Here is a 57671-nt window from a genome sequence, read left to right on the forward strand (position 1 = left end):
ACGTTGATACGGTGCTTGATCAAATCCAGTCCGCAGGATTGGGTCAAGCTAATCACAGCAGCTTTACTAGCACAGTAAACGCTGACGAGTGGTTCGCCTCGTCGGCCTGCCTGAGACGACATATTAATAATTTTACCCCCTTGGCCTTGTGCCACCATGGCACGAGCCACTGTCTGCAGGGTGAAAAATAGCCCTTTGGTATTCACCGCAAACTGCTTGTCAAAGCTTGCCTCTGTCACCTCGAGCACCGGTGCCATATCAAACACTGCGGCGTTATTGACTAAAATATCGATCCCGCCAAATCGCTCGGTAACGCACTCCACCATGGCGTTGATAGAGGCTTGGTCGCACACGTTCAGCACGACACCCATCACGCGCTCGGCGCTAGCGTCTTGTTGCAGCGTGGCGAGCGCATCGTCAATGGCGTGGGCATCGATGTCGGCTACAATGACATTCGCCCCTTCGGCGAGGTAGCGCTGAGCAATGGCTAAACCGATACCACGGGCACCGCCTGTGATGACGGCGCGTTTATTGAGCAGTTTCATTGTTATCTTGTCCTTGCAAATGGGATTGCCACTCGTCCACTAAGGCGTGAAGTCCGCGCATGTGGGGCAAAATTCGCCAAGCGCCCGCCGCTAGTAGCCGTGAGGGCTGCTGTTCATCAATGTGACTTGCCCCCACAAAACCAATCACTCGCATGCCTGCAGCATAAGCAGCGGTCACCCCTGCCACGCTATCCTCTACCACCAAACAGCGGCTGGGCGAGCAGCCAAGAGCGTTGGCCGCCAAGTGATAAATAGCGGGGTTTGGTTTTGGATTTTCAACCTGCTCGGCGGTAAAAATCAGCACATCGCCTAGTGCGCCGTCCAGTTGGGTGGTGGCGAGCGATGCCAGTACACGGCAGCGACGGCTGTTCGACACCACGGCCTTGGGCAAATCGATCTCGCTGATGGCTGCGTGTACCCCCGCAATGGCGGTTAACTCCCGCGCCAAGCGCGCCTCAATGGCGTTATCGACCAGTTCAGCAGCATTGGGCGGCAGTTGGTGACGGCTTAACTGTTCCAGGTGCTGGAGGATGTTGGCCGTCGTCATTCCTAGGGCTTGGCTAAGCAACGCTGGGATATCCAGATCCGGCAGCCACTGCTTAAGGTGGGTTTCCAGAGTCCCTTCAGCGAGTGCTTCACTATCCACCAGGACACCGTCGCAATCAAAAATCAGCGCTCTCATACCTGCTCCCCTGGGGAGGCAGATTCCGTAGCTGCGCGATTATCTTGACGAGTCAGCCTCGCTAACGGGTGCTGCTGCAGGCTAGTTAGGGCTAGCCCGCCTGCGTCAAACAGATGAGCGCGCTCGGGGGCAAAGCCGAAGCGCACGGTATCATTGACCCGGTAGGCCACATCGCCATCAGCCATGATAGTGATCAGCTCATCGTCCATTTGAACGTAGAGCGAGGTTTGACCGCCGAGGCGCTCAAGCACTTTGATCTGCCCACTCAGCGGCCCCTGTTCATCAAGCACTAAGTGTTCTGGGCGAACACCCAGCTCAAGAGTGGCGTTAGCATCCAAGTGCACACCGTCGACCGGCACACTGCGCTCACCGCCACCGGGCAGACGAATCTCTACGCCTTCAGGCGTTACACCGGTCAACGTCACCGGTAGAAAATTCATCTTAGGTGAACCAATAAAGCCCGCCACAAAGCGATTGCGCGGATGGTGGTAGAGCGCCATTGGCGAGCCCACCTGCTCCACCACGCCATCATGTAGCACAACGATTTTATCGGCCATGGTCATGGCCTCTATCTGATCGTGGGTGACATAAATCATCGTGGCGTCCAGCTCTTCATGAAGCCGTGCCAGCTCAATACGCATCTGTACCCGCAGCGCCGCATCCAGATTGGAGAGCGGCTCATCAAACAGAAAGATACTTGGGTTGCGCACAATCGCCCGGCCAATCGCCACCCGTTGGCGCTGGCCGCCTGAAAGTGCTTTGGGCTTGCGATCCAGTAGCGGTTCAAGCTGTAGAATTTTAGCGGCTTCTAACACTTTGGCGCGGCGCTCCTCTTTAGGTACTCCAGCCAAGCGCATGCTGAAACCCATGTTGGCCTCAACGGTCATGTGCGGGTAAAGCGCATAGCTCTGAAACACCATGGCCAAGCCCCGGTCGGCGGGGCCCACATCGTTTATTCGCTTACCATCGATCAGAATATCGCCGTCGCTTGCACTCTCCAAACCCGCAATCATGCGCATTAGCGTGGATTTACCACAGCCCGACGGGCCAACAAACACCACGAACTCGCGGTCATTCACTTCGAGATCAATACCTTTGATGACCTTGGTGTCGCCAAACTGTTTGATAATGTTCTTCAGTTGTAAGGTTGCCATGGGGAACTCCTTTACTTGACGGCGCCAAAGGTCAGGCCGCGCACCATTTGTTTTTGGGTCATCCAACCGAAGATCAGGATGGGGGCGATTGCCATGGTGGAAGCTGCCGAAAGCTTGGCCCAGAATAGCCCTTCAGGGCTTGAGAAGGAGGCAATATAGGCGGTCAATGGTGCCGCTTTCGACGAGGTTAAGTTGAGGCTCCAGAATGCTTCGTTCCAGCTCAGAATCACCGAGAGCAGCCCGGTAGAAGCGATGCCTGGCAGTGTTAGTGGCAGCAGCAGGAAAAACACCTCCTGCAGGGTGGAAGCGCCGTCCATCCTGCCGGCTTCCAGAATGTCTTTGGGCATATCTTTAAAGAAGGTGTAGAGCATCCACACCACAATAGGTAGGTTCATCAAGGTGTAAATAATGATCAGACCAGTGCGGGTATCCAACAACCCCACGTCTCGGAAAATCAAATAGATAGGCACCAAAACACCCACAGGTGGCAGCATTTTGGTAGACAGCATCCAGAGCAGCGTGCCCTTGGTGCGCTTAGTGGGCAAAAAGGCCATGGCATACGCCGATGGAATGGCAATCAGTAGTGCTAAAAAGGTGGAGCCAAACGCCACGACTACGCTATTTAGCGCAAAACGGGCATAGCCCGAGCGTGCATGAACGGCTTGATAGCTCTCAAGTGTGGGGGAAAAGAGAAAGCTTGGATCTGCAATGGCTGCCGTTTCAGTTTTAAACCCAGTCAGCACCATCCACAGGATGGGGAAAAAGATAATCAGGGCAATCGACCAGCCCACTAGGGTTAAGACCAGTTGCCTGATGGGCAACGAGCGAGCGTTAGCTGGCGCGACGCTATTACGATGAAGTGTCATTGAAATGCTCCCAAGACGCCCTGTCACCGGGGTTAGTCTTCTAAGTTCTTAGCGACCATACGGACAAGGAAAATCGCGACGATATTGGCGAGAATGATGGCGACCACCCCACCCGCTGAGGCCAAGCCCACATCGAAATCCAGCAGCGCTTGGATATAGATCAAATAGGCTAAGTTAGTGGTCGCGAGTCCCGGTCCGCCGGAGGTGGTGACAAAAATCTCAGCAAAAATCGTCAGCAAGAAGATCATTTCAATCATGATCACCACGCTAATGGCACGCTTTAGGTGTGGTAGCGTAATGAAGAAGAAAATAGCCAGTGGTCCAGCACCATCCATGCGTGCTGCTTCCACTTGGTCTTCATCAAGCGACTGCATGGCGGTGAGCAGGATCAGTAGCGCAAACGGCAGCCACTGCCACGACACTATAATGATGATGGAGGTCAGCGGTAGCGATGAGAACCAGTCCAACGCTGGCAGCCCTAGTGACTGCGACAGCCACGCTAACACCCCATTAGAGGGGTGCATCATCATGTTTTTCCATACCAGGGCGCTCACCGTTGGCATGACAAAGAAGGGAGAAATCGCCAGTACGCGGGCAATGCCACGCCCAGCAAACTCTTGCTGGAAAAGCACCGCGAGCAGCGTGCCACCCACCACAGTAATCACCAGCACCGAGCCTACCAACAACAGGGTGGTGCTCATCGCTGACCACAAAGCGGGATCAGTCAGCAAGTATTCATAGTTTTCCCAACCGGCAAAGCCGGTCATCTCTGGCATGAGCAAGTTATAGCGCTGAAAAGAGAACCAGACCGTCATGCCCAGGGGCACGATCATCCAGAGCAGCAGCAGCGTTACCGCGGGCGCTTGAAGCGAAAGCGTTCTTAGCCCGCCGACCGTTCGGCCGGAAGCACGTGTTCTATTCATGGAAATACCTGCAAGAAAACAGACCTGCTAGAACCACTGAAATACGCCTGCCCATGGCTGGGCAGACGCAAGAGTGTATTAACGCTCGATGTAGCCAGCCCGCTGCATAGTGCGCTCGGTGGCTCGCTGAGCACTATCAAGCGCTTGCGCTACCGTGGTGTCACCGGTCAGGGCAGCGGCAATCGTTTGGCCCACTTGTGTACCAATCGACTGAAACTCTGGAATACCAACAAACTGAACACCGATATAGGGGGTTGGCTCTAGGCTGGAGTCGGTAGGATCAGCTTCCTGTATGGCGTTAAGCACAAAATCGGCAAATGGTGCGGCATCAACGTACTGCTCGTTGGCATAGGTGGACTCACGAGTACCTGGCGGTACGCTTGTCCAACCGTTCGTTTCACCGACAAGTTCAATGTACTCCCGTGAAGTCGCCCAGGTAATGAACTCCTGTGCCGCCTCTTTATGCTCAGAGGAAGCGGGTATCGCCAACGCCCAGGACCACAACCAGTGAGAGCCTTTAGGAGTTTCCGCGATAGGTGCTGGCGCAAAGCCTAGCGTATCTGCTACGTCCGACTCGCTCTCATCGAAGAGTTTGCCTGCCGCCGAGGTGGCATCAACCCACATGGCGCAGTTCCCCCGAGAGAAGAGCACCAAGTTTTCGTTAAAGCCATTGGAGCTGGCACCAGGCGGCCCATAGTTGCTTAGCAGGTCAACATAGAATGTAATCGCGTTGTTCCAGGCCTCGGAGTTGAGCTCCGGATTCCACTGCTCATCAAACCAGCGGCCGCCAAAGGTGTTTACCAGCGTCGAGACAAAGGCCATGTTTTCGCCCCAGCCCGGCTTACCGCGCAAGCAAATACCTGCCAGGTTCTCTTCGGTACCGTGTAGCTGCTCGGCCCAGCCACGCACCTGCTCCCAGGTGGGCTGCTCAGGCATCTCGATGCCAGCCTGCTCAAACAGATCGGTGCGGTAGTACATCATGGAGCTTTCCGCATAGAACGGCAGGGCATACATCGTGCCATCCAAGCTTAGGCCATCGCGTACCGATACCAGCAAATCATCTGCTTCATAGTCATCGGGCAAGTTTTCCAGCGGTTCAAGCCAGCCACGCTCTGCCCAGATGGGCACTTCGTAGGTGCCGATGGTCATCACGTCGAACTGCCCACCGCCGGTGGCAATGTCCGTGGTCATACGCTGACGCAGCACGTTCTCCTCAAGTACCACCCAGTCCAGAGTGATATCTGGGTGCGCTTGCTCAAAGGCATCGGTCAGGCTCTGCATGATGACCATGTCGTTATTGTTTACCGTGGCAACGGTGATCGCTGTTTGAGCGTGGGCTTGGCCAGCTACCGCAATGGCAGCCACTAGGGTCGTAACGGGAAAATGACGTGCAATATGCATACAGCTTTCCTCTTGGCAATTATTGGCATTGTTTTTATAAGCACGGTTGTTACTGGAACTGTAGTTATTAGAACTGTGGTGATTGGCATCGCCGCAAAATTGATCTAATTGATCATCGAACGATCAAATGATCGTACGAAAGGCAAAAAAAAGCAAAGCCTACTTTTTTAAACTTTACGCTAATTCATTCAGCTATTTGCATATTGCACTGCGTCATGCATCATCGAGTAATAGCATCAACAATATGTCTTGCTGCAGTTTCGTCCGTTATTAATCCTTTTAACCAGCCTCCTCGCAATGCTGCCAGAATTGCTGGAGCTTTATCGCGCCCACCCGCTATTGCCACCATAAGGTGATTCACGAAACGTTCTAGAGGCAAACTGGTTACTCGCCTTGTTATGGAGCAATCAATCACCTCTCCGCGATCATTAAGCGGCCAGCCTAGCAACTCACCAACTGCTTTAAGGCTTAATAGCTCATCTAGCTCACTTTCGCTGATGAAGTGGTCTTGAAACAGCGTGGCTTGGCGATCGATTCTGCCGACTCCAATAAAGGCAGCCTCAGACTCCCTCGCCACATCAGCAATCGCTTTAAACAGGCGCTGTGTCAGCATGGTCTCTTTTTCGACTAACGACTCCGCTACCACGGGTGCAGGTAGTAAAAATCGCTCGCCGTCCGTTTTATCTGCCAGCAACATGACCGCATCATAACGGTTAGCCGAACCATCCCTGGCAACATTACCCACCAAAGAGACAAAACGATGCTGGGGCCGTTCAATACGACTAAGCGCCTCAACCGCAGCTCGCACCGAGCGTCCAGTCCCCAAAGACAGCGTTAACGGCTCGCTGCGTTCCACCAACCGCGCCATCCTTTCAGCACCTGCAACCGCTAGATAATACGCAGCGCTTTCAGATGCCTGGCTATCGGCGGGCACAACATCGCAATACGCCAAGCCGAAATGATCGCGAAGCACGCTGCCTAATGTCATACAGGTAGAAATAGGGTGGTCAATATGAACCTTTACCAACCCTTCTTGCCTGGCAAGCGCTAACAGACGCTGGACACCGGGTCGAGAAACTCCTAATTGGTTGGCAATTTCATCCTGAGTCATGCCGCCGACATAAGCCATCCAAGCGGCTCTGGCCGCCTGATCAAGCTTCACCTCAAACTTATCCATTGACTCGCTCACTGCCCTATAATTTGAAATATTGGCGCACAACGCCTTCACTGGGGCTCTTGCGCCATCGTTTATTAATAAGGATAAAGATGACTATGTACAAGCTTGCTTTTTTTGTTCCCATCGAAAATGCCGAGAGTGTAAAGGAAGCAGTCTTTGAAACAGGTGCTGGCCGAATTGGCGATTACGAAGCCTGCTGTTTTCAAACCCGCGGCACCGGCCAGTTCCGCCCCTTGGAGGGTGCGCAACCACATCTTGGTCACGTCGGATCACTTGAAATCGTCGAAGAAGTAAAAGTTGAGCTTGTCTGTCAAAATGAGCACATTCAAGCAGCCATTGCGGCTCTGAAATTAGCCCACCCCTATGAAGAGGTGGCCTACGATGTTTGGCAACTGGCCGATCTGTAATTCGGCGATGCCCTAACAGAGCATCTCACTAACAGAGCCTAGGCACTGCCAAAATAACGCTCTCTATCGTCAGGGGTAATTGAACTGGTGTGTAGCGGGTAGTGAGCACTTTTACGGTCTTCATAAAAGTGCTGCAATGTACGCTCAATCGTTGGGAAGGCAAGCTCATCCCAGGGAATTTCATGCTCTTCAAACAGCGCCACCTCTAAGCTTTCAGAGCCAGCACTAAAGCCACCGAGAAGCTCAGCACGAAAAATCATATAGACTTGATTGATATGAGGCAGGTCAATGAGCGTGTATAACCCCTCCAGTTTGACCTCTGCAAAGGCTTCTTCCCAAGTCTCCCGTGCGGCGGCCTGCTGAGTGGTTTCGGCATTTTCCATATAGCCAGCGGGTAGTGTCCAGTACCCTTTGCGGGGAGAAATTGCCCGCTTGCATAGCAATATTTTATCGCCAATCACCGGCAGCGTCCCTGCCACAATACGCGGGTTCTGATAATGAATAGTGCCACAGGCATCACATAAATAGCGCAAACGGTCATCGCCTTCAGGAACAGCAAAACGGACTTTTTCACCACACTGACTACAAAAATTCATCGCGTTTTCTCTACGGCTGATGGGGCAAGGCTCTGACGTACTTGACGTCAATCACCGCTGCTGGGTAAAAGAGAACAAAGCAAATGGATACCCTATGTTAGAGAAACTGCGTCAACAGCTGCAACAGCACTCGCCTCAACGGCTAGACCACATTGTGCTGCCAGAGGCCGCCGTGCTAATGCCCATTGTGGAGCGCTCATCACCGACACTGCTGTTTACAAGGCGGGCTAGCCATCTCACCACCCATAGTGGCCAGGTGGCATTTCCCGGTGGCAAACGCGAGGCCTGTGATGCGGATCTCTACGCCACCGCTCTGCGCGAGGCACAAGAAGAGATTGCGCTAGCGCCCTCGTTTGTACAACCCTTGGGAAGGTTATCAGACGTTATTTCACTACACGGCATCCGAGTAACCCCGTGGGTCGGTATCATTCCGCCAGATTTACCCCTGGTGGCAGATCCCTCTGAATTAGACACAATTTTTGAAGTACCTATCAGCCATTTTCTAGACGATAAGCGCACCCATACCGATGTAATTACGGTAGATGGCGTTGCTCACTATGTACCCAGCTACTATGTCGATGGTCACGTGATTTGGGGGCTTTCCGCAATGATGCTGGTAGAACTACTGGCTGAGGGTTTTGGTATGGCCATTGATCTCTACCAGCGCCCACCAGGGGCGTTACGCCACTACCCTGAAAGAAGCAGCCGCCTGTCGAAGGCAACGCATACGCCGAAGAGAACCATGAAATGATTGCCTCCGTAGCGCTTACCCCTCCCGCAATTAACCCTATTGCTCATATTGCGCTGGTTGATGCGCTCGTTGAGCAAGGCTGGTACGTGGGTAACAACGTGATAGACCTTGAACTTTGCCAAGCGCTGCACCGTGAGCTGCACCATATGGCCGAACACGATGTGCTGGATGAAGCGGGCATTGGCCGTGGCAAAGAACACCACCTTCGCAAAGACATTCGCGGCGATGCCATTCACTGGCTGGATAGGGAAAGCGAAGCGCAACGCCGCTACCTTGATGCCATGGCAGAACTCCAGCAGTCCCTCAACCAGGCGCTTTTCCTGGGGCTGTTTGAGTACGAGGCCCACTTTGCCCACTATCCACCGGGCGCGTTTTATCAACGCCACTTAGACAGTTTTCGAGGGCGAGCTAACCGGGTTATTTCAACCGTCGGTTACTTAAATCCTCAGTGGCCCACGGATGCCGGCGGAGAGATGGTCATTTATCACCCCGACACCCCTTCTCAGGAGGTCGCCCGCGTGGTTCCTGAAGCTGGCACATTCGCCTGTTTTTTATCCGAAACCATTCCCCATGAGGTGCTGCCCACTCAACAGCCACGTGCCAGTATTGCCGGCTGGTTTAGGCGCAATGCCTCGCTGGATGGCGTACTCGACCCGGCGCGCTGAATCGCTATGGATACCGTTAACGAAGCCACATTGAATGCCAGGATCAAAGCGCTGGAAGCACAAAATGCAGCGTTGGAAGAAGAGAAGCGTCATTACCAGTGGTTGGCAGAAAGTACCACTGACCTGATATCCCGCCATGCCCGCGATGGTACTTTTTTATATGCCTCCCAGGCAGCGCGAGACTTACTGGGGTACGAACCGGAAGAGCTGATCGGCGTATCAGCCTATCAGCTGTTTCATCCCGCCGACTTAAGCGATCTGCTAAACAAATCACCACGTGTGTACTATCACGACGGTTTTTATCAGCAGACGTATCGGTTTCGGGCTAAAGCAGGCCACTATGTATGGTTTGAAACCACCAGCCGAACCCGCCGAGATGATGCCACAGGCGAGCTAATTGATATTCTTTGTGTCTCTCGGGATGTGAGCCGCCGAGTCCATGCCGAAGCGACCAGAGAGCGCTTAGCGCAGGTGGTCGAATCTACCACCGACTACGTGCTCTTTTTAGGGCCTAACCAGCATATTTTTAGCGCTAACGAAGCAGCTAGACGCTGCTTTTCACTCCCGCGCGCCACCATGCAAGTTGCCTTATCTGTGCTATACAACGCTGACTCCTTGGCACTACTGGAACAGGTGGTATTCCCCGCCGTTGAGCGCTATGGTTCCTGGAGCGGTGAGCTGGAGATGCTCAGCGCGAACGGCTCCGTCCCTGTGCTTAGCGTGGTGCTTACTCACCGCAGCCGAGGTGCGGAACCTGGTAACTTTGCATTGATTAATCGCGATATCAGCGTGCGCAAAGCTGCCGAAGCCCAGGCTCGTCGGCATCAGGAACAAATTGCCCATGCCAACCGATTAGCCGCCGCCGGCGAGCTTGCGTCTAATATTGCACATGAACTCAATCAACCTCTCGGCGCTATCGCCAACTACACCAGCGGTGCCCTTCTAAAGGCGAAGCACACGCCAAACTTGCCCGCCAGCGAGCTACAATTGCCACTGGCCCGCATTGACGAACAAGTACAGCGCCTTGCCCAGCGACTCCGTCATATGCGTAGCTTTGTGCGTAAACGCAGTCACTGCGTCAGACCCTTGGTGCTTGAGCATGTCATTGCCGCCGCCTTTCAACTGTGCGACTGGCAGTATAAGCAGGCGTCAGTTCAACTTACCCAACAACTGCCCCATGGGTTGCCACGTATTTATGCAGACCCTATTGCCCTTGAGCAAGTAATCGTTAACCTATTGCTTAATGCGCTAACCGCTAGCCGTGACACCCCTGGTGCCGATCAGGTCGTTTTATTCGCACAAAAAAGCGGCAATCGGCAGCTGACTCTTAGCGTTGAAGACCAAGGCCCTGGTGTAGCGCCAGACCATCAAGAGACTATTTTTGATGCCTTTTTCACCACACGCGATGAAGGGTTAGGGATGGGACTAGCGATTAGTCGTTCGCTAATGGAAAGCATGGGAGGAGCGCTTACTCTGCGCCCTCAGCAAAGCGCGAAAGGCGCCTGCTTTGATATAACACTTCGCACAGAAACAAGCGCATGATCGCGCATCCGGCGCATGACAAGGAGCCAGCGGTGACCAGCAGTGTTGAACAAAAATCTACCGCCACCATTGCGGTTGTTGATGACGATCAGGCACTGCGTGAATCGCTGGTATGGCTGCTTGAGTCGGTTGGGCTAACGGCCCAAGCCTTTCATGGCGGCGAGCAGTTTCTAGCCAGCAAACATGACGAATTGGGGGCGCTGCTGCTTGATGTTCGTATGCCTGGAATGAGCGGGCTTCAAGTGCAGCAGCAGCTTGTTGACCAAGGCGCTACCCTGCCGGTCATTATGATGACCGGGCATGGCGATGTCCCCATGGCGGTGGCTGCACTAAAAAATGGCGCGTTTGATTTTATCGAAAAGCCATTTAATCACCAGCAACTAATCGACAGCGTGCAACAGGCGTTAGGCAGCGCCCATCAACAGTTGCATGCTCAACAACAACTGGCGTTGCTGCGCACACGTTACCAATCCCTGCGTCCAAAAGAGCAGCGTATTGTGAAACATGTGGCAGAGGGTATGACCAGCCGTGAAATTGCCGAGCATATGCAAATTAGCGGCAAGACCGTCGAGGTCTACCGACTCCGAGCAATGAAGGCTATGCATGCCTCCAATCTGGCTGAGCTGGTGCGCCAAGCAGTAGCATTAGAACTCGTTCCAACACTCAGCGCAGCCAGCCTCAGACGTGACCCTATTAACTAAACAAAACAATTAATTAAGCGGAACAATCTGACCATTGGCTTTTTCCAGCACATTGCTTACCAGCTCATAGTCGATGCTACGCCCTTCTTGCTCGTGAGCCTCGATCAAGCTCACCACTTCTAGCAGTGTTTGCATACCAAAAGCTTGCTCATCCGTGGCCGTAAATGCTTGGATATAGGCTCCACCAGTGCTGCTCCAGCCCACCTTGATAGGGGCATCGATAATATTGACTTTCGTGCCCACCGGCACCCGCCAGAATATCGACTCAATGTCCTCTGGATGCATACGAATGCAACCACGGCTAGCCCGCATACCGATGCCATCCGGCTGGTTAGTGCCATGAATCAGATAACCAGGAATATCCAGCAAGATAGCGTATTTCCCAAGTGGATTATCTGGGCCTGGCGGAACCACGGCGGGCGGTGGATCACCGCGCTCAGCAGCCTCGCGACGGATAGAGGCTGGCGGATACCATGCTGGATTTTCTAAACGCATGGTGGTCTTGGTGACCCCTAATGGCGTGTCAAATGCGTCACGTCCAATACCGATAGGATAAGTTTCCACCATTGGCGTTTCGCCTTCACCCACTTCTGGGTAGTAATAAAGACGCAGTTCGGCCACGTTAATGACAATCCCCGTACGCGGCTCATCAGGGAGAATAAACTGGCTTGGGATGGTGACCTCGGTTCCTTCTCCTGGCACCCAGATACTCACATCGGGGTTTGCCATACGAATTTCTTCGTAGCCCACATTGTGCGCACGAGCAATATCGAGAAGAGTATCCTCTTGGCCAGCGGATACTGTGTACACCTCGCCAACCATATTGCCTTCTTCAGGGAGCGCAAAATGACCTTTTGGCAAATCACTCTCATTAGCGGCGGCAGCGCTCGCCAAAAGCCAAGCACCTAATGCAAAGCTACTGACACAAAGCTGCTTAATTCGTCGAAAAGCAGGGTACCGCGCGGACGTTGTCATGGGCTCTCCTTATGATGTGGCCTCTATGCTGTGCCAATTGGGCCACTTGAGCAAGAATATGCCGACTCGTCATTACGGGGTCAACTCGACAGACTGTCGCAGGCGTTTGAAGCATCAGAGTAATACGTTTATTGATTGACAAACCACATCAACCCTAATTATAAATAGCCGCAGTTAAAAATCATCGATATACAACAAGCGCTTATCTTTAAAAAATTAAAAACCATTACAATTATAATTGCAAAACTTGGTATAACGTCTATCTTACTAAGTGTCTTATCGCATTGACGCGAAAGGCACTGGCCACTTTTATTGCAGCATTAAAACACCGCACTAAGGTAGCCACGCTTAATTAAAAACGAGCGAAATTTTTATCACCAGGAATAACAGCGATTTAGCAACCGACATACCGATATAATGGAATATATCAACAGCTTTTCAGGATGAAAAAAAGCTAGCACTATTCGCTGTTAATTTGTTTAGACATCGACGTAGAAGCGTTATGTCTTTATGCAAGCGCAAGGAGCAAGAGCAATGAAAATGATCAAACCTGCACTTTTAGGTACGCTGATGGTACCCGCATTCATCTTGGCAGCAGGCACTGCCAATGCTGAAAACACCACTACCATGGATGCGACCTACCTTACTAGCACGCCTGATGGTGCCTTTCATGCGGACTCGCTGACAGGCAACCAAGTCAAAAGCTCAGTAGAAGACGATGAAGATATCGGCACTATTAATGACCTAGTAATTGACGAAGATGGGCAAATCCATGCCGTTGTTATTAGCGTTGGTGGCTTCCTTGGAATGGGTGAAAAAGACGTTGCAGTCGCATGGGATTCGCTTGAATTAGTCAAAGATGACGATGGCGACGATTACGTTATTCGCGTTAATGCATCACAAGATGCTCTTGAAGCTGCAGAAGAGTATGAGCGCAACACAGAAGTGCGTGAGCGCAATGCAGAAATGCATGAGAAAAACGTAGAAAACCAAGAGAACAACTAAGCAATAACTTAGTTAGCTCCTCTAAAGGCCTTGGCAATTGCCAAGGCCTTTTATATTAAACATACAAAACTTCTATATAGAAAAAATCACCATAACACATGTTATCAAAATAATTAGTTTTTAAGCTTAGCTGTCATCGTAATGTCAGCATTAAGCACCTTGGATACGGGGCAATTCGCTTTAGCTGTTTCAGCGGCCTCTTGAAAAACAGCTTCATCCGCACCACTCACGCTTGCCGATACCTCTAAATGAATACTTGAAATATCGAAACCGCCTGCACTTTGTGAAAGTGTAACGCGGGCAGCGGTATCAATTGCCTCTGCGGTATAGCCTTTCTCTCCCAGAATCATCGAAAGTGCCATGGAAAAGCAGCTAGCATGAGCTGCGCCAATTAACTCCTCAGGATTGGTGCCCGGCTCACCTTCGAAGCGCTGCTTAAACGAGTAACTTGCTTCTAATACTCCGCTTTCTGTAGAGACGCGGCCTTCGCCATCTTTCAAACCGCCTTCCCAGCGTGCGTTTGCTTTACTATCCATTCTGTTCTCCTTTCCTATGGTAGTTCGCTGATGCGTAAGTAGACGCATAAGGTGCGTCCACCAGCTCACTCAGCGTAGCTGATTCTCTCGCCTATGCCGAACTAACGGGGCCGACGCAGTAAAATATGATGGCAAACTGCCTATATGTTCGTTTTCAGCCGCTATGTCGCTAAGCTGAGCACCTCTGTTACATTCAACACGACGTCGTTCACCACCATGTCTATAATAATTGCCGCTATTCACCTAAGGACACATCATGTCATCGGCCGATGCGCTGCGTTTGGTACTGCTTTCTTCCCTATGGGGGCTATCGTTTATTTTCATGCGCGTCGCCGCACCAGAATTTGGTGCCATTCCGCTAGTGTTAGTCAGGATGGGCATTGGCGCTTTGCTTTTGGTGCCGCTGCTCCTGAGCCTGCGCTACCTGCGGCTGATCTGGCAGCACAAAGGGCCGTTACTGCTACTGGGCGTGATTAATCATGTACTACCTTTTTCATTGTTAGCGTTAGCAACAACTCGGCTGGAGGCGGGATTTACGTCGCTGATAAACGCCACCACACCGATTTTTACCGCTTTACTAGGCGCTGCTTTTTTTGCCACCCCCGTTCAGCGCCAGCAGTACATTGGCTTAGCATTAGCGCTACTGGGTGTGTATGTGCTATCGGCTGACCGGCTAGACTTTAGCCTAGGTGGCGACGGCTGGTTTATTATTGCCGTATTGGGCGCAACATTTTGCTACGGCCTTGCTGGAAATTACTCTAAAACCCGCCTCGGCCATTTACCAACACGAGTCCTGGCAGCAGGTAGTAGTGCCATGTCGGCATTAGTTTTGTTGATCCCTGGTCTACTGCTCTGGCCCAGCGACCCCGTCAGCACGCTTGCTTGGGGCAACGCGCTAGCGCTAGCGGTGCTCAGCACCACGCTAGCCTTCTTGCTTTATTTCGGCCTATTAGCCAGTGCAGGGGCCACCGCCACCTCAACCGTCACCTTTTTGGTTCCAGTCAGCGCGCTGCTGTGGGGCTACTTGCTGCTTAATGAAACACTTAGCTTTCAAGTGGTGGCAGGTATGGTAATCACTCTGTTAGGAACCGCTGTCGCCACAAAACTATTAAGGTTTAAGCCTCGCGCTGCGTTGACACCACCTCGTCCCCCACACGAATAGTGCCACCTTGACCCGCCGTTAACGTGGAATTTTGGCCAAAGTAGGCACCTTTCAGGTGGGGCTGAGTGTTCAGGGCAAGCAGTGTTTTCAGTGGCTCTGCCTGTGCAGGTATGGTACCGGTTTGCTGATCAACGGTGGTGATCTTACAGCGCTGACAGGGTTTGCGTAGCGTCAGTTCATAACTGCCCTGGCGTGCTGCTAATGTTGCCCACTGGTCTTCCGCCCAAGCATCATCACATGCCACCACAATATTCGGCCGAAAACGGTCCATCGGCACAGGGGACTGCCCATTGGCAATCAGCGCTTGATTCAAGGCATCTAGAGAGCCGGTGGTGGTTATCAGAAAAGGGTAGCCATCAGAAAAATAGGTATGCGCCTCGCCTCCCGCCAAAAAGTCCTCTTCAACAGAACGCGTAAACTCGGTGGCAAAGCGCACCAAACTGATGCCTTGTGCTTGCTCACCCAATGCCGTCACAAGCCAGTGCGATACGTCCTCGCTTTCTGGTAGTGCTTTGCAGTGGTCGTCCCACACTTTCACAAGCCGCAAATTACCTTGGGGTTCCGCAAGGGAAATCTCGATCGGGTCAACATTTGGGTGAGACAGCACCAACGCTTGATCGGTTAATTCAACCGCAATGGTGGCAAGCGCAGGTAACTGGCGCTGGGTGACAAAACGCTGCTGAGCATCCACCAACATCCAACGGCGATCCCAGCCAAGCCCATGGTCATGGATGTCACTTTGAGTGACGTTAATTCCCTTCAGCGATTTAACAGGATAGATAATGAGTTGGGTAATGTTCACGGCGGCCTCATGCTCTTTAGCGCGGTGGTTTAACAGGCAATTCTGCTAATGATCAGGATAGCCTATCGAGATAGCGGGCAAGCTGCCACCAGCCGTGCTAAAGCGTTTTACCCAGCTCAACCCGATAACCTAAGTCCATGACCGGCTGTTCGAGTGCTTCGCCACGAATACGCGACAGCAGCGCTTTCGCGGCGGCTTCGCCAATGGCTTGCCGGGGGGTGATAACACTAGCAAGGCGTGGGCTCATCGCCTGGCCAACATCGTGGCCGTGGAACCCAGCAATCGCCATCTGTTCAGGCACGCTGACACCGTGGCGCAAACACTCAAAGTAAGCCCCCACCGCAACATCGTCGTTGGTGCAGAAAATGCCATCGGCACTGGGGTAGTCACGCTGAATTTGCTGCATCAGCGCCGCCCCGACGCTATAGGAAGAGCGCTGACTGCTCTGTAGCGTTACCGGCGCTAAGCCATGCTCTTCCATGGCCTGGCGATACCCTTGCTCACGCTGGCGTGTCCGCTCATCCAGCCGCACAGCGAGATAAATCACCTGACGCCTGCCACGGTGAATCATCTCACTGACCATATCGTAAGCGGCCTGCACGTTATCGTAACCCACCGCCTGCTGCAGTGGTGGGCGACGGGTATCCATAATTTCCACAATAGGAATACCCGCGGTCTCCAACATCCGCAGGCTACGTGGCGTGTGATCGCGGTCAGACAAGATGACGCCATCCACATTATAAGAGAGCAGCGAGGCCAAACTGCGCTCTTCAAGCTCAGGGCTGTAACCGTAGTGAGAGAGCATCAAGTGATAACCAGCAGGCTCGGTGTACGCTTCGATACCGACAATGACATCAGCAAATACCTGGTTGGTCAGCGATGGTACCAACACGCCGATAGAGTGGCTGGTAGCCCGAGAAAGTAAGTCTGGTGCCCGATTGGGAATATAGCCAATCTGTTCAGCAACGCTAAAAATACGTTCACGAAGCCCTTCTGATACCGTATCAGGGTCCCGCAAGCAGCGACTGACGGTCATTTTTGTCGCGTCAACGCGATCAGCAATATCTTGTAATGTCGGGCGTTTTTTCTTCAATGGCGTCACTGACTGTTCTGTTAAGTGCGTAAGTCTGTTAAATGCGCAGGGGCCATACCATAGCGAATAGTACGGCCCCTCGCCTATCCCATCCTTTAGCCTAATGAACGCGTAACGTAGGCGCTAGCGCCGCCGTGAAGCGCTTGACAATCTCGTCAGGCGAGAGCGCAATGGACACGGTCAACGCCTCATCACTGCTTGGCGGCTCTAAATCGGCAAGCTGGCTCGCCAGCATACTATCACCTTTAAAGAAGTGCCCTGCCCTGGCTTCTAGCCGCTCACGCAGCAGCGCGTGGCTTCCTTCTAGATACAAAACACGCAGCTCGGGGTCACCTTCACGCAGGCGATCCCGATAGCGTTTTTTAAGGCCGGAACAGGCGATGACCACAGATGCATGACGCGCTTTATGGGCCGCAAACAAGTTAGCAAGCGTTGCTAGCCAGTCTCGACGATCACCGTCGTTGAGTGGCGTGCCGCTAGCCATTTTCGCCACATTGGCTGGTGAATGATGGTCATCACCGTCAATAAACGTTGCGCCCAGTTCTGCCGCTAGCTGCTTTCCCACATGGGATTTCCCTGACCCAGAAACGCCCATGACAAGAATACGATGCGATGGCTTATTCACTCGATGCTCCTATCAATTGCCGCGCACGGCAGTAAGGTCAGGCAACCAAGTAACAATGCCAGGGAACGCAATCAGCACCACCAGAACAACGATCAAGGCGGCATAGTAAGGCAGCATGGCTTTTACCAGGGACTCCATGGAGACCTTACCGACACCACACCCCACGTATAGGCAGGTGCCAACCGGCGGGGTCAACAGCCCAATACCTAAAATAAAGGCCATTAGAACGCCAAAGTAAGCGGCATCAACACCTACCGATGTCACGATCGGCGCAAGCATTGGCGCCATAATCACCATGGCTGGCGTTAGATCCATCACGAACCCCACCAACAGCAGTAGCCCCGCCACAATCAGCAGCAGCAAAAACGGTTCTTGAGTAATTGCCTGCACTTGGCGCACTAAGGTTTGTGGAACCATGTTAATGGTTAAAAACCAGGCAATAACGGTGGCAAATGCCAGCAGCATCATCACCATGCCGGTGAGCCTTGCCGTGCGAATTAACATACCGCCCAACTCGCTGAGCTTAAATTCACGGTATACCAGCAGAGAAATGGCCAGTGAATAAAGTAACGCCGCAACGGCTGCTTCGGTGGCGGTAAACACGCCACCAATAATGCCGCCAATCACGATCACAGGAAGTGCCAGAGCTAGCCAAGCATCTTTAAACGCTTTCCATAAGCGATCCCAACGGAATTGGCGAACACCGCCCCCCTGTTTACTCGCCAAAATAAAAGTGGTCACCATCAACGCAGCACCAATCAACAGGCCTGGAACAATCCCCGCAATAAACAGACGACTGATCGACGTCTCGGTAACAATGCCATATAAAATAAGCGGTATAGATGGTGGGATAATAATGCCAATCACCGACGACACGGTGTTAATCGCCGTGGCGTTTGCAGCGGTGTAGCCTTGCTGTTTCATTGATGGAATCATCATGGCACCGGTGGCTGCGGTATCCGCTACCGCTGAGCCGCTGATCCCGCCAAAAAACATTGAACCGGCAATAGCTACCTGGCCAAGCCCACCGCGCACAAAGCCAACCAACGCACCCGCAAGCTCCATCAAACGTCGTGCAATACCGCCGTTGCTCATCACTTCACCGACGAGGATAAAGAATGGAATCGCCAGCAGCGGAAAGCTGTTCACACCCCGGATTGACTGCTCAATCATAATCGATAGCGGGATATCAGAGAGCACCGCCATCACCAGAGCAGCCACCCCTAGACCAAACGCAATTGGCAAACCAATCACAATAGACGCCAATAAGATGGCGAGAAAAATCCACAGCATAATTAGCGCTCCCCTGGTAAGTCAGTCGGTTGGCGATGCGGTTGACGAATTACATCCACACTGACCCACATGCGCCAGAGCGATACCGCTGCAATAAAAATGACGCACAACACCAACGAAAGGCTGACCAAGTTTAGCGGCACGCCCATGATGGCGGAGCGTCCGCTTGAGCGCGTGAGCACTTGATATCCCCCCCACATCATCACCAGCATTAGCCCAGTAATAATCAGGTGCTGTAAGAAATAGAGCATGTGCGCAACGCGCAACGGCAAACGCCTTACTAGCGCATCAACAGCAATGTGCTCATAGCGTGCAAACGCTGCCGCTGCGCCAATAAAGACCAGCCAAATAAACAGCATACGCGCCAATTCATCGACCCAAGGCAGTGAATGATTAAACACAGAACGGCCGACGACATTACTGGAAACCGCCACAATCAGCGCCGCCAAAATAGCGCCAATCAAATACTCCATAGCGAGTGTTAACCAGCGAAACAGCACAGGCCCCTGGCGTGTCTCAGTATCAATCTCAAGCAGCTTGCGATTAGGGTCATTCAAATAAACCGACGGATCTTCCAACGTCGGTGCTGTAGAGGTCACCGCATTTGGGGGAGTAGAGGAGGTAGTCATAAGAACTCCGAGGGGCACTGACAAGCTGGGCAGGCGTGTGGACCTGCCCATTGGCGCGTGATACGTCGCAGCTTAGTTGCTGTTTTCTTCCACGATTTGCTGGATTTCAGCGATCAGATCTTCACCGATACGCGCCGCCCACTGTTCATAAACAGGCTGCACTGCATCTTGGAAAGCAGCTAACTGGTCATCATCTAAGCGAGTGATTTGCATACCGCGTGCTTCTAACTGTTCACGCGACCAGTCGTCATACTCGGCAGAGAGTTGGATTTCGTACTCAGCCGACTGACGGGCGGCCTCAAGTACCAGCTCTTGATACTCCGGTGCCATACGGTTCCAGGTACGCTCGGAAAGCATCATGATAAATGGCGTATACACATGGCGTGTTTCAGTGCCGTAGTCCTGCACTTCATTGAAGTTAGAGGTCAGGATGGTGCTCCACGGGTTTTCCTGGCCGTCCACAACACCTTGCTCAAGCGCCGAAAATAGCTCACCGAAGGCCATTGGCGTCGGGTTAGCACCTAACGCCTCCCAAATGGCTAAGTGCACTGGGTTTTCCATCGTACGAACACTGAGTCCACGCACATCCAAGCCAGCAACATCCTCAGGTGATTCAACTGGTCGTGCACTGTTAGACAGCTGGCGATAACCGTTTTCTGAGAACGTCAGTGCTTTTAGGCCTGTGCCCTCAAACGCATCCAGCATTCCCTGAGCCACGTCACTCTGCATCACAGCAACCGCTGCTTCACGGCTCGGCAACAGGAATGGAAGGTCAAACACGGAGAGCGCTTGCACATAACCGGTAGTGGCCGAGCTTGAAGGATAGGTCATATCCAGCGTGCCGGTTTGCAGCATTTCCATCATTTGGACATCGTCGCCCAACTGGCTGTTGGGGAAAACATTGACCGTAATACGACCATCCGTACGCTGCTCAAGAATTTCACCGAAGTACTGGCTAGAGAGAAACTGCGGCGATGTTTCGGATAGGCCAATGCCCATGCGTAAGGTGTGACTTCCGTGATCAGCCACTACTTCGCCTTCAATTGCAGGAGGATCAGAAAGTTCAGGGCTTTGAGCATGTGCCATGCCAAAAGTCAGAGTGGTCGCACCGACCAGCGTAAGCGTGCTGCGCCAAATCGTTGTCATGACGTTATCTCCAGAATAGTCGTTGTTGTTGGTTGGCTATTTACCGACAGGCTATCGAATCGTATCGGCCATCAGATTTGCAGTTTATGTTCCAACAAATTTGTTACCGGTAACATACGATAGGTGAAGGCTAGCCATCGCAACACTCGGTGTCAAAACAAAACTGCTGACTTACGACCAACGTCTAGGGATAGCCACTTACGACCTTGCACGCTACATTACGTGCTATGCACCCTGTCTCGGAGTCGACATGCCTGCGCAAGACCCTTGTAGTGAACTAGAGCTAGATCACCAGCTCTGCTTTGCGCTGTATTCAACATCACTGATGATGACCAAAGTTTATAAGCCTCTGCTCAAAGAGCTAGGACTCACTTACCCACAATACCTTGCCATGCTGGTGCTCTGGCAAGAAGATGGACTGACGGTAGGTGCCCTAAGCAAACGCCTACTAACAGACCCAGGCTCGTTGACGCCGCTGTTAAAACGGCTTGAAAGTGACCAGTTACTTATCCGCCAGCGTAGCCTCCAAGATGAGCGTGTCGTCGAATTATTCCTGACAGAGAAAGGCCGTTCGCTACGTGAACAGGCTCGCCATATTCCCAGTTGCGTTGTCAACGCCAGCGCAAAATCGGTGGAAACACTAACCCAATTGAAAGAGGATCTAGTCCAACTGCGCGAAAGCTTACAAAAGATCAAGTAGCCGTCTGAATGCCGCATAGGATGCTCGCTTTTTTGGCAACTTACTTGCGCACTAAATAAAGCTGCACTAAATTAAAACCCCAAGCACGAGTTTGGCCCATAACAACCACGTATAGGAAATGATCTATGTCTATTGAAACAGTTGCTTACCGCGCACACGCTCATGCCACTGGCGGCCGCGAGGGTCACGCTAAATCTTCTGACGGCGTGCTGGACATAAAACTCAGCACACCTAAAGAGCTAGGTGGCGCAGGTGGTGAAGGCACCAACCCCGAACAGCTGTTTGCTGCGGGCTACTCTGCTTGCTTTTTAGGCGCGTTAAAGCACGTAGCAAGCCAGGAAAAAGTGACCCTGCCTGAGGATACCCAGATCGATGGCAGTGTGGGTATTGGCGCCATCCCCACCGGCTTCGGTATTGAAGTTGAGCTGAAAATCAGCTTGCCTGGTCTTGAAAAAGACGCTGCCCAAACACTGGTCGACAAAGCTCATATTGTTTGTCCCTACTCCAACGCTACCCGCGGAAATATCGATGTGACACTGACGCTAGTTTAATTACCTAGCGCCCAAGCCACCGCTTTGCTTGCGTGCAGAGCGGTGGTGTCATAAAGGGGTATTTGGGTGTGTTTCTGCTCAACCAACAGCGCTATCTCTGTACAGCCAAGAATCACGGCCTGTGCGCCCTGCTGATGAAGCGATGCAATAATATCCAAATACCGCTGACGCGATACGTCGTTGATATGGCCATGGCACAGTTCATCGAAAATAACCTGATGCACCTCGGCACGTTCTTGCTCATTCGGAATAACCACAGCAACCCCAAAGCGCTCTTTTAGGCGTGCCTTGTAAAAGTCCTGCTCCATCGTGAAACGTGTGCCTATTAACCCAACCCGCGTCACGCCATCTTTCTGGCATTGCTCCCCAGTAGCATCAGCAATGTGCATAAAAGGAATCTGAATAGCGGCTTCTATCGCAGGCGCTACGTTGTGCATGGTATTGGTGGCCAACAGCAAACACTCAGCCCCAGCCTTTTCAATACGCTTGGAGGCACTTGCAAGTAACTGGCCAGCAGTCTGCCAATCGCCCTGTTTTTGCAGCGTTTCTATCTCAGCAAAATCGACACTTACCATCACGATCTGGGCCGAGTGAAAGCCGCCGAGGGCCCGATTAATCCCTTGGTTCAGCGCCTGATAATAGCTTTGTGTCGACTCCCAACTCATTCCGCCCAATACGCCAATAACGCGCATAACCCACTCTCCTTGATAGATATCTGTTTATTAACAGGCTAATAACCCGCTATCCTTTTAACAGCGTTATACGGCCCGCATAAAGACTGACCATAACGACTAGACAGGTATACAACATCGGGTGAGTCGCTGCACCGCCCCTTTTCACTTGATTAAGAGAGAGGAAAACATGAGCGACAACACGACCTATACGCCACCGCGGGTTTGGACATGGGAGCCTGGTAACGGTGGAAAATTCGCTAACATCAATCGCCCTGTAGCAGGCGCGACTCATGAGAAAGCACTACCCGTGGGTAAGCATCCGCTGCAGCTTTACTCTCTTGCAACACCCAACGGCGTAAAAGTCACGGTAATGCTTGAAGAGCTACTGGAACAGGGAATGAAGCAAGCTGAATACGACGCTCACCTGATACAGATAGGCGAAGGTGATCAGTTTGGCAGCGGCTTTGTTGAGGTAAACCCCAACTCTAAAATTCCTGCGCTAATGGATCACAGCACTGCTCCGCCCCAGCGGGTATTTGAATCAGGTGCGATTCTGCTTTATTTAGCCGAGAAATTTGGTGCGTTCTTACCCAACGATCCAGCGAAGCGAACCGAGTGCCTGTCCTGGTTATTTTGGCAAATGGGCAGCGCGCCCATGCTTGGCGGTGGCTTTGGTCACTTTTATGCTTACGCACCGGAAAAATACCAGTACCCGATTGATCGCTATACCATGGAAGTGAAGCGTCAGCTTGATGTACTGGATCGCCACTTGGCAGATAACCGCTTTATGGCGGGCGATGAGTACACCATTGCGGATATGGCAATTCATCCGTGGTACGGCGCACTGGTGAAAAACCGCGTGTATGAAGCAGCTGAGTTTCTAGAAGCTCATACGTATCAGAACGTTTTACGCTGGACCGAAGAGATTGACGCGCGCCCTGCCGTTCAACGCGGCCGCATGGTCAACCGCACTTGGGGAGAACCGAGCGAACAACTCCACGAACGCCACGATGCCAGTGACTTTCCACTGCAACCCCAAGACAAAGCCTAGCCCAATAATGAACGACCAAAACGGCTCGAATGGGCCGTTTTGGTTTACCTAGAGGTTCTTCACCCTGCCTCGTCGCGTGTTATGGCTTAGAACTGGTATCGGATATTACCCGTAATACTTCGGCGATCGCCATATCCACAATCGCCACCTTCGTAACGGCACCAGGAGATGGTCTCTTCATCGGTGGCGTTTTTCACATCTACCGAGAAGTCCCACTCCCCCATCGTATAGCCCACCATGGCGTCATAAAGCGTGTTAGAAGGCACCACTGGGGCACCACCAGAACCAACGTTATCGCCCACATAGCGCACCCCAGCGCCGATACGCCAGTTGTTACCCACATAAAGACGGTTCCACCAAGAAGCCTGCTCTTCGGCAACGAAAGGTAGCCGGACACCCGTGCTATCGTTGGTCGCGTTAAGGTTGGTATACGCCAGCTGCGTCTCAAACTGCTGCCAACGTTTATTGATCTGTAGCTCCCAACCATCCACCACTGCGCCCACTTGTTCTACGCCGCCCGGCGTTGCCCCATCACTGACTCGGTTATGCTGGGTGATATCAAAGTACGCTGCGCTAACCGCCAACGACTGATCGGGAGAGACGTACTTAAAGCCAATCTCTTCTTGGTTGCCGGTGGTTGGTTTCAACGGGCTGGGATTTGCCGTACCGTCGCTCCCCAGGTTCATCGAGAATGCCTCCGCATAGCTCACATAAGGCGAAAAGCCGTTAGCAAAGCGGTACATCAGACCCAGCCGCCCAGTGGTTTCGCCTTCATCGCTAACCGTGTCGGGCCCTGACAACGCCAGCGTACGGTTTTCTGCCCAATCCCGGCGCAGGCCTGCAGATACAACGACCGGTCCAATTTCAATATGGTCGGCAAGATACACCCCGACCTGTTCGATTTCATTATCGGGGCGATCTGCTGGGTTGAGTGAATCTAGCTGCAGATTGCCATATTGGGGGTTATATACATTAAAGCGGCCCCCGCCGCTCTTCACCGAGCTATAATTATCCTGGGACCAACGTGCATCCTGACGATCAATACCGGCAATCAGCGTATGCTGAGTGCCACCCACCTCAAACTTTCCTTCCATACGCGCATCCATATTCAAAATGCGCGTTTCGGCATCTGCGGTGAAGATCGTGCGATTCACATCACCATTAGCATCAGGAACACTGGGGATATCCACCCAATGCTCGCGGGTTTCAGTGCGGGAATCGGTGTAGCGCGCGGCCGCCGAAAAAGCCCAGCTATCGCTCAACTGGTGAGCAATAAACAGCGTAGCCTCGGTTTTTTCACTGTCATAACGATCCCAGCCCGGTTCACCGACAAAGCGTTCAGAACCAATAAAGCCTTTTGAACCAGGCTCTAACGTGCCTGCCTGAGGCAAGAACTGGGCAGACACCTGACTTTTATCTTCCTGACGATTGAGCAGCAGCGTGATACTCGTATCCTCATTGGGACGCCAAGTAAACGAAGGCGCAATTAAATAACCGTCATCGGCAACATGATCTACCTGGGTATCGCTATCACGCGCTAAGGCAACGATACGATATAAAAACTTGCCCTCTTCATCCGCGGCACCAGTAAAATCAAACGCCAGCTGTTTACGATCAAAAGAACCGTACTGCGCCCAGACCTCCCCGCTGCGCTCTTCCTGAGGAAGCTTGGAAACACCGTTAATAATGCCGCCTAAATCCGCTTGGCCATAAAGCATGGAAGACGGGCCACGTAGCACTTCAACACTTTCTAGCGCATAAACATTCGTTCTCGCCGTATTGTAAGAGCCATACAACTGGCGCAGGCCATCCAAGTAGCGACCAGCCTCTAGCCCACGTACTCTAGCTCCATCGCCACGGGTATCAAACCCAAAGTTACCGGCATAAACACCGGGAGTGTAAAGCAACGCATCCTGAATATTTTTCGCACCGCTGTCTTGTATAAACTCTTGGTCGATAACCGACATCGAGAATGGCTGCTCTGCCAGTGGCACATCGAGTTTGCCAACGCTAGGTTCTCGCTCAGCATCGATATAGCCGAAGTGCCCTGCTGCGTCGGCGGTAACTTCGACAGTACCAAGGTCGACGCTGTCAATTGGTGCGCTGTCTTGCGCATAAACGGCTGAAATAGCCGCTACCGACGCAAGCGCTACCGCAACGCTTAGCTTGCGCAATCGAAAAGTAGGTGTAAAGGCCATTTGAATCGAACTCCATTGTAAATGCTAAAGCTAATAATATAGATTATCATTAAACAATAGATAGAGGCCTAGTCAATTGATGGCTTCTCGGCCTGCCATGAACTGGCGCAGCGATAGATCACTTCACCACCTGCTCGTTTTCGACTTGACCAACAGCATCGGCGGAGCCGACAATTTTACGAATGGTGACGCACCACCAGTCGCGTGGACTAGTCGTCATATTTCAGGGGAGATCAAGATTTTGAAAAGACACAATTCAGTTTGGCGAAGCCTGGCCTATACGGCGTTGCTGTTGGTTGCAACCGCTTCAATCGCCGACGCTTGTACCCGCGTCGTCTATCACGGTCCGGAGGAGCGCATCCTGACAGCACGCTCGATGGATTGGAGCATGCCGATGCTCTCCAATCTGTGGGTATTCCCACGAGGCATGACCCGGAATGGCGAAGCGGGACCGCGTTCTTTGGAATGGACATCAAAATACGGCAGCATGATCGTGTCGGGCTATGACTTCTCGACCGTGGATGGCATGAATGAAGCTGGCCTGGTCGCCAACATGCTGTGGTTGGTCGCATCAGAATACCCCGAAGATGACGGCACCACTCCGCAAATGTCCCTTTCAATTTGGGCGCAGTATTTTCTTGACAGCTACGGCAGCGTCGCCGAGGCGGTGGCCGATATGGAAAGTAATCCCTTCAACGTGGTGACGGCGGATGTGCCCGATCAGCCAGGCCGTCTGGCTAAGGTACACCTGTCTTTGTCGGATGCCACCGGCGACAGCGCCATCCTGGAGTGGCTGGACGGCAAGCTAGTCATCCACCACGGTCCCGAATATCGCACCATGACCAACGATCCGACCTATGATCAACAACTGGCGCTTGTCAGCTATTGGCAGGATGTCAACCCGCGAGAGGTTCTGCCCGGTACGACACGTTCGCCCGACCGCTTTGTGCGCGCCGACACATATATCGGCATGGTAGAGCAGTCGGACAATCCACGGATCGCCGTAGCCGCCGCGATGAGTGTGATCCGCAACGCTTCGGTCCCCTTTGGAATCAGCACTCCTGATGCTCCGAACCTGTCTACGACGCGGTGGCGGGTGGTTGCCGACCACAAGGATCAAGTGTTCTACGTCGAATCTGCGATTTCGCCAAACCTTTTCTGGGTGGAACTGAAAAATCTGGACTTCTCTCCTGAAGCTGGCGTGCGGATGCTTGATCTCGGCGTGGACATGACGTCCCTGCAAGTGGGCGAAGTTTCGGGAAGTTTTACCCCTGCCGAACCCTTCCAGTTCGAACCGGTCAACTGACCGGTTCTGTAACAAAGATTTTCTGCTTGTTGGCGTTGATGCTTCGCCAGCATCATGCTTAGGGATTTACGCGTAGCTGTGATTGGGCGGTAACAGTGGATGTATCACTACCGCACGGTGGATCGGAACGGCATAACCCTGGATTTTGATTTTATGCTCTCCGAGCGCCAGCGGCGCGCCATCGACAACCATGGTGTCCCCGACTGTATTTTGACAAAAGCGACGTAAACCTGGCAGGGTTGAAAGCCGGAAATTTGTGGCAGAACCATTGATCAATGGTTCCTTAAAAACACCCTCTACTCACTGAATACGAGAGTTATTAAGCGCATAGTTCCAGACGCGGTACACGTAGAAAAGATAGCCTAAGCCAAGCGTCAAAATGGTGATGATCATCCATAAAAGAATGTGGCCAACATTGCTAAAAATATTGATATCACACACCATTTTTCGCTCCACACCTGTCGTATTATCAACCACTGAAGTGCGGTTAATGACAAAACGAGCAAACGAGTAGGGAAAGAAAAACAGCGCAATTCCGAGGGTGATAACCGTCAGCACCAGCCAGATAAGCAGGTGGCCAATAATATCTAGAATGGAGAGATTCGCTTTAATATTCACGGTGCGCCCTTAATCGTTAAGAAACAAAGTGGCGCAGATTACCACTCACTTGAGTAAGCGTGAATGGTAAAATACATGCTCAGCTAAAATGAATAAATCGTCATACATAAACTTGGCAGTATGCGATTCGTTATATTTAAAAACGTTTTGTTAGCGTCATCGCACCGAATTTATCCTGCTCACCCTGACCATCAAACTCACGACTACGCTGAACAGCAGCATACGTTACCTGCCAGTCCTCCCAGGCTATCGCAAGCCCTACAGAGGCATCGGCTACCCACGCTTTACGGTCAACGGCGTGGCTATTCCTAAACGTATTTCCATCCAGCGTTAGGTTCTGCGCCATGTAGTAACCTTCTACATGCGCGAACAGATACCACTGCCAACCACGCTGGCCACTCATAAGATAACGGCTGCCAGGATTGGGTGTGAGCGTAGGAATCCCGTCAGCATCGTCTCCCCAGCGTACGCTATAACCAGTGCTTGCATAGGTGTATAAGTTACCTAACGCTGCGCCAACACTGGGGCCGTGGGAGAACTGTTTACCGGCCAGTGGTATATCGTGCCACCATTGGCGGCGAGCAGTTAGGTTCACTAACGCCTCATCACCCAACTGATGTTTCCAGCCCCCTGGGCGACGGCTATCCGTTACACGATGCACTTCACGCTGGATACTATCGGCGAGTGAAGAAGGCCCTACTAGTCCTATATCTAGATGCAGATCCGTCGCTTGTGTCCATGCCCCGACTGGCACATCTTCATAAAGCGACATACCGCCATAGACAAGCCCAGCATAGGGGCGGTCATCTTCGATGAGCAGGCGCTGCTCGATATCATCGGGGGTATAAATCTGATGGATGAGGCGATAAGACGCTCTATCCGCTTGGCCGATAAGGCTATCGGGCAGCGCTGTTGCAAGGCGTTGCGTCCAACTTTGTTCTTTTGGCGTAAACGTCCAGTTAAGCTCGAACCCACTGGTATAGTGGCCGTCATCGCTGCTAGCAAGGCTGTCATTTTCGAATTTAATCGAGAGGGCTCCGCTGTCGGCTCCCGCCACTGTGGGCAGTAAACTCAACGGCAAAACAATAGGCAACGCTTTCCGGCACAAAGCGGAAATATTATTCATAACTCATTCCTTGAGTGTCGGAGGGCAAAAGCAGTCAATCATTAACAACTATGAATGATTGCATGTAATGACACAAATAGATAGCAGGCATACTATCCTACTCACTTTTGTCGCCTGCTTAAGCCCTTCCCTTCCGTCTGTCGTTAACGTGCCCAGCCACGCAAAATAGCTTAGCGATCTCGCAGTAGCCATTGCGGCGTGATTTCATGCTGGCCATTTTCATCGGTAATAAACAGTGAGCCATCACTGATCATGACCGCCCAGTTAATGGATCGCGGCAAATCCGCTGCGATGGTCGTCAGTGCCTCTTGGGGTAGCCCCGCCACATGTACATTCTTGAGTGCCGCCACTGCCGGTAACACTTTATTTTCCCACAGATCCACTCGCCCATAAGCCAACAGCGAAACACGCTCCGCACGGCGTGAACACCACGTAAGACGCTCGGCATCCGGCAGGCCCACTTCTATCCAATGCAGTACGCGGCCATCCAAGCTTTTTTCCCACAAGGCTGGCTCGTCCACATCGGAAAGACCGCGACCAAAAGCAAGCGCTTCGCTGTACCACAGTAGGTAGGCGATCAGGCGTGCGCACATCCGGTCTTCGGTTTCAGAAGGGTGGCGCGCCACCGTAAAACGCAGCGTCTCAAAGACATTGCGATCAAGGTCCGTCAGGTTGACATCAACTTTGTAAGGGGTAGCACTCAACGCCATTGGAGATATCCATCTAAAATTTTCGCAAGTGTAGCGGATTTATCGAAACACAGGGCGACAGTACGCTATACCGTGCGGTAATCGTTTAATAACGTGGCGTTTTTAATCGTGTCCTGCTCATGCATTGGCTCACGCCAGATTTCTGCCAGCGCTGCCTGGTACCACTCCTCCATCGCCGGATGTGCAAGTAAGCGCTGAATATAAGCCTGTGATGCTTCGCTCAGCGGCAGGTTAAAGGTCTGTACCCGAAACGCAACAGGCGCGTAAAACGCATCCACAGCTGACAACTGTTCCCCAGCCAGAAAGGGACCACCAAAGCGTTCAAGCCCTTCCTGCCATAGCGTATCTAGCCGTTCCAAATTGTTGCTTAGCCCTGCGGAAAGCTCTTTAAGCCCAACACGCACGCCGCAGTTCATTGGACACTCAGCGCGCAGTGCACCAAACCCGCTGTGCATTTCAGCGCTGGCACAACGTGCCCAGGCGCGCGCTGCTTTGTCTTCCGGCCACACACTAGGGTACGTTTCAGCCAGATACTCAACAATGGCCAACGAGTCCCATATCGCCACCTCTGCATCAGAATCCACCAAGCATGGCACCAAGCCAGAGGGAGAAAAACGTGTAAAGGTGGCATGGCTTTCGCCTATGCCGCCCTCAAACGGCATAACGTGTTCATTGAAGGGAATGTTCAGCGCCTTCATCAGCACCCACGGGCGCAGCGACCAAGACGAGTAGTTCTTGTTGGCGATATACAGATCAAACATGCAGCGCTCCTGGTAAAGGAAATTAATAAGCAGCCACTCTTAACGCGCCGCTTGAGCTAGAGTATTGCCTCCTAATCCCATTAATACGCCGCCACCAATGCGTTGAATCAACCTGGAGGAGCCATGGGATTTTTGTAGCCACTCCCGTAGCGGGCTAGCCAGCAGCACCACCATGACGTCTGCAGAAGAGAACAACACATTGGTGGCGACACCTAGCCAAAGCAGTTGCCATGCCACCGGTATAGCGCTGTCGGGCTGAACAAATTGAGGCAGAAACGCTACGAAGAAGAGCGCCGTCTTAGGATTGAGCATTTCCACAAGAAAGCTATCGCGCAGTACGCGCTTAGTGGTTGCCAGTGGAACTTCATCGCCATGGGAGCGAATGCCCTGCTTCCATAGGCGCAGTCCCATCCAGAGCAGGTAAAGCCCACCGATGATTTTCATAGCGATATAGGCAGGTGGGATAGCCGCAAACAGCAGCGCCAAGCCTAGCGCAGCAGCCACCACATGAACGTAACACCCCATATGCACACCGATAACCGCTAACCACCCTGCTCGTCGGCCGCGCCCCAGGGTTTGCGCAGCGGTGTACAACATCGCAGGCCCAGGTAAATAGGCAAAACCAAGCGTGGCAATTAAAAACGCGGCCCATTGCATCGTGACAGTTCCAAAGAAATCAGAGGTAGTAAGCCTGAGAATAAAACGGGGGTAGCGCAAGCGCTACCCCCTAAATAAGTAAAATTTGAATGAGCGAAAGCTTAGAAGTTGGGTTTACGCTTCTCCACGAACGCGCCCATGCCCTCTTTCTGCTCTTCGCCGGCAAAACAGAGCGCAAACAGGCTGGTTTCCAGCGCTAGGGCGCTATCAAGATCTTGGTCTAGCCCATCGTGAACGGCTTGCTTAGCACCGCGCACAGACAGTGGGCCGTTGCCTTTAAGCTGCTTGGTGAGCTCTTCTACATAGCTTTCAAGCTCGGCCTGGGGCATCACACGGTTAACTAGCCCGATGCGCAGCGCTTCTTGAGCATCGATTTTGCGGCCAGTGGTTACCAGGTCAATCGCCATGGCGGGGCCAACACGACGTGGCAAACGTTGGGTGCCGCCAAAGCCAGGAATCACGCCTAACAACACTTCTGGCTGGCCGAAGACAGCGTTTTCGCTGGCTACCGCCCAGTCGCAGGCCAGTGCCAATTCGCAGCCGCCGCCAAGGCAAAACCCGTTCACTAGCGCGACCACCGGCACGGGCAATGTTTCTAAGCGTTTGATAGTCCGCAGTGCCTGGGTAGCGAAAGCACGTGCTTCTTCTGGGGTTTTATCACGCATTTCGGTGATATCGGCACCGGCAACAAACGACTTTTCACCGGCGCCGGTAATGAGGACGGCACGTAAACGTGGGTGCGCCTCAAGCTCCACAAGGTGTTCTTCCAAGGCACTTAGCACATCGCTATTCAGTGCATTCAATGCTTTAGGGCGGTTAATTGTCAGGCGTACCACACCATCGTTATCAACTTTTTCAATCACTGCATCGCTCATACAGGCTCCTTAATTGTTATTGCGCGTTAAAAATGAATACCCACCAACCCTAGCGAACGCTTGGTTGGTAGGCAATCACTTCTTTTGTCGCGCTTGACTGACCTGATCCGCTTATCCGGACTTACGTATGCTCACTCGTAGATATGGAAGCCGCGACCGCTCTTACGCCCGAGATACCCTGCATCCACCATGCGCTTTAGCAGCGGGCAGGGACGATATTTAGGATCGCCAAACCCTTCCTGCAACACGTTCATGATCGCCAAACAAACATCGAGACCGATTAAATCCGCCAGCGCCAACGGCCCCATTGGGTGGGCAGCGCCCAACTTCATTGCTTCATCAATGGCCTCTGGTGTTGCGGTTCCTTCTTGAACAATAAAGGCAGCTTCGTTAATCATCGGCACCAACAAGCGGTTAACCGCAAAGCCCGGTGCATCACCAATTGGTACCGCTGTTTTACCCAACGCTTTCGCCAGCGCTTCTATGCGCTCAACGGTGGTATCAGAGGTTTGTTCAGCACGAATCACTTCCACTAATTTGAGCACCGGCACCGGGTTGAAAAAGTGCATGCCTACTACCCGCTCGGGTCGCTCGCACACGGCGGCCAACCGCGTTAGCGAGAGTGACGAGGTGTTAGAAGCGAGAATCGCGTCGCTGCTTAAATGACTAAGGTCACGAAACAGCTTCTCTTTCAGCGCGGGTTGCTCTGGGGCGGCTTCAATAATAATGCCGCAGTCGCTTAGCGCTTCGAGATCAGTGGTAGTCGAAAGCTGGGCCAGTGCCTCCTGCTTAGCTGACTCGCTCATTTTTTCTTTCGCGACCAGCTTGCCAAGGCCTTTATCGATGTTGCCCTGGGCACGGGTAAGCTGCTCATCGGCGACATCAAAGAGACGAACCGTAAAACCACTGGCGGCGACCACCTGGGCGATCCCCTGCCCCATGGTGCCTGCTCCCACTACCCCGATTTGTTGTTCACTCATCGTTATTTTTCCCCTGAATCAGTGCTGTTTCGCTTCTTCACGCAGCACAAACTTTTGAATTTTGCCCGTTGACGTTTTTGGCAGTTCACTAAAAATGATTGTCTTAGGTACTTTGAAGCTCGCTAAATGCTCTCGGCAGTGAGCAATAATGTCGGCTTCAGTAATTTCACCATAACCAATTTTTAATTTAACAAACGCGCAGGGTGTCTCACCCCACTTTTCATCGGGCTTGGCCACAACGGCGGCTTCTTCGACTGCTGAGTGGCTATAAATGGCATCTTCTACTTCGATGGTGGAGATATTTTCACCGCCGGAAATGATGATGTCTTTAGAACGGTCTTTAATTTCGATGTAGCCATCGGCATGCCAAACCGCGAGATCACCAGTGTGATACCAGCCCCCTTCCAAAGCTTTCTCAGTGGCTTCGGCATTCTTCAGATAGCCTTTCATCACGTTGTTGCCACGCATTAAAATTTCACCGATGGTCTCGCCATCCTTCGCGACGGGTTCAAGGGTTAGCGGGTCAGCCACGCAGAGCGCCTCAAGCATGTGGTAGCGTACCCCTTGGCGAGCCTTGATCTTGGCACGGGATTCCAGCGGCAACTCATTCCATGCTTCACGCCAAGCACACACCGTTACAGGGCCATAAACCTCGGTTAACCCGTACACATGGGTCACTTCAATGCCGAGTTTCTCCACACCAGCAATCACTGACGCAGGCGGCGCAGCACCTGCAGTGGTCACTTTAACGGGATGATCAAATTCACGTTTCTGGTCAGCAGGTAAGTTCACAAGGCCGTTCAGTACAATCGGCGCACCACTAAAATGCGTGACCTTCTCATCCACAATAAGGTCGTTAATCCGCTTTGGATCTACTTTGCGCAGACACACGCTAACACCGGCGTTGGCGGCAATCGTCCAGGGGAAACACCAGCCGTTGCAGTGAAACATCGGCAACGTCCAGAGATAGACCGGATGATGCGGCATGGCCCACTCTAGGATATTACTGACCGCGTTTAAGTAAGCGCCACGGTGGTGGTAAACCACCCCTTTTGGCTTGCCCGTGGTGCCCGAAGTGTAGTTCAGTGAAATCGCTTGCCACTCATTGTCAGGCAGTTTGTAGGCATAGTCAGCATCACCTTCTGCCAGCAGTGCTTCGTACTCAACCTCACCGATGCCTTGAGTTTCGCCTAAAAACTCCGGATCGAAAACGTCGATAATCAGCGGCTTATCGTCTAATAAGGCAACGGCTTCATTGATGACCTGTGCAAATTCAGGATCAACAAGAACGGCTTTCGCTTCACCATGGGCCAACATATAGCTAATCGCTTCGGCATCCAGACGGATATTTAAGGTATTTAGCACGTAGCCTGCCAGTGGCACCCCAAAATGGGCTTCAAACATCGCCGGAATGTTCGGCAGCATTGCCGCCACCGTTTGGCCGGGCTGAAGGCCACGTTTTTCAAGCGCCGAAGCCAACTGGCGACAACGAGTCCAGGTTTCTGCCCAGGTGCGGCGCGTTGTGCCATGCACAACCGCTGGGTAATCGGGATATACCGCCGCCGAACGCTCAATAAACGTCAATGGAGATAGCGGTACATGGTTAGCAACCGTAGGCGGCATGCCTTGCTCAAAAATGGAAGCGTTCATAAATCACCTTTTGTGTTGATCGTTTTTATATTGATAGTTAATCGCGCAATGCGTTTTTATCGTTAGCGCTGATCTTGCTCTTCCGTGTCTTGGCTCGGCGCAGGCTCACGCCCGAACATATTTGTTTTTTGTACTAACACGTACAACACGACCCCGGCCGCTAATCCCCAACCTGCACCATATACCGCCAATACGACGGCCATCGTGCCTGCGACGCCACGCTCAGCGGTGGTTTTAGTCTGTTCAATACCCACCATTAAGCAAATATAGCCAGTCAGCAGCAGAGTGAGCGAAAGTGCAATGGGCAGCACCGGCTGAAACATGCTGACCAATGGCAGCGTGAATAGCGCAATAAAGCCGGTAATCCAGAACGTGCCGCCGCCGCTATAAATCGATTCCATGGCATGTCGGCCATTTTTATAACGCTCAGCCATGGTGGCCGTGACGGCAGTCCAGATCGGGCCAGCCAACCCAGGATAGGGAGCAAAGAAAGCATGCATACCGTTACGAATAGCGGTGACGTGGTGAATACGATCAGTGCTGTAGTCAATTTTTTCATCAGTGCGAATATGGTCAACCCGAGACATCAGCGTACGCCCTACGACAATATCACCGAATGCGATAACGTAGGCGATCACCGCCGTAGGTATGGCCAGCACAAAGACATCGATGCCAGGGAAGCCGACCGTAAAGGGCAGGTAGTTCCACATCTCAGTGAAGTTCGGCTGGGTAATCCCCCACTCAATGGTAGGCCGTGGGTACTCGCCAATCGCCCAAGCCACCAGAATCGCAACAATCATGCCTGGCACCATGCCGTAGTTGGCAATTTTGCGCATAATCGCGTGGTCTTCCACCCAGCGTTTAAAGGCCACCGAAAACAGCATGAAAATAGCAATTAACATACCGGCGATCAGCGACACAGGGGTCTCAGCTAAGCGCCCGCCCTGCTGTATTTCACCGGTAATGGCGGCGATGCCGGCACCGATAATAATGCCCGCCTGGAGGGAGTTGGGGACCAGATGAACCAGCTTACGGCCCAGCCCAGTTACCCCTAAGATTAAGAAAATTAAAAAGACCAAGAATTGAAGTGCAAACAGCGCCTGAATCGCCTCTGGACCTGGCTCAAAATCGCCCAGAAACGCTAACACGACAGGCACCGCGGGCGTAATCCAGCCGGGCACCATTGGCACACCTAGCAGCGCAGGTAGCATGAAACCGATACCACATACCACCACATACGCCAGGGCAACATCATAAGGAAGGCCTAGGTACTGCTCTAAAAGCGGAATCATCGCCAGGCTAACCACAAACATGATGAGCCCTTGAATCATCTCTGCCATTTCCCAACGATAATGAACAAAGGGTAATCGCACTTTAAACGGCCCTAAGGGCCAATATGGCTGCTCTTCGCCGTGCTGGCGGTGCTTAAGTTGCATAAAATACTCCTTGGTTTTAGTCATTAGTGTTGTTGTGAATACCATTGCTTTGAACCGGAACAACGATTCAGCATGACAATACGCACGGGCGTACTGGCGCGGTTAAGCACAACGATACGTTTTAAAACGGTCGTTTCACTGCGTATTAACGTAAGCCGCCGACCCAATGGGTCGGCGGAAATGAGTGGTTAAGCAATCACGCTTGTGGGTAGTTTATGGCCTTAACTCGAAGTCACTCAGGCATTGCATACCCGCTTCGATAACCGCGCGTTGCGCACGGCCAGCAGGCAGCCACTGTGTGATAACAAAATTGGCGCTACACAGCTTGGCGCGATAAAACGGATCATCACTGCCATTTTGTAGCGCGCTGGTCGCGTGAAGTGCGGCATTGCCCATCTGCCAGCCACAAAGCACATGGCCTGCTAGATTGATCAACGGTGTCGCATAGGCCTGCACCGCATCTGGGCCAGTTTCCGGGTCACTGCCTTGCTCAAGCACAAGCTGCATCGCGGCACGCAGATCGTCGGCCCCTACAGCCAGTGCATCACCCAGTGATGTAAGGGTGGGGTCGGCTCGCAGCGCTTCTGCCGTATTGAGCACGTCATCTATCAGTGCTGTAAATGCTGCACCACCGTCACGCTGTAGCTTACGTCCCGCTAAGTCGAGCGCCTGAATGCCATTCGTGCCTTCATAAATAGGCGCGATTCGTGCATCCCGAAGCAGCTGGGCTGCGCCAGTTTCTTCCACATAGCCCATGCCGCCATGCACCTGAATACCCATCGATGCGATATCCACGGCTTGGTCGGTCGAAAAACTTTTGACGATAGGGATCAGCACATCAGCACATGCCTGGGCAGCTTGGCGCTCGGTGTCGCTTTCACTGTGTCGGGCAAGATCCAACTGACCAGCACAGTACAGCGCCAAGGCACGAAGGGCATCGGTGCGAGCACGCATTGAGAGCAGCATCCGGCGCACATCTAAATGGTCGCTGATCGTGCACTCGCTACCGCCACGGGATTTAGGCGAACGCCCCTGGGTGCGCTCCAAGGCATAAGCAAACGCATGCTGACAAGCACGCTCTGCCACACCGATACCTTGAATGCCCACCTTGTGACGCGCTTCGTTCATCATGGTAAACATGTGGTTGAGGCCACGCCCCTCTTCACCCACCAGATAGCCGATAGCGCCGTCGTTCTCGCCAAAGCTTAAGGTGCAGGTAGGCGAACCATGAATGCCCAGCTTGTGTTCGATAGAGGCACAAGTTACGTCGTTACGCTCACCCAGCGAGCCATCCGCATTAACCAGGAACTTGGGCACTAGGAAAAGTGAAATGCCCTTGTTGCCTTCTGGCGCATCGGGTTTACGCGCCAGCACAAGGTGAATGATATTTTCGGCGGCGTCGTGTTCGCCCCAGGTGATATAGATTTTTTGGCCACTAATGCGGTAGTGGTCGCCTTCAGGTACGGCTTTAGTGCGTACTTTAGAAAGATCGGAGCCTGCCTGAGGCTCTGTCAGGTTCATGGTACCTGTCCAGGTACCTTCAACGAGTTTGGGGAGATAGGTCGTTTTTAACGTTTCACTGCCATGATGCGCCAGAGCTTCGATCGCGCCTGCCGTCAACATAGGGCAAAGGCCTAAGGCCATATTGGCACCGTGAAGCATTTCTTGAACAGCGCTGGCGACCACTTCGGGTAGGTTCTGACCACCTAGCGCTTCAGAAACACCAATACCATTCCAGCCGCCTTCTACATACGCTTGGTAGGCCGCAGCAAACCCTTCCGAAGTGGTGACACTACCATCCGTGTGACGTTTAGCACCTTGCTGATCACCGACACTGTTTAATGGGCCCCACACATCCCCTGCGAGTTTTGCTGCCTCTTCCAGTACCGCCTCAACCAAGTCGGGAGTGGCTTCTTCAAAGCCTGGCAGTGCAAGCGAGCGGTGTGCGAGTAACTCTTCGAGCACAAAACGCAGATCGCGTACCGGCGCGGCATAATAATTCATGGCAAAACCTCAGCGGAAATCGGTGATAAACAGAAATTAGTATAAACACTATGCCGAATAGTAGTTTCACTACTTTCATCACACCATTAGCCCAAGGTCTCACCTACCGAAGTAAACGTAGCCACCACCACATATATCTTTGTTCTTAACGTATTTCTGTTCTTAACGTATTTCTATTTACCAGCTCTATTTACGTACTTCGGTTTCCACGTCGTCATAATAAACAATATGAGTCTGGTCCTCTGGAGGTGGGCCCACCATCGGTTCAACGGCATTCACTTCAGGCACAACGTCAGATAAGTCTTCCAAGTGTTCATGCTCAAGTGCGCCTTGCATCAACTCCTCTGTGACGACCAACTCAGCACCTGCCGCTGTCATCGGCGTAGTCGGTGTAAAGGGAGCCACGGGAACCGGTGCAGGCCGCACGCTGCGCCGCCAACCAAAGAACAGGAGGAAAAACAGACTAAGCGAGCCAAACGCCCAGAACAGCCCCGCATCTCCCATGGCGGTCATTACCGGAGAGATCATCAGCGGGCTGATGGTGGCACCAATGGAGTTGATCAATAACAGGCCCTGGCTCATACGTACCAACGCGCCTGCCGGGGCACGGTCGGCGGCATGGCTAACCGCCACCGGGTAAAGCGCAAACACACCGCCACCCAGTAAAAACAGCAGTGCTGCCAGCAAGGGCGTCGACATCGGCAACCAAATCATCGCCGCAGAAATCACCACGCAGAAAGCACTGATAGCAATCAGCACCATTTGACGATCATGGCGGTCAGACCAGCGCCCAATAGGGTACTGAAGCAGCATAGCGCCGAGTATTACCACGGCCATCATCTGCCCCACTTGATTAACGCTCATGCCAATACGCTGCAAGTACAATGGCAACAGCGTATAAGCGGCGGCGACCACCATGCCAGACCCTAAGCTTCCCATCACCCCCGTCGGCGTCATGGTAATCAAGCGGTGCGGCGGGAGCGGCTCAGCGTGCTCTAGAAGGGGCGATACCCGAGGAATCATTGCCATAGGCAGGACGGACAGAGATGCTAATAGGCCAATCACCATGAAAGGTGCAGTCACCCCCATCGCATTGGTGACACCTAGCAACAGCTGCCCCAGCACGCCCGCGGCATATAGCGCAATCATGTACATCGCCAGCAGGCGGCCACGTACTTTTTGATCGCCCGATGTCAGCAGCCAGCTCTCAATCACCAGGTAAACGCCCACGGTGGCCCAGCCGCCAATTAAGCGCAGAACAAACCAAGCCCAAGGGTCGAAAAACAGCCCTTGCAGCAGCACCGTGACAGCAACCAACGAGGCAAAGCTACCGTAAGCACGAATATGGCCTATACGCAGAAGCAAACGGTCATTGACCAGTGCACCTAACGCTAAGCCAATAAAGTAAGCCGAGGAGACAATACCAATTACCGTGGCTGATTCGCCCGCAGCATCTAAACGCACAGTAATCAGCGTGGCGAGAAAGCCATTGCCAATTCCAAGAATAAACAGCCCTAATAAAGGCGCTAGCGCCATAGCTAGCAGTTGCCGCGACATGTGTATACCTACCTTGCCTGAATAAAGAGTGGCCCGAATAACGATAAGCACGAATAACGATAAGCACGAATAACGAGAGGTTAGCCGTTAGCTCGCCTATCTCAAGCACGCCTATCACATCAGGCAGGCAGAAAACGGGCGCGCAATTATTGCCTTCAACGCTATAAAGTCAATGCTTTTTCATAGCATGAGCATACAAATTAGTGTTTTGTAAATATAGCGGTATCTTTACCAGGAAATTCCACTACCAAACCCTGCTTTTCCGCCCACCAGCGAAATGTCGCTTCGCTAAAAAAGCACACGTGTGTCGGGTCATTAATATAGTGCCAGCGAGCAAACGCCTCGAGAGTGCTCACACGCTTTGTCATCAGTCCAAGATAGCCACCCGGAACTAAATTCTCGACCAGTTGACCAAGCACTTCGCCAGGTGCAGAGAGATGCTCCACCACCTCAGTGGCGGTAATAAAGTCGTACTGTCGCGTTAGCACCTCCGCGTCAGCGGCGTAAAAAACATCGTAAACTGCCATGGGGAAGCCAGACTCTTCAAACATCACCGACAGCGTGGGCCCTGGGCCACAGCCAAAGTCCAGTCCGCGGGCGCCCTTAGGCAGTTTAGCGACTAACGGGGCAAATAAACGCCCCAGAAAACGTCGATATCCCGTATCATGCGGCGAATTCTGATGCTGGTCGTACTCTGCTTTCTCTTGCCGTACATCCAAATGCTGCTCGGCAGGCACAAACACCAGGTCGCACGTGGCACACTGGTAGTAATCACGGCGACGGTCTTGGTGATAAAGCGCCGGTTTAGGCGCATTACATAGCGGGCAGCGTCGCATCATCGTATTCTCATGTTTCACGTTTGTATTTAAGGAAAGTGGCATGCTGTCAGGTTTGGATCATCTTGTTGTTACGGTAACCGATATGGGTCGCGCCGTGGATTTTTACTCCCGCGTACTAGGTTTAGACGTGCGCTACCGAGACGCGCAGCGGGTTGACTTACTGCTGGGCGACACTGCCTTGCGCTTGCATCAAACCGACACCGATATCGCTCCTATTTCGGCGACTCCCACGCCGGGCAGCCTCGATTTATGCCTTCGCTGCCAGCTACCGCTGGATGAATTCAAGCAGCACTTGGATGTGTTAGGCATTGATGTTGAACTTGGGCCCGTCGCTCGCCAAGGCGCTAATGGACCGATTGAGTCCATCTATTTGCGCGACCCTGACGGCAACCTACTGGAAGTTTGCCGCCCAGCTTCTCGCTGAGTGTAGAGAGAACCAAAGCAGTGCGTTGATGATAAGCCGTGCCAGCCACGCTATCATAACGTGCTTAAACGACGCCCATAGGGGCGTCACGGCAAAGCGTCAAAAAGGATTGGTTATGAGCGATAACGCCAACAAGCCCCCCTTGGAAGGTGAAGTAATTAGCGACAACACAACCTCAGAACAGCCCTCAGGTGAGCAGTCACCTCACGCTGACACTACGATAGCCATGGTCATCTACGCCCTCTACTTAGCGAGCTTTGTGGTGGGCTTTACCTCGCTGATCGGCGTCATTATCGCCTATGTTTATCGTGGCAAGGGGCCGGAGTGGATGGATGAACACTACCGCTACCAGATCCGTACCTTTTGGATGGGGCTGCTGTACGCCAGCGTAGCGACACTGTTAACCCTTGTTTTAATTGGCTTTCCTCTGCTACTGGCACTGGCGGTTTGGTTTATTGTGCGCTGTGTAAAAGGCTTCAAAGGCTTGCAGGAGAAACGTGCGCCTTCAAACGTTGATAGCTGGCTTATTTAAACAATGGCACAACGTTTACCCTCAACGCGCAAAGCACTTTTTCAGGCTCGTGCAATTACCTGGCTTTGGAGGTCACTCGCACGCTGGCCACTTTCAACGCTGTGGCGCATTGCTACGTTACTAGGGCCGTTGGTTTATCGCTTTAGTAAGCGAGAGCGTCAGGTAACGGAAATCAACCTAAAAGTGGTGAAACCAAACGCGTCGGATGGCGAGCGCAAAGCACTTGCCAAAAAAAGCCTGCAACACTCAGCTGCCACCATGTTAGAGCTGGGCTATGCCTGGATGGGAACGCCAGAAAAAGTAGCAGCGAGTATTTTATCGGTGCATGGGCGTGACAAGCTGGACAGCGCGCGCGCTGAAGGCCGCGGTGTCATTGTTCTTGCTCCCCACTTTGGCAACTGGGAAGTACTTAACTTCTGGCTATCCAGCCATTTTCCCTTCACCGCTATGTACGAACCTCCAAAAATCATCGGTCTGGAGCCTGTGATTCGTCATGGCCGTGAGCGTATGGGAGCAAGCCTGGTACCCACCAACGCCAGAGGCGTTGCCGCCCTGCTAAAAGCGCTGAAACGCAGCGAAGCCATTGGCATCCTACCTGACCAAGAACCTAACTGGGGCAGCGGTGTATTCGCCCCCTTTTATGGCCACAATGCCTATACGGCAACGCTGCTACCCAAGCTAGTCGCGCGTACTCAGGCGCGAGTCGTGACAGGTGTTGCCCTACGTGTGCCCGGCAAGGGATTTGAGATTCACTTCCTGGACGCTGATGAGCGGGTTTATAGCAACGACGATGCTGAGTCGGCAACCGGCGTCAATGCCAGCGTTGAGACCTCTATCGCTCTTGATCCAGTGCAGTATCAATGGGAGTACAAACGTTATCGCAAAGTCATAGAGCAGCAACAAGGTCTGCCAGATGCCGATAACTTCCGGCTGTATTGAATGATAACGAGGTAATGCATGTCCCAGCGCTCTTTCCCTAAAGAAGAAACGCTTCCGCTACAAATTATTTATGCGCTCTATCTAGCAGGCTTGGTAACCGCCAATATTACCCTGTTGATTGGCGTTATTATCGCATACGTATATCGCAAAGAAGCCGCACCGTGGCTACAGGCTCACTACCGTTATTTGATCCGCACGTTTTGGATAGGCAGCCTCTATTTTATTATTACCTTTACCCTTAGCCTGGCATTGGTTGGCACCTTGCTGTGGCCGCTACTGGTGGTCTGGCTGGTTGCACGCTGTGTTTTAGGCTGGTTGGCAGCACGTAAAGGTGAACCGCCCGCGCGCCCTGGCAGTTGGCTTTGGTAACGCCATCGCTTCTATTCAGAACGATGACGAGCATACACATCGTCCAGTCGCTCAATATCGTCTTCACCCAAGTAGCTTCCCGACTGCACTTCGATTAACTCAAGCGGGATTTTACCGAGGTTCTCCAAGCGGTGCAGCGCGCCAATGGGAATGTACGTGGATTGGTTTTCACTGACCAAGAAAGTGCGCTCATCCACCGTGACTTGAGCAGTACCGCTCACCACCACCCAGTGTTCGGCGCGATGATGATGACGCTGTAATGATAGCCGCCCACCGGGTTTTACCGTGATGTGCTTAACCTGATACCGCTCGCCACTATCCATTGATTGAAAGCTGCCCCAGGGGCGATGAACCAACGGCGCAGTATAAGGTTCACTCCGTCCCGCTTGGCTGAGTGATGCCACTAGCTGCTTAACCTGCTGAGCCTGATCACGATGAGCAACCAAAACACTGTCAGATGTTTCCACCACAATGAGATTTTTAATACCCAGCGTTGCCACCAAACGGTGCTCGGCGATAACAAGTGAGTGCTGTGTGTTGGTCAACACCCCGTCTCCACGAACCACGTTACCTGCCTCATCTGGCGTCTGCGTTGCCCATAACGAATCAAAGCTACCAATATCGCTCCATTGGGCATCCAGCGGCACCACCGCTGCATGGTCACAATGCTCCATTACCGCGTAATCAATCGACTCTCCTGGACAACCACGAAACGCTTCCTCGCCCAGTCGTAAAAAATCCAAATCTCGATGGGACTCGTTAACCGCCTTTTGACAAGCTTCCAGCATGCTTGGCTGCAACTGCTCAAGCTGAGTAAGATACGTAGAGGCTTTCAGTAAAAACATACCGCTATTCCATAGCGTACTGCCTTGCTCTAGGAGTTGCTTGGCGCGCTCTGCATCGGGTTTTTCGATAAACGACGAAAGCTGGTAACCGCCCCCTAATGGGCGACCGCAAGCAATATAGCCATATCCTGTTTCTGGATAGGTGGGCACCACCCCGAAAGTGACTAAGTACCCCTGCTCCGCTAACGGCTCCGCACAGCTCACGCTATAGGTAAACGCCTCAAGATTGCCAATCACATGATCTGCTGGCAGTACCAGTAAAAGCGGATCATCGTCTGTTTGGCGAGCCAAAAGCGCGGCACAGGCAATTGCTGGGGCGGTGTTGCGCCCTTCCGGTTCCAATACAATCGTGCCAGACAAGCCACTTGCGCGTAGCTGTTCCGCCATTAAAAAACGGTGAGCATGGTGGCCCAATAAAATAGGCGCTTGAGTGTCTAAACCTTCCAGACGCGCCAGGGTTTGCTGCAGCAGACTTTGGGGCGATGTTAAACGCAAAAACTGCTTTGGCATCTGCTCACGTGAAAGAGGCCAAAGCCGCGTACCACTACCACCGCTAAGAATGACGGGCTGTATCATGGTGCTGTCCTTATGTCTGACGCTGACGTGCCAAAATCTTCCTGCAACCAATGACGCAGCTGGCTCATTTTTACAGCTTCTTGCGAATTTTCCAGTGCGGGTAGCGTGCCATCGATAAAGCCGCGTGCTTTAAAGGGTTCCAGTAACGCGGGGTCGCCGCTAATCACATGCACCGGCACCGCAGCACTGGCGTTATCCCCTGTGATCAGCGGCGCGGCCTGATGATCGCCAAGCACAATTAACAGCGTATTGTCATCCACCATCCTTTCAGCCCAACGTCCTGCCACCTTTACAGAGTAATTAACTGACCACGCGTAATGATCACGAATACGCTCAATATCCTGCCAAATCACCTCTGGCGGGTCGCCTGCTTTTTCCCATGGATTGAAAATACTGCCATCACCAATCATCGACCAGTTTTCAAGCACAGGCAGTATTGGTGTCCAGGGGGCATGGCTTGAAATTAGCGCAAGCTGAGCAAAGACCGGAGACTCCCCAAGCAAGTGGCGCTGGGTATAGTCAAGAACGAACTGATCCGGCATGGTGACCCAATGTAGCGGAGGCCCCGCATAAGGAATATCTTTCGCCGCCGCAATGTCATCAAAGCCGTATGCGGCGCCCTCTGGCCAGGCCATGGTAATAGCAGGCATTACAGTGAGCGTGCGCTGTCCGGTAGCGCTAAAATCGTCAACCAGTGTGGAGTGGTTGCTATCCAGCATCAGCCGATACCATAACTGATTATCAATCCATCGGCCGCTTAGCGTGGTGGCATGAGCAAGCCACGACTGCCCCCCTCGGATGGGCGCTGCCAACAAGCCGGAAACAACGTGTAAGCCGCGCTCATCCAGACGTTGCTGCATATCGGTTAACGTTGGAAGTATTACGTTGCTGTAGCGAGGATTATCTATTGCCGACACACCGTAAGACTCAATAAAGGTCAGCAGAACATTACGGCCTTCAAGCCCAGTCAGTGGCTGCGGCCTCATAGGCGCATTCTCAAGCTGGCTGGCAAACGCCTCTTTCGCCTGGTGGGTAGCGACGATTTGCTCCCATTGAAAACGGGTGGTATTCACAATGGGAAGGCTTGACTTGGGAACCACGCGATAACCGTTTGCTTCCAACACGGCGAGTAGCCCTGCCACACTAATCACGCCTATGGCGACCACGCCCGATATCCGCCGCCAGGACAAAGGAGCCACTGGCAGTAGTAAGCGCAGCATTCCCCACCAAATGCCCAACAGCACCATGCCGCCCAACACAATTAATAACGCTGCCGCCAATTGACCTACATTACCTACTAACAGATGGTAAATAGAACGCACCAAGGGCACATCCAGATAAAGATTTAGCGATCGGCCAAATGCGGTATGGGTCGCCGCATCGCCGAGGTTGGCAACTGAAACTAACATCAGCCACCCTAACAACAGCCATACGAGCCAGCGGCGAAAGGAGCTAGGGCGCATAAGCAGTATGGCAGGAACCACCAGCCAAGCTTCCCAGGCAATCAGCGGGGTGCCTACCCCTCCAAACCGCCACCACAACGGCACTACCAGCACGAAATTGAGCGCAAAAACTGTTACCAGAAGACGAAGCATTAGCGCTTCAGCAACCTAGTCTTTAACAATACGGTCTTTAGTAGCACAGCCTTCAATAACACAGTCATCACCCTAGCTTTGTTTGTTTTAGGGATGTTTAAGCTTGCAAACAGCCATGAAAATCATATACCAATACACTTAATGGTATAACTTTTGTTGAAATATTTCATATACTGATTTTAATGCTTCCACGTTGGCATGCAATCGAAAGGATCTCACCTATGAGTGTTCGTAAAGCTGCAAAATGGATGTTGTCGTTTACCTGTTCGAGCTTTATCACCTTATCTGCCACTGCTAGCGATGAGGCGACTTTCAATCACGTCATCCAGCGCGCCCAAGCCTTAGCAGATGCACCTTACCAAGCACCACAAGAATCACTGCCCAGCGCCTTGAAAACACTGGATTACGATGCTTACCGTCAGATTCGTTTCGAGCCTGAGCGTGCCTACTGGCATGGTGAAAGCCCGTTTAGTATGCAGCTATTCCACAGCGGGTTTCTCTTTCAAACGCCGATTACTCTCAATGTGATTGAAGATGGTGAGAGCTCCCCGCTGCCTTTTTCTAGCGATGATTTTCAGTACGATGGTGATGCCAGCCACTTGTTAGAGCATGATTTGACTGGAAGCGGCCATGCAGGGTTTAGGTTGCACTACCCAATCAATACTGATGACTATGCCGATGAATTCGCTGTCTTTCTTGGCGCAAGCTACTTCCGTCTAGTAGGACGCGACCAGGCCTACGGTCTTTCTACCCGCGGTCTGGCTATCGATACCGCCTTAGCCAGTGGTGAGGAATTTCCTGAATTTCGCGAATTCTGGCTCTATAAGCCTGATGAAAATTCTGACAGCATTACGCTTCTCGCACTCATGGATAGCCCCTCGCTAAGCGGTGCCTATCGTATTAGGTTAACGCCGGGCGAAAACACTGAGGCTGAGATAGAAGCCGAGCTGTTTGCACGCTCTGATATAGAAAAACTGGGTGTTGCCCCACTTACTAGCATGTTTGCCTTCGGAGAAATGAGCGCCGAGCGGCCTGACGACTTCCGTCCCCAGGTACATGATTCTGACGGTTTGCTCATTCAGACAGGTGCCGAAGAGTGGATTTGGCGGCCACTGCAAAACCCCTCATCGGTTCGCGTATCGGCGTTTATGGATAGCGCCCCTAACGGGTTTGGCCTTATGCAACGGGAGCGTGACTTTGGCCGCTACCTGGATCTTGAAGCACACTATCACCGCCGTCCCAGCCAGTGGGTCGAGCCTCTGGATGATTGGGGCCCAGGACATGTAGAGCTAGTCGAAATCCCCACGCCAGATGAAACCCACGACAACATTGTGGCTTACTGGGTCGCTGAAGAGGCATTGAAGGCTGGTGAGTCCCGCCGGCTTCACTACCGCACCTATACACTCAATGAGCAACCAGCAGCGCATCAACTGGGTAGCGTGATCCGCACGCGTCATGGAAGTGCGGCAGTTCCAGGTGAAGCCGACTCCCCCTCTGCTGATCAGCGGCAATTTGTTGTCGATTTTCAAGGCGGCAAGCTGGATGATATTTCTTCAAGCGACGTCGTTGAGCTAGATATCAGCGTGCTAAATGGCGAGATATTACTACCTCAAGTCAAAACACTCCCCAACAACGGAAAGCGTGCCACCTTTCGCTTGCCACCTAATACCGCACCCAGTGATATTCGCCTTCGCCTGATACACGACGGAGACCCCATTACTGAAACCTGGAATTACGTGTGGTATCCCGATGCCTGATTTGCACGCGTTGACGCCTTCGATACCTTGGCTTAACGGTCGGCGGGCCTTGCTCGCTGTTACCGTGTTAGCCACCAGTATCGGTGGCTGCATCGCGATGGCGAAGGTAGTTGCCAACCTTCCCATGGGGTGGCAGCTCACTATGCTGACGCTGTTTGCGCTTACGTTCAGTTGGATCGCGCTGGCTTTTTGGGGGGCGATATGTGGCTTTGTTATCTGCGCGCTACGCCGTGATCCACTAAGCCTGCGTCGCCAAACGCTGGTGGACCCTAGCGCCAGCTTACTGGTCAGCCGCACCGCCCTGGTAATGCCCATTTACGCAGAGCCACCTGTTCCCACTATTGCAGGGCTAGAAGCGACGTGCCGCTCGTTACTACAGCAAGCCAGCAAGCATGGTGCTAGCTCAGCAGAGACTATCGGCAATCATGTTGAAGTCTTCATTTTAAGCGACACCCAGGATACGACGCTGGCCCACCAGGAAGCTGCCCACGTAGCCGCGCTGCAGCAGCGCCTTGCAGGCCAGTTAGCCATTCACTATCGCCGCCGACCCAATAATGATGGTCGTAAAGCAGGCAATATTGCTGAGTTTTGCCGTCGCTGGGGCCGCCGCTATGACTACATGGTGGTGCTGGATGCCGACAGTTTAATGAGCGGCGCAACGCTACTGCACTTGATACACCGTATGCAGCGCCAGCCAAGCGTCGGGCTTATTCAAACCGTTCCTATCCCCGTTGGCCAACGCACGCTATTTGGCCGCTTCACCCAGCTAGCGTCGGCGATATACAGCCCGATGCTAGCGGCAGGCCAAAGTTTTTGGCAGGGCGATGCGGCAAATTACTGGGGGCATAATGCGATCATTCGTACACGTGCTTTCATGGCCAACGCGGGGCTACCGACGCTGTCAGGCAAGCCCCCTTTGGGGGGAGAGTTGCTAAGCCACGACTTCGTCGAAGCCGCATTACTGAAGCGTGGCGGCTGGCAAGTACTGCTAGACACCTCGGCGACAGCAGCAGTATCACACCAAGACACCAATGCCAGCGCCTCCCACAACAGTTTTGAAGCCATGCCAAGCAACCTGCTCGATTTTGCCAAGCGTGACAGACGGTGGCTGCAAGGTAACCTGCAACATCTTCGTCTACTGACAGGAGCGGGGCTTCATCCTGTCAGCCGCTTACACTTCTTGTTCGGTGCGTTTGCCTATCTCTCTTCGTTGGTGTGGCTAGTGCTGCTGCTGTGCGCCAGCATCGTGGTGGGCTATCAAGCAATCGGCCCCGCCTCACACCCTCTTTTACCGACAACCCTGTCATTAGTGCTGCTGAGCGTAACGTTAGCCATGCTTGTTGCCCCTAAGCTGCTGGGGTTATTACTGACTTGCTGGCAATGCCCCCATGCTTACGGTGGCCGTTTAACACTTATCGCCAGTACCTTGTTGGAAATTCTGTTTGCTGCACTAATTGCCCCGCTAATGATGGCCTGGCACAGCTTATTCATTATCAACGTACTGATTGGACGAGCCATTGACTGGCAAACCCAACACCGGGGGGAACGTTCACTAAGCTGGCGTGAAACATGGCATCACACAGGATGGGTGACGATATGCGGCATTACCTGGGCAGCCACCATGATGCTCTTTTCACCTTCAGCGTTGGGTTGGTTAACGCCCGCATGGCTTGGATTGATCGGCGCCGCTCCGCTGGTGAAATACTCCAGCAGCGCCACCTGGGGAAGCATAATTAGCCGGAGATTCGGTTTACTTCTTACGCCTAGCACTACACAGAAACCAGCGCTACTCAAAGCGTATGCCGCCTTAGTTCGCGGTCGCTACCCTGATAAGCGCTTACCGATTTGCCTTCCCCTTAAAGCACCGCCCCCTGAGCTGATAGGTGATATGCCCTGCCAATCGTTTCGACACTACGCCCAGCCATCGACAGCGCACGCCCCACCCGCTAAGGAGCCTTACTAATGCCTTCCGCTTTAATTCAACGGCTGCGCAGCGCCAGCGGCTTGGCGCGTTCACTGTTTATCTACTGGCGACCAGGGCGGCAGCGTGGCTTGAAGCGCTTATATCGTCCGTTTATTCAGCCGGGCGATATCGCCTTTGATATTGGTGCTCATTTAGGCGACCGTAGCGCCGCCTTCCAAGCACTAGGCGCCCAAGTAGTGGCACTAGAGCCACAGCCAACGTTGGCTAAGTGGTTTAAGCGGATACTCAACCAACCTAATATCACACTCTTACCGCTAGCGGCAGGGCCGCAACCTGGTCACGCGGAGATTGCCATCAGTGTTAGCAATCCGACCCTCTCCACCCTAGCAACCGAATGGCGTCACCAGGTGGGCGAACGCAACCCCAGCTTTCAGCACGTACAATGGGAACAGCAGCTTCGGGTGGAAGTCACTACACTGGATCAACTCATCGCTACTTACGGCGAACCAAGCTTTATAAAAATTGATGTTGAAGGGTTTGAAGCCGAGGTACTGATGGGACTCAGTCACCCCGTCGCGGCGCTTTCAGTGGAATTTGTTGCAGGCGTGTTAGAGGTTAGCCATGCCTGCGTTGACCAGCTGTGCCGCCTTGGTGACTACCGTTTCAATGCAATTGCCGGTGAGCAGCGCTGCTTTCGCTGGGCAACTTGGCAATCCCCTGAAACCATCACCCAGTGGCTCAACGATGGCGTTGAAGGGATGGCCTCAGGGGATCTCTACGCCTGCCGCGCCGACCATCCATTGTTAAACGCATCCGCATAATTCTTCAAAAAACGATTTCCAAACACAGCTTTTAAAACACAGCTTTCAAAACAAGAGAATCTGCATGATTTATCACTGGCAAACCCTCACCGCCCCCCAGCTAGCTACGATTACCGAAGGTGACCCAGTCGCGGTAATCACCCTGGGGGCAGTTGAGCAGCACGGTACGCACTTGCCGTTAGGCACCGACCTGATGATTGGTGAAGGGTTACAAGCCGCCATGCTGGACATCATCGACCCAGCGCTCGATGTATTATGCCTGCCAGCGATTGCCGTAGGCGCGAGCGACGAGCACGCAAGCTTCCCAGGAACACTCAGCCTGCCTGCTCCACTCGCTATCGCGACATTAGAGGCTTACGGCGAAAGCATTGCCCAGGCAGGTATAAAAAAGCTGGTGTTGATTAATAGCCACGGAGGTAATAAAGCGGTAATGGATCTTGCCGCATTAACCCTGCGCAAGCAGTTTGAGATGCGGGTGGTAAAAGCCACCTATACACGCCTTCCGCCACTGGAAGGCGCTATCAATGCCGATGAACTACGCTACGGGTTGCATGGCGGATTGCTGGAAACTGCAATCATGCTGCATTTAGCGCCTGAACTGGTACAGCTCGACAGTTACCAGCCCACACCACCGGCAAGGCCTAATGGTGGTGCACTGGTGAGCCCAGAGGGTAGCGCCGCCTTTGCCTGGCTTGCCGAAGACCTCAGTACGTTCGGCGTTGCCGGTGATGCAACGGGGGCTCATCAAGCATTAGGTGAACGGCTAGTGAGGCACTACGCCACTCAGCTGGCGCAGGTGGTGGCCGAAACCGCCCACCTGCCACCGCTTATCACACGTAAAACGTCAGATTAACGCCCCCGCCCCTCAAGAACCTCGTCTAGGAAGTGCCCTGCCCGGCTTGCTTTGGCGCTTAGGTAGCGGTGATTTTGGTCGGTCACACTGCCATAGAGCGCCTGACGGGAGACGACCTCAATACCACCCTCACGCAGGGCTGCCATTTTTAATGGGTTGTTAGTTAACAGCTGAACTTTATCAACCTCAAGCGCATTAAGCATATCAACCGCGACAGCGTACTTGCGCTCATCCTCGCCAAACCCCAACACTTGGTCGGCATCAACCGTATCTAAACCGCCATCTTGTAGGGTATACGCACGCAGTTTATTGGCTAAGCCTATTCCTCGCCCTTCTTGTGCTAAATAAAGCAACACACCACCGCCCATGGCTTGAATATCGGCCACCGCGTTACGTAGCTGCTCACCGCAGTCGCAGCGCAGGCTGCCAAACAAGTCACCGGTTAGACAAGCCGAGTGCATGCGCAAAGGAACCGCACCTGGGATGGCATCCAGATCGCCAATCACCACGGCCACATGCTCTCGCAGGCCATCGGGTTCGCGAAACAGAACGAAGCGACTCTCAGGAGCATCTTCAAGCGGAATACGCGCCTCACTCACGCGCTTTAGCATCCCCGGCGCGCCGGCCAAACACTTCTCAGCATCGCGGGCATTAACCTCTAACAGCTCGCCTTTTGATAGCTGCTGGGCAATATGGTCGGCGGATGCTGCACTTACCTCAGCGCACAGCGCAGCCGGTATCAACAACGCGCGACGCATCAGTGCCACAGCGCCACGCTCCCCTACGCCTGCTGGCTTCAGGCCACTTAAAAGTGAAGGGGACGTCTTCGACGCTTCATCGGACACAGCAAGGTGGTGCAATTCACGCTCGCTGATGTGCTCGGTGAGCGGTAAGCAAGCCGCATCCGCCTTAAGCGACATACCCATGGCTTCAAGCCGATGGCGCGTCAATACCAATGAAGGCCGCGAGCCAGCTAGGCGGGTTAACGAGCTAACCGAGACGCTGCCTTCAAGTGCCTGTACCAACAGGCGTTGCTCTCCGGTATTAATCACCACGGGCAAGCCGCGGCGAATATCGAAAATAGCGCGTTCAATGTGATACATGTAGGCCTCCAAGTTGCCTGTTGGGGCGGACAACGTTTGCTTGCGTCGGGCAACATGGCCCCGCATGATGAGTTGCTGATTTTTGAGTGGAGATGCCATGCCTAGCACCAATGAAGTGACGATCAATACCGACCAAGCGTGGGCATGGTTGCTGGACGTTCAACAGGGCGTGAAGAGTAACGTCGCTATTACACTTGATACTCACGGCAGCTGGCACTCTCCCTACGCGATAACTAGCGCCGCACAGGCGTTGTTGACGTGTTTGCTGCCGCTGGTGCGCCATTCGAGCTGGGTGGTTGCCCAGCTCGGGCAAAGCCTGGATGGGCGCATCGCTACGCAAAGTGGTCACTCCCACTACATCAATGGCGTTGAAAGTTTGGTGCATCTGCACCGGCTGCGTGCGCTGGCCGATGCCGTGGTGATCGGCGCAGGCACAGCGAGTGCTGATAACCCTCAGCTCACCGTGCGCCATGTGGCGGGCAAACACCCCACCCGTGTAGTGATTGACCCACGAGGCCGCGTGCCGGCAGAGCTGGCACTGTTCACCACGCCTACCGCGCCCACCCTGCACCTTACCGGGCCAGAAGCAACAGTGGCGCAAACGAAGGCCGAACACTGCGTGTTGCCGCTGGATATCAATGGTCAGTTCCGCCCCGCCGACGTTATTGCCTTGCTGGCGAATCGTGGTCTTACTCGGGTATTGGTCGAAGGTGGCGGAGTTACTGTTTCGCAGTTCATTGAAGCGAACGTGGTTGACCGCCTGCATTTGCTGGTCGCGCCGCTGCTGATTGGTTCCGGCAGGCCAGGGTTGCAAATGACACCCATCGATACCCTTGAGAGTGCGCTGCGTCCTACGATGCGCTCTTTCCGATGCGGGGACGACACGCTGTTCGACGTACTGCTGAGCGAACGCACTCTCTGAAGAGGAGCCGTTTGCAGGCGACGAATTGGGCGGCGTTGCGCGTGTTCGCGAGGCCAGCGCCACCCAAACACCGGGCAGGCTAGAAAGCAGCACTAACACACCATAGGCCAATGAAACCGCTACACCTTGAGCCGAAGGCAAGCCAACGAACATCCAGATTCCCGCGGCGGCACCTTCTCGTAACCCCCACCCGGCAATCGAAAGTGGTACCAGCATGGCAAGTAGCAGTACCGGTGCCAGCGCCAATATATCTAACGCTGCCAGCTCCACACCAATTGCCCGAGCAGCGCATACCATGACAAGGCCATAGCTAAGTACGATAGAAAGCGAAGAGAGCAGCTGCCGTGGCCAAACACTGCGCTGCAAGAGCCCGCGCCACATATCACGCCCCAGAGCAACGCACCAATCAGGCAACGTCACTTTCGAATGCCGCAGCGCTATCGCCAGTAAGCCCCCAGCTGCAATTACCAGAGCAACAGCCACAATCAGTACAGTCAGCCCACCTCTACCGAGCGCCATTAGCCAGAGTGGCGATGCCAGCAACGCCACCAGCGTAAACAGGGCAATCGCCAGTTGCCCAGAGGCGCGCTCAATGACCACTGCACGCCAAGCGCTTCCTCTTGAAGTAGACTGCTGGGCATGACGATGGGCACGACCGGCATCACCTAACACGCCGCCTGGCAGCAACTGGTTAACCAACAACGCTAAGTAGTACTCCCGCAGCGCATAACGATAGCGTAGCGGCACACCAATTAAGCCTGCCGTAAACTTCCATCGCCACGCGCTCAGCATGACCTGCAGCACACTAATAAGCAGTGCCAGGGCCATCCAGCCCGGCGCAAAACGCTGCACTTCCGCCATCACGGCACCTGGCTCTACCCACATGGCAACAGCAGCTAGCAGCCCTAAGCTAACCAGCCCTTTTTGCACCCACGGGGTTCTCAGCCAATGCCAGAGTCGCATGGAGTTAGCCCTCGCCCGTTGGCAGCGCCAGCAAGTCACGGTGCCCCACCCAAATACCCACCTTGCCTTCAGTCACCTTACCCAGGCGCTCATCACGCCACTGAGCAATCCGTGACGCCGCCTCTGGGGCCTGCTCAGTGGCAGCGTTCGCCCACCCTTCAATCAACGAGCACATTAAGGGATACAGCGCTGGCTTGCCCGCCGCCAAGCACCACGGTGTTTCAGCTTCAATGACACGATAACCGTAGTGGGCCATCGCGTTGGCTAACGCACTGTGGGCATCGCCCCCTAGCGCATCGCCTAAGCCTTTATCCCGCCGTTGATGTGCATTGAACAGCCCACTGACCCAATGATCGTCAGGGTCGTTTAGTGGCTGTTGCTGGGCATTGGTAAAGCACCATTCTCCGGTAATACTTAAGGTGATAAAAAGCGCTTGTCGGTGTTTGGCACACTGCGCAGCCAGGGCGTCGATCCATTGTTGAGACACCAGATCAATCAGCGCAGACGCGGTTACCACATCGCAATGCGTTAGCGCTGGGTGATCAAGGTGTGTGAGGGAAGCACAGTGGGTTTCCACCAGCATCGGTTCACCCTTGCCCGTGCTCAATTGACTGGTGCGCGAATAGGCTTCACTAAGTAAGGCGGGGTCATGATCAATCAGCATCCAGCGCTGGGCATGGTGCAAGCGAGGCGCAAGAAACTGGCTATTGCTACCACGTCCGCAACCTAAATCCGCCAGCGTTATTGGCGGCAAGGACTCTTCTGACTTAGATAGCTCGGCTCGCCGCTGATCATCTGATAACCAGTTGGCTAGCGCATCGACTAACGCCTGACTACGCGAACGGGCATCGACTGTTTCACGCAGCGATAGCCAATCCGCCGCAAACTTGCTTCCTGCTGATAATGTCGAAGATTGTTGCAGCGCATTAGCAAACGCCTCCCCTGCAGCTTGCCAGTCACCCAAACGGCCACGAGCAGCGTCAGCGCCTGCACGTAGCTCCGTGCGTAGCGCTTCATCATGACAAAAAGTCGCCAGTGCACTCGTCAGTGCCTCAACATCCCCCGGCACTACGCTGATGCCAGCCCCTTTTGGCAATGTATCCCGCAGCGCGCCGCCGGTGGTGGTGATAACGGGCAAGCCGTGGGCTAGCGCTTCAGTCACCACCATGCCATAACCTTCATACCAAGAAGGTAATACCAGTGCATGGGCATTTTGATAAGCGGCTTCCAAGGTCGCGGCATCACACTCGCCGTGAAGGGTTACCCTATCACCTAGCTGGTGTTGCTCTATCAGCGTTTGAACGCGAGCCGTAAATGCAGCATCACGAGCACCGCCAAAGCAGTCACACCGCCAATGCCCCCTCTCAACATCCGCCAAGGCTTGAACCAAAATGTCCTGCCCTTTACGCGGAGTCAGCGTTGCCACGCATAGCAGGCGGATAGGTTCGCTGGATGGTGCCGCGGGGCTGATTGGAGCACGTTCAACCCCAGGTTCCACCACAGTGATAGGGGCACTAAATGGTAGCGCGTACTGTTCCGCCAGTGCCTTTACGCGACGCTCAGTAAAACGGCTGGTCACAATCACTCTATTCACATGAGCCAGCCCGCGCAGTTCGCTACGGTGAAAACGCTGCTGATCCGTGTCATTCAAACCCTGCTCGTCACCCAGCGGGTGATGCAGCAGCGCTGTGATATCCAGGCGCTCAGCGTGGGCAGCCACCACCCCTGGCAGCGACCCCATGGCCAGGCCGTCGATAATAACCTGCGCATGGTCCTGCAGCGCGGATAGCGTATCGGTAAGTGCCTGGGCAGCCTCATCATCGGCATCCGGAAAACGCCCAGCCACCCCCACCACATCAACATGCAGGCCACGTTCGCGCAGCGCAGCGACAATCTGGGCGTCATAGATATACCCACCGGTACGCTGGTCAGGATCGCCAGCCACTACCAAGGTAAACGGCTGGCTCATAGCGCTCCTTCATAGCTTGCCCACGCCACATGAGATTCATGCAGCTTGATCTCCATGTGCGTAATCCCCTGAGCGGTGGTGCCCATTTTCCCGGCACTGATGGCCGCCGCTAGCTGGTCAAAAATCACCTTGGCCATAAATTCCGTGGTGGTGTTTTTACCGGCAAATTCACTCACCTCATCGAGGTTGCGGTAGTTGTAATCTGCCAGCACCTCTTTGAGCGTTTCGCTTGCCAAGCCGATATCAATTACCAGCCCATCTTGGTCAAGTTCAGGGCGCTGAAACACCACGTCCACCACATAGGTTGCCCCGTGGGTGCGCTGGGCAGGGCCGAATATTTCCCCATTAAAACTATGGGCAATCATAAAATGGTCACGGACGCATAAACGGTACATAGACACTCCTGTCGTATTAGCGAATTCGTATTAACTGACGCTTATTACTCACTCTTATCAAACCAGCCGTATTAACTAAGCGGACAGTGGATAACGAATTCGGTGGCATAGCGCTGTGCTACCAGGCCCAAACAGAGCAGGTGCCAGCGTTGGAAAATCCGCAAAATCGCTTTCACCGCTAATCAGCGCATCTAACCGCTGGTCGGTAAGTAAGCGTAGAGCGAGCGCTAAACGGCGGCGGTAATTCCAGCGCGGCTGCAGCTTGGCAGGCAACTGCCCTACTTGGCTGGCACTAAGCGTTAATCGCTGTGAATGAAAAGCGCCACCGAGCGGCAGCGACACGTCTCCCTGGCCAAACCAGCTCATTTCAATCACACGGCCTTCGTTGCCCAGCAAGCCCATGGCAAGCCTCAAGCCATCTGGCTGGCCGCTAGCGTGAATCACGCAGTCTTGGTCCGTGGGGGCCTGTTCTGGCGTACAGAAAGGAATACCTAAATGCGTTGCCAGAGTTTCTCGCTCAGGATTAATGTCGATCAACCGCACTTCCACACCAGGAATTTGCGCGCACAGATATGCCACCAGCGCACCGACGACACCAGCGCCCACCACACAGACGCGCTCGCCAAGCATCGGGTTGGCATCCCACACGCCGTTAACGGCGGTTTCCATATTGGCGGTTAACACGGCACGGTAAGCAGGGACGTCGTCGGGAAGCGGCATAACTGCATCAGCAGGTACCACGTAATGATCTTGATGCGGGAAAAGACAAAAGACGACTTTATCGACTAGATAACGTGGCCCTTGCTCCACATGGCCAATGCTGCAGTAGCCATATTTCACAGGGACAGGAAATTCACCCACCTGAAAGGGAGCGCGCATGCGTAAGTATTCGCTCTCCGGCACCTGTGCGTTAAACACGAGCGATTCTGTACCGCGGCTAACACCGCTGTAGAGTGCACGAACCCGCACCTCATTTTCTTCGAGCGCAGCAAGTGGCTCTTGCTTAAGCTCACCATGCTCGGGGCGAGTCACCCAAAAAGCCGTGGCGGTATCAGGCGGCAACATGACATTTCCTTATGGTTAAGCGCTTCATCCATCCTTACAGCGTAGCCTTACTAAGACTTATTCACATTTCATTGCTTTCTGACAGCGTAGCGTAGAAAGCAAAGTGGCTACTTACCCCATGTGAACGCTAGGATGATTAAAAACAAATATTTCTACATCATGGACAACCTTACCTTCTTATACAAGAATGGTACATAGGAAAAAATTTGCACACCTTAATTCAACCGCGGGCCAGTGCGCCGCTTTGCGA

At 53.2% G+C, this 57671-nt stretch carries 57 protein-coding genes and 1 pseudogene (1 of these 58 running past the window's edge); 21 read left to right on the top strand and 37 right to left on the bottom strand.

The window, feature by feature from the left end; genetic code table 11:
• The 7 genes from HZS79_RS07795 to HZS79_RS07825 form a co-directional block, all read right to left on the bottom strand.
• Window positions 1-545, bottom strand: the 5' portion of a protein-coding gene (locus HZS79_RS07795) for an L-iditol 2-dehydrogenase (RefSeq protein ID WP_179927506.1). It extends 241 nt beyond the left edge of the window; 545 of the gene's 786 nt are visible here — the first part of the coding sequence; it begins with the start codon at window positions 543-545; the stop codon falls past the left edge of the window.
• Window positions 529-1227, bottom strand: coding sequence for an HAD family hydrolase (locus HZS79_RS07800; protein ID WP_179927507.1), 699 nt, complete (start codon window positions 1225-1227; stop codon window positions 529-531). Before HZS79_RS07800 ends, HZS79_RS07795 begins: the two co-directional genes overlap by 17 nt.
• Complete coding sequence (locus HZS79_RS07805; protein WP_162219489.1) at window positions 1224-2381, bottom strand: ABC transporter ATP-binding protein; 1158 nt, start codon at window positions 2379-2381, stop codon at window positions 1224-1226. Before HZS79_RS07805 ends, HZS79_RS07800 begins: the two co-directional genes overlap by 4 nt.
• An 11-nt stretch (window positions 2382-2392) precedes the next feature.
• Entirely contained in the window at window positions 2393-3247 is an 855-nt protein-coding gene (locus HZS79_RS07810) for a carbohydrate ABC transporter permease (RefSeq protein WP_162219488.1), read from the bottom strand.
• Window positions 3248-3279: 32 nt separating this feature from the next.
• The gene (locus HZS79_RS07815) at window positions 3280-4170 is read right to left on the bottom strand and encodes a carbohydrate ABC transporter permease (RefSeq protein ID WP_179927508.1); all 891 of its coding nucleotides are present in this window, start codon (window positions 4168-4170) and stop codon (window positions 3280-3282) included.
• Between the two features lie 78 nt (window positions 4171-4248).
• Window positions 4249-5571 carry an ABC transporter substrate-binding protein gene (locus tag HZS79_RS07820; RefSeq protein WP_179927509.1) on the bottom strand — a complete coding sequence of 441 codons (1323 nt, stop codon included), beginning with the start codon at window positions 5569-5571 and terminating at the stop codon, window positions 4249-4251.
• 220 nt (window positions 5572-5791) lie between these two features.
• Window positions 5792-6760, bottom strand: coding sequence for a sugar-binding transcriptional regulator (locus HZS79_RS07825; RefSeq protein WP_162219485.1), 969 nt, complete (start codon window positions 6758-6760; stop codon window positions 5792-5794).
• Between the two features lie 83 nt (window positions 6761-6843).
• Here HZS79_RS07825 and HZS79_RS07830 point away from each other — a divergent pair, with 83 nt between their 5' ends.
• Complete coding sequence (locus tag HZS79_RS07830) at window positions 6844-7155, top strand: YqfO family protein (RefSeq protein ID WP_162219484.1); 312 nt, start codon at window positions 6844-6846, stop codon at window positions 7153-7155.
• Between the two features lie 38 nt (window positions 7156-7193).
• On the opposite strand, the gene HZS79_RS07835 is transcribed toward HZS79_RS07830, so the two are convergent.
• Entirely contained in the window at window positions 7194-7751 is a 558-nt protein-coding gene (locus HZS79_RS07835) for an NUDIX hydrolase (RefSeq protein WP_179927510.1), read from the bottom strand.
• Window positions 7752-7845: 94 nt separating this feature from the next.
• Between HZS79_RS07835 and HZS79_RS07840 the strand changes: the two genes are divergently transcribed.
• From HZS79_RS07840 to HZS79_RS07855, 4 genes are read left to right on the top strand one after another with little or no spacing between them, the layout of a single operon-like run.
• Window positions 7846-8502 (top strand): CoA pyrophosphatase, encoded by a 657-nt coding sequence (locus HZS79_RS07840; RefSeq protein ID WP_179927511.1) that lies wholly within the window; start codon window positions 7846-7848, stop codon window positions 8500-8502.
• Window positions 8499-9167, top strand: coding sequence for a 2OG-Fe(II) oxygenase (locus tag HZS79_RS07845; RefSeq protein WP_162219481.1), 669 nt, complete (start codon window positions 8499-8501; stop codon window positions 9165-9167). The genes HZS79_RS07840 and HZS79_RS07845 overlap by 4 nt, the downstream gene beginning before the upstream one ends.
• A 6-nt stretch (window positions 9168-9173) precedes the next feature.
• Window positions 9174-10709, top strand: a complete 1536-nt coding sequence (locus HZS79_RS07850; RefSeq protein ID WP_162219480.1) for a PAS domain-containing sensor histidine kinase — start codon at window positions 9174-9176, stop codon at window positions 10707-10709.
• A 32-nt stretch (window positions 10710-10741) separates the two neighbouring features.
• Window positions 10742-11410 carry a response regulator gene (locus HZS79_RS07855; protein ID WP_179927512.1) on the top strand — a complete coding sequence of 223 codons (669 nt, stop codon included), beginning with the start codon at window positions 10742-10744 and terminating at the stop codon, window positions 11408-11410.
• 9 nt (window positions 11411-11419) lie between these two features.
• On the opposite strand, the gene HZS79_RS07860 is transcribed toward HZS79_RS07855, so the two are convergent.
• Window positions 11420-12385: a L,D-transpeptidase family protein gene (locus tag HZS79_RS07860; RefSeq protein WP_162219478.1), complete on the bottom strand. Its 966-nt coding sequence runs from the start codon at window positions 12383-12385 to the stop codon at window positions 11420-11422.
• A 534-nt stretch (window positions 12386-12919) separates the two neighbouring features.
• Here HZS79_RS07860 and HZS79_RS07865 point away from each other — a divergent pair.
• The gene (locus HZS79_RS07865; protein WP_162219477.1) at window positions 12920-13390 is read left to right on the top strand and encodes a PRC-barrel domain-containing protein; all 471 of its coding nucleotides are present in this window, start codon (window positions 12920-12922) and stop codon (window positions 13388-13390) included.
• 113 nt (window positions 13391-13503) lie between these two features.
• On the opposite strand, the gene HZS79_RS07870 is transcribed toward HZS79_RS07865, so the two are convergent.
• Window positions 13504-13926, bottom strand: coding sequence for an OsmC family protein (locus HZS79_RS07870; protein ID WP_162219476.1), 423 nt, complete (start codon window positions 13924-13926; stop codon window positions 13504-13506).
• Between the two features lie 256 nt (window positions 13927-14182).
• Between HZS79_RS07870 and HZS79_RS07875 the strand changes: the two genes are divergently transcribed.
• A complete protein-coding gene (locus HZS79_RS07875) occupies window positions 14183-15088 on the top strand; it encodes a DMT family transporter (RefSeq protein ID WP_162219475.1) in 906 nt (301 codons plus the stop codon).
• On the opposite strand, the gene HZS79_RS07880 is transcribed toward HZS79_RS07875, so the two are convergent.
• The 6 genes from HZS79_RS07880 to HZS79_RS07905 form a co-directional block, all read right to left on the bottom strand.
• Window positions 15042-15890, bottom strand: coding sequence for an MOSC N-terminal beta barrel domain-containing protein (locus tag HZS79_RS07880; RefSeq protein WP_162219474.1), 849 nt, complete (start codon window positions 15888-15890; stop codon window positions 15042-15044). The two genes, HZS79_RS07875 and HZS79_RS07880, sit on opposite strands and share 47 nt — an antisense overlap.
• Before the next feature lie 97 nt (window positions 15891-15987).
• Window positions 15988-16983 carry a gluconate operon transcriptional repressor GntR gene (gene gntR / locus HZS79_RS07885; RefSeq protein ID WP_162219504.1) on the bottom strand — a complete coding sequence of 332 codons (996 nt, stop codon included), beginning with the start codon at window positions 16981-16983 and terminating at the stop codon, window positions 15988-15990.
• A gap of 100 nt (window positions 16984-17083) precedes the next feature.
• Entirely contained in the window at window positions 17084-17608 is a 525-nt protein-coding gene (locus tag HZS79_RS07890) for a gluconokinase, GntK/IdnK-type (RefSeq protein ID WP_162219473.1), read from the bottom strand.
• 12 nt (window positions 17609-17620) lie between these two features.
• The gene (locus HZS79_RS07895; protein ID WP_162219472.1) at window positions 17621-18901 is read right to left on the bottom strand and encodes a TRAP transporter large permease; all 1281 of its coding nucleotides are present in this window, start codon (window positions 18899-18901) and stop codon (window positions 17621-17623) included.
• A gap of 2 nt (window positions 18902-18903) precedes the next feature.
• On the bottom strand, window positions 18904-19530 hold the full coding sequence (locus HZS79_RS07900) for a TRAP transporter small permease (RefSeq protein ID WP_179927513.1): 627 nt from the start codon (window positions 19528-19530) through the stop codon (window positions 18904-18906).
• A gap of 72 nt (window positions 19531-19602) precedes the next feature.
• Window positions 19603-20676: a TRAP transporter substrate-binding protein gene (locus tag HZS79_RS07905; protein WP_162219470.1), complete on the bottom strand. Its 1074-nt coding sequence runs from the start codon at window positions 20674-20676 to the stop codon at window positions 19603-19605.
• Between the two features lie 250 nt (window positions 20677-20926).
• Here HZS79_RS07905 and HZS79_RS07910 point away from each other — a divergent pair, with 250 nt between their 5' ends.
• Together HZS79_RS07910 and HZS79_RS07915 are read left to right on the top strand one after the other, a co-directional pair.
• On the top strand, window positions 20927-21376 hold the full coding sequence (locus tag HZS79_RS07910) for a MarR family winged helix-turn-helix transcriptional regulator (RefSeq protein WP_179927514.1): 450 nt from the start codon (window positions 20927-20929) through the stop codon (window positions 21374-21376).
• Window positions 21377-21501: 125 nt separating this feature from the next.
• Window positions 21502-21927: an organic hydroperoxide resistance protein gene (locus tag HZS79_RS07915; protein WP_179927515.1), complete on the top strand. Its 426-nt coding sequence runs from the start codon at window positions 21502-21504 to the stop codon at window positions 21925-21927.
• On the opposite strand, the gene HZS79_RS07920 is transcribed toward HZS79_RS07915, so the two are convergent.
• The gene (locus HZS79_RS07920) at window positions 21924-22619 is read right to left on the bottom strand and encodes an aspartate/glutamate racemase family protein (RefSeq protein WP_179927516.1); all 696 of its coding nucleotides are present in this window, start codon (window positions 22617-22619) and stop codon (window positions 21924-21926) included. The genes HZS79_RS07915 and HZS79_RS07920 overlap by 4 nt on opposite strands.
• 169 nt (window positions 22620-22788) lie before the next feature.
• On the opposite strand from HZS79_RS07920, the gene yghU reads away from it, so the two are divergent.
• Complete coding sequence (yghU, locus tag HZS79_RS07925; protein ID WP_179927517.1) at window positions 22789-23652, top strand: glutathione-dependent disulfide-bond oxidoreductase; 864 nt, start codon at window positions 22789-22791, stop codon at window positions 23650-23652.
• An 86-nt stretch (window positions 23653-23738) separates the two neighbouring features.
• On the opposite strand, the gene HZS79_RS07930 is transcribed toward yghU, so the two are convergent.
• Window positions 23739-25850: a TonB-dependent siderophore receptor gene (locus tag HZS79_RS07930; RefSeq protein ID WP_162219465.1), complete on the bottom strand. Its 2112-nt coding sequence runs from the start codon at window positions 25848-25850 to the stop codon at window positions 23739-23741.
• Between the two features lie 97 nt (window positions 25851-25947).
• Here HZS79_RS07930 and HZS79_RS07935 point away from each other — a divergent pair, with 97 nt between their 5' ends.
• Together HZS79_RS07935 and HZS79_RS16875 are read left to right on the top strand one after the other, a co-directional pair.
• Window positions 25948-27156, top strand: a complete 1209-nt coding sequence (locus HZS79_RS07935; RefSeq protein ID WP_218927962.1) for a linear amide C-N hydrolase — start codon at window positions 25948-25950, stop codon at window positions 27154-27156.
• Between the two features lie 99 nt (window positions 27157-27255).
• Window positions 27256-27384, top strand: coding sequence for a hypothetical protein (locus tag HZS79_RS16875; protein ID WP_281373466.1), 129 nt, complete (start codon window positions 27256-27258; stop codon window positions 27382-27384).
• A gap of 72 nt (window positions 27385-27456) precedes the next feature.
• Here the strand turns inward: HZS79_RS16875 and HZS79_RS07940 are convergent, their stop codons facing one another.
• The 12 genes from HZS79_RS07940 to HZS79_RS07995 form a co-directional block, all read right to left on the bottom strand.
• Window positions 27457-27774, bottom strand: coding sequence for a DUF6693 family protein (locus HZS79_RS07940; RefSeq protein WP_179927518.1), 318 nt, complete (start codon window positions 27772-27774; stop codon window positions 27457-27459).
• Window positions 27775-27910: 136 nt separating this feature from the next.
• Window positions 27911-28900 carry a lipid A deacylase LpxR family protein gene (locus tag HZS79_RS07945; protein WP_179927519.1) on the bottom strand — a complete coding sequence of 330 codons (990 nt, stop codon included), beginning with the start codon at window positions 28898-28900 and terminating at the stop codon, window positions 27911-27913.
• 170 nt (window positions 28901-29070) lie between these two features.
• Complete coding sequence (locus HZS79_RS07950; RefSeq protein ID WP_179927520.1) at window positions 29071-29610, bottom strand: YaeQ family protein; 540 nt, start codon at window positions 29608-29610, stop codon at window positions 29071-29073.
• A gap of 65 nt (window positions 29611-29675) precedes the next feature.
• A complete protein-coding gene (locus HZS79_RS07955) occupies window positions 29676-30371 on the bottom strand; it encodes a glutathione S-transferase family protein (protein WP_179927521.1) in 696 nt (231 codons plus the stop codon).
• A 39-nt stretch (window positions 30372-30410) separates the two neighbouring features.
• Window positions 30411-31028, bottom strand: coding sequence for a LysE family translocator (locus HZS79_RS07960; RefSeq protein WP_162219460.1), 618 nt, complete (start codon window positions 31026-31028; stop codon window positions 30411-30413).
• Window positions 31029-31129: 101 nt separating this feature from the next.
• Window positions 31130-31903 carry an enoyl-CoA hydratase/isomerase family protein gene (locus HZS79_RS07965; protein ID WP_162219459.1) on the bottom strand — a complete coding sequence of 258 codons (774 nt, stop codon included), beginning with the start codon at window positions 31901-31903 and terminating at the stop codon, window positions 31130-31132.
• A 131-nt stretch (window positions 31904-32034) separates the two neighbouring features.
• The gene (locus tag HZS79_RS07970) at window positions 32035-32883 is read right to left on the bottom strand and encodes a 3-hydroxybutyryl-CoA dehydrogenase (RefSeq protein WP_179927522.1); all 849 of its coding nucleotides are present in this window, start codon (window positions 32881-32883) and stop codon (window positions 32035-32037) included.
• Window positions 32884-32901: 18 nt separating this feature from the next.
• The gene (locus HZS79_RS07975; protein WP_179927523.1) at window positions 32902-34533 is read right to left on the bottom strand and encodes an acyl-CoA synthetase; all 1632 of its coding nucleotides are present in this window, start codon (window positions 34531-34533) and stop codon (window positions 32902-32904) included.
• Between the two features lie 62 nt (window positions 34534-34595).
• Window positions 34596-35969, bottom strand: a complete 1374-nt coding sequence (locus HZS79_RS07980) for a solute carrier family 23 protein (protein WP_162219456.1) — start codon at window positions 35967-35969, stop codon at window positions 34596-34598.
• A 213-nt stretch (window positions 35970-36182) separates the two neighbouring features.
• Window positions 36183-37973, bottom strand: coding sequence for an acyl-CoA dehydrogenase (locus HZS79_RS07985; protein WP_179927524.1), 1791 nt, complete (start codon window positions 37971-37973; stop codon window positions 36183-36185).
• Window positions 37974-38159: 186 nt separating this feature from the next.
• Window positions 38160-39530, bottom strand: coding sequence for an MFS transporter (locus tag HZS79_RS07990; protein WP_162219454.1), 1371 nt, complete (start codon window positions 39528-39530; stop codon window positions 38160-38162).
• Between the two features lie 200 nt (window positions 39531-39730).
• Window positions 39731-40369, bottom strand: a complete 639-nt coding sequence (locus tag HZS79_RS07995) for a class I SAM-dependent methyltransferase (protein WP_179927525.1) — start codon at window positions 40367-40369, stop codon at window positions 39731-39733.
• Between the two features lie 40 nt (window positions 40370-40409).
• On the opposite strand from HZS79_RS07995, the gene HZS79_RS08000 reads away from it, so the two are divergent.
• The 4 genes from HZS79_RS08000 to HZS79_RS08015 all read left to right on the top strand — a co-directional run bounded on the left by HZS79_RS08000 (window position 40410) and on the right by HZS79_RS08015 (window position 42633).
• Window positions 40410-40793, top strand: a complete 384-nt coding sequence (locus tag HZS79_RS08000; protein ID WP_162219452.1) for a VOC family protein — start codon at window positions 40410-40412, stop codon at window positions 40791-40793.
• A 115-nt stretch (window positions 40794-40908) separates the two neighbouring features.
• Entirely contained in the window at window positions 40909-41325 is a 417-nt protein-coding gene (locus tag HZS79_RS08005; protein WP_179927526.1) for a DUF4870 family protein, read from the top strand.
• A 3-nt stretch (window positions 41326-41328) separates the two neighbouring features.
• The gene (locus tag HZS79_RS08010; protein WP_179927527.1) at window positions 41329-42264 is read left to right on the top strand and encodes a lysophospholipid acyltransferase family protein; all 936 of its coding nucleotides are present in this window, start codon (window positions 41329-41331) and stop codon (window positions 42262-42264) included.
• An 18-nt stretch (window positions 42265-42282) separates the two neighbouring features.
• Complete coding sequence (locus HZS79_RS08015) at window positions 42283-42633, top strand: DUF4870 family protein (protein WP_162219449.1); 351 nt, start codon at window positions 42283-42285, stop codon at window positions 42631-42633.
• A gap of 11 nt (window positions 42634-42644) precedes the next feature.
• Here the strand turns inward: HZS79_RS08015 and HZS79_RS08020 are convergent, their stop codons facing one another.
• Complete coding sequence (locus HZS79_RS08020; protein WP_162219448.1) at window positions 42645-44054, bottom strand: mannose-1-phosphate guanylyltransferase/mannose-6-phosphate isomerase; 1410 nt, start codon at window positions 44052-44054, stop codon at window positions 42645-42647.
• On the bottom strand, window positions 44051-45649 hold the full coding sequence (locus tag HZS79_RS08025) for an alkaline phosphatase family protein (RefSeq protein WP_179927528.1): 1599 nt from the start codon (window positions 45647-45649) through the stop codon (window positions 44051-44053). Before HZS79_RS08025 ends, HZS79_RS08020 begins: the two co-directional genes overlap by 4 nt.
• 221 nt (window positions 45650-45870) lie before the next feature.
• Between HZS79_RS08025 and HZS79_RS08030 the strand changes: the two genes are divergently transcribed.
• From HZS79_RS08030 to HZS79_RS08045, 4 genes are all read left to right on the top strand, one after another.
• Window positions 45871-47406: an OpgD/OpgG family glucan biosynthesis protein gene (locus HZS79_RS08030; RefSeq protein ID WP_179927529.1), complete on the top strand. Its 1536-nt coding sequence runs from the start codon at window positions 45871-45873 to the stop codon at window positions 47404-47406.
• Window positions 47399-49369 (top strand): glucans biosynthesis glucosyltransferase MdoH, encoded by a 1971-nt coding sequence (gene mdoH, locus HZS79_RS08035; RefSeq protein ID WP_179927530.1) that lies wholly within the window; start codon window positions 47399-47401, stop codon window positions 49367-49369. The genes HZS79_RS08030 and mdoH overlap by 8 nt, the downstream gene beginning before the upstream one ends.
• Entirely contained in the window at window positions 49369-50151 is a 783-nt protein-coding gene (locus HZS79_RS08040; protein ID WP_179927531.1) for an FkbM family methyltransferase, read from the top strand. Before mdoH ends, HZS79_RS08040 begins: the two co-directional genes overlap by 1 nt.
• Before the next feature lie 64 nt (window positions 50152-50215).
• Window positions 50216-51004, top strand: a complete 789-nt coding sequence (locus tag HZS79_RS08045) for a creatininase family protein (protein WP_179927532.1) — start codon at window positions 50216-50218, stop codon at window positions 51002-51004.
• Here the strand turns inward: HZS79_RS08045 and ribA are convergent.
• Window positions 51001-52107, bottom strand: a complete 1107-nt coding sequence (gene ribA, locus HZS79_RS08050) for a GTP cyclohydrolase II RibA (protein WP_179927533.1) — start codon at window positions 52105-52107, stop codon at window positions 51001-51003. The genes HZS79_RS08045 and ribA overlap by 4 nt on opposite strands.
• A gap of 97 nt (window positions 52108-52204) precedes the next feature.
• On the opposite strand from ribA, the gene HZS79_RS16815 reads away from it, so the two are divergent.
• A complete protein-coding gene (locus HZS79_RS16815; protein ID WP_179927558.1) occupies window positions 52205-53029 on the top strand; it encodes a RibD family protein in 825 nt (274 codons plus the stop codon).
• Between the two features lie 96 nt (window positions 53030-53125).
• Here the strand turns inward: HZS79_RS16815 and HZS79_RS16820 are convergent.
• The 4 genes and pseudogenes from HZS79_RS16820 to HZS79_RS08075 all read right to left on the bottom strand — a co-directional run.
• A pseudogene (locus HZS79_RS16820) lies at window positions 53126-53992 on the bottom strand (lysylphosphatidylglycerol synthase transmembrane domain-containing protein); the annotation flags it as partial.
• 4 nt (window positions 53993-53996) lie between these two features.
• Window positions 53997-55961 (bottom strand): glycosyltransferase, encoded by a 1965-nt coding sequence (locus tag HZS79_RS08065; protein ID WP_179927534.1) that lies wholly within the window; start codon window positions 55959-55961, stop codon window positions 53997-53999.
• Window positions 55958-56356, bottom strand: coding sequence for a 6-pyruvoyl trahydropterin synthase family protein (locus HZS79_RS08070; RefSeq protein ID WP_162219439.1), 399 nt, complete (start codon window positions 56354-56356; stop codon window positions 55958-55960). Before HZS79_RS08070 ends, HZS79_RS08065 begins: the two co-directional genes overlap by 4 nt.
• A gap of 75 nt (window positions 56357-56431) precedes the next feature.
• Complete coding sequence (locus HZS79_RS08075) at window positions 56432-57421, bottom strand: zinc-dependent alcohol dehydrogenase (RefSeq protein ID WP_179927535.1); 990 nt, start codon at window positions 57419-57421, stop codon at window positions 56432-56434.
• Window positions 57422-57671 lie beyond the last annotated feature (250 nt).

It is taken from the genome of Vreelandella zhaodongensis (assembly GCF_013415115.1).
Lineage (GTDB): Bacteria > Pseudomonadota > Gammaproteobacteria > Pseudomonadales > Halomonadaceae > Vreelandella > Vreelandella zhaodongensis.

Coding starts and splice junctions, on each gene's coding strand:
- HZS79_RS07800 (WP_179927507.1), bottom strand. CDS start 1,227: ATGAGAGCGCTGATTTTTGATTGCGACGGTGTCCTGGTGGATAGTGAA.
- HZS79_RS07805 (WP_162219489.1), bottom strand. CDS start 2,381: ATGGCAACCTTACAACTGAAGAACATTATCAAACAGTTTGGCGACACC.
- HZS79_RS07810 (WP_162219488.1), bottom strand. CDS start 3,247: ATGACACTTCATCGTAATAGCGTCGCGCCAGCTAACGCTCGCTCGTTG.
- HZS79_RS07815 (WP_179927508.1), bottom strand. CDS start 4,170: ATGAATAGAACACGTGCTTCCGGCCGAACGGTCGGCGGGCTAAGAACG.
- HZS79_RS07820 (WP_179927509.1), bottom strand. CDS start 5,571: ATGCATATTGCACGTCATTTTCCCGTTACGACCCTAGTGGCTGCCATT.
- HZS79_RS07830 (WP_162219484.1), top strand. CDS start 6,844: ATGTACAAGCTTGCTTTTTTTGTTCCCATCGAAAATGCCGAGAGTGTA.
- HZS79_RS07835 (WP_179927510.1), bottom strand. CDS start 7,751: ATGAATTTTTGTAGTCAGTGTGGTGAAAAAGTCCGTTTTGCTGTTCCT.
- HZS79_RS07840 (WP_179927511.1), top strand. CDS start 7,846: ATGTTAGAGAAACTGCGTCAACAGCTGCAACAGCACTCGCCTCAACGG.
- HZS79_RS07845 (WP_162219481.1), top strand. CDS start 8,499: ATGATTGCCTCCGTAGCGCTTACCCCTCCCGCAATTAACCCTATTGCT.
- HZS79_RS07850 (WP_162219480.1), top strand. CDS start 9,174: ATGGATACCGTTAACGAAGCCACATTGAATGCCAGGATCAAAGCGCTG.
- HZS79_RS07860 (WP_162219478.1), bottom strand. CDS start 12,385: ATGACAACGTCCGCGCGGTACCCTGCTTTTCGACGAATTAAGCAGCTT.
- HZS79_RS07865 (WP_162219477.1), top strand. CDS start 12,920: ATGAAAATGATCAAACCTGCACTTTTAGGTACGCTGATGGTACCCGCA.
- HZS79_RS07870 (WP_162219476.1), bottom strand. CDS start 13,926: ATGGATAGTAAAGCAAACGCACGCTGGGAAGGCGGTTTGAAAGATGGC.
- HZS79_RS07875 (WP_162219475.1), top strand. CDS start 14,183: ATGTCATCGGCCGATGCGCTGCGTTTGGTACTGCTTTCTTCCCTATGG.
- HZS79_RS07895 (WP_162219472.1), bottom strand. CDS start 18,901: ATGCTGTGGATTTTTCTCGCCATCTTATTGGCGTCTATTGTGATTGGT.
- HZS79_RS07900 (WP_179927513.1), bottom strand. CDS start 19,530: ATGACTACCTCCTCTACTCCCCCAAATGCGGTGACCTCTACAGCACCG.
- HZS79_RS07905 (WP_162219470.1), bottom strand. CDS start 20,676: ATGACAACGATTTGGCGCAGCACGCTTACGCTGGTCGGTGCGACCACT.
- HZS79_RS07910 (WP_179927514.1), top strand. CDS start 20,927: ATGCCTGCGCAAGACCCTTGTAGTGAACTAGAGCTAGATCACCAGCTC.
- HZS79_RS07915 (WP_179927515.1), top strand. CDS start 21,502: ATGTCTATTGAAACAGTTGCTTACCGCGCACACGCTCATGCCACTGGC.
- HZS79_RS07920 (WP_179927516.1), bottom strand. CDS start 22,619: ATGCGCGTTATTGGCGTATTGGGCGGAATGAGTTGGGAGTCGACACAA.
- yghU (WP_179927517.1), top strand. CDS start 22,789: ATGAGCGACAACACGACCTATACGCCACCGCGGGTTTGGACATGGGAG.
- HZS79_RS07930 (WP_162219465.1), bottom strand. CDS start 25,850: ATGGCCTTTACACCTACTTTTCGATTGCGCAAGCTAAGCGTTGCGGTA.
- HZS79_RS07935 (WP_218927962.1), top strand. CDS start 25,948: ATGAACTGGCGCAGCGATAGATCACTTCACCACCTGCTCGTTTTCGAC.
- HZS79_RS16875 (WP_281373466.1), top strand. CDS start 27,256: ATGTATCACTACCGCACGGTGGATCGGAACGGCATAACCCTGGATTTT.
- HZS79_RS07945 (WP_179927519.1), bottom strand. CDS start 28,900: ATGAATAATATTTCCGCTTTGTGCCGGAAAGCGTTGCCTATTGTTTTG.
- HZS79_RS07950 (WP_179927520.1), bottom strand. CDS start 29,610: ATGGCGTTGAGTGCTACCCCTTACAAAGTTGATGTCAACCTGACGGAC.
- HZS79_RS07955 (WP_179927521.1), bottom strand. CDS start 30,371: ATGTTTGATCTGTATATCGCCAACAAGAACTACTCGTCTTGGTCGCTG.
- HZS79_RS07960 (WP_162219460.1), bottom strand. CDS start 31,028: ATGCAATGGGCCGCGTTTTTAATTGCCACGCTTGGTTTTGCCTATTTA.
- HZS79_RS07965 (WP_162219459.1), bottom strand. CDS start 31,903: ATGAGCGATGCAGTGATTGAAAAAGTTGATAACGATGGTGTGGTACGC.
- HZS79_RS07970 (WP_179927522.1), bottom strand. CDS start 32,883: ATGAGTGAACAACAAATCGGGGTAGTGGGAGCAGGCACCATGGGGCAG.
- HZS79_RS07975 (WP_179927523.1), bottom strand. CDS start 34,533: ATGAACGCTTCCATTTTTGAGCAAGGCATGCCGCCTACGGTTGCTAAC.
- HZS79_RS07980 (WP_162219456.1), bottom strand. CDS start 35,969: ATGCAACTTAAGCACCGCCAGCACGGCGAAGAGCAGCCATATTGGCCC.
- HZS79_RS07985 (WP_179927524.1), bottom strand. CDS start 37,973: ATGAATTATTATGCCGCGCCGGTACGCGATCTGCGTTTTGTGCTCGAA.
- HZS79_RS07990 (WP_162219454.1), bottom strand. CDS start 39,530: ATGTCGCGGCAACTGCTAGCTATGGCGCTAGCGCCTTTATTAGGGCTG.
- HZS79_RS07995 (WP_179927525.1), bottom strand. CDS start 40,369: ATGATGCGACGCTGCCCGCTATGTAATGCGCCTAAACCGGCGCTTTAT.
- HZS79_RS08000 (WP_162219452.1), top strand. CDS start 40,410: ATGCTGTCAGGTTTGGATCATCTTGTTGTTACGGTAACCGATATGGGT.
- HZS79_RS08005 (WP_179927526.1), top strand. CDS start 40,909: ATGAGCGATAACGCCAACAAGCCCCCCTTGGAAGGTGAAGTAATTAGC.
- HZS79_RS08010 (WP_179927527.1), top strand. CDS start 41,329: ATGGCACAACGTTTACCCTCAACGCGCAAAGCACTTTTTCAGGCTCGT.
- HZS79_RS08015 (WP_162219449.1), top strand. CDS start 42,283: ATGTCCCAGCGCTCTTTCCCTAAAGAAGAAACGCTTCCGCTACAAATT.
- HZS79_RS08020 (WP_162219448.1), bottom strand. CDS start 44,054: ATGATACAGCCCGTCATTCTTAGCGGTGGTAGTGGTACGCGGCTTTGG.
- HZS79_RS08025 (WP_179927528.1), bottom strand. CDS start 45,649: ATGCTTCGTCTTCTGGTAACAGTTTTTGCGCTCAATTTCGTGCTGGTA.
- HZS79_RS08030 (WP_179927529.1), top strand. CDS start 45,871: ATGAGTGTTCGTAAAGCTGCAAAATGGATGTTGTCGTTTACCTGTTCG.
- mdoH (WP_179927530.1), top strand. CDS start 47,399: ATGCCTGATTTGCACGCGTTGACGCCTTCGATACCTTGGCTTAACGGT.
- HZS79_RS08040 (WP_179927531.1), top strand. CDS start 49,369: ATGCCTTCCGCTTTAATTCAACGGCTGCGCAGCGCCAGCGGCTTGGCG.
- HZS79_RS08045 (WP_179927532.1), top strand. CDS start 50,216: ATGATTTATCACTGGCAAACCCTCACCGCCCCCCAGCTAGCTACGATT.
- ribA (WP_179927533.1), bottom strand. CDS start 52,107: ATGTATCACATTGAACGCGCTATTTTCGATATTCGCCGCGGCTTGCCC.
- HZS79_RS16815 (WP_179927558.1), top strand. CDS start 52,205: ATGCCTAGCACCAATGAAGTGACGATCAATACCGACCAAGCGTGGGCA.
- HZS79_RS08065 (WP_179927534.1), bottom strand. CDS start 55,961: ATGAGCCAGCCGTTTACCTTGGTAGTGGCTGGCGATCCTGACCAGCGT.
- HZS79_RS08070 (WP_162219439.1), bottom strand. CDS start 56,356: ATGTACCGTTTATGCGTCCGTGACCATTTTATGATTGCCCATAGTTTT.
- HZS79_RS08075 (WP_179927535.1), bottom strand. CDS start 57,421: ATGTTGCCGCCTGATACCGCCACGGCTTTTTGGGTGACTCGCCCCGAG.